This window comes from Telluria sp. RT2P19, assembly GCF_059685725.1.
Window position 1 is genome coordinate 339390 of record NZ_JCASIL010000002.1, and the last position, 56092, is coordinate 395481.

At 64.6% G+C, this 56092-nt stretch carries 55 protein-coding genes, 1 tRNA gene and 1 riboswitch (2 of these 57 only partly in view); of the genes, 15 read left to right on the forward strand and 41 right to left on the reverse strand.

Going from position 1 to position 56092, the window contains the following annotated elements; translation table 11 throughout:
• From hemH to AC56KW_RS03690, 5 genes are all read right to left on the reverse strand, one after another.
• On the reverse strand, positions 1-275 hold the 5' portion of the coding sequence (gene hemH / locus AC56KW_RS03670; RefSeq protein WP_497169368.1) for a ferrochelatase. The gene continues 829 nt to the left of window position 1, outside the view; only the first 275 of its 1104 coding nucleotides appear in the window; its start codon is at positions 273-275; the stop codon falls past the left edge of the window.
• Positions 276-421: 146 nt separating this feature from the next.
• Positions 422-850 carry an organic hydroperoxide resistance protein gene (locus AC56KW_RS03675; protein WP_497169369.1) on the reverse strand — a complete coding sequence of 143 codons (429 nt, stop codon included), beginning with the start codon at positions 848-850 and terminating at the stop codon, positions 422-424.
• Between the two features lie 135 nt (positions 851-985).
• Complete coding sequence (gene recN, locus AC56KW_RS03680) at positions 986-2650, reverse strand: DNA repair protein RecN (RefSeq protein WP_497169370.1); 1665 nt, start codon at positions 2648-2650, stop codon at positions 986-988.
• Positions 2651-2715: 65 nt separating this feature from the next.
• Positions 2716-3618, reverse strand: coding sequence for an NAD kinase (locus tag AC56KW_RS03685; protein ID WP_497169371.1), 903 nt, complete (start codon positions 3616-3618; stop codon positions 2716-2718).
• A 129-nt stretch (positions 3619-3747) separates the two neighbouring features.
• Positions 3748-4656 carry a DUF3667 domain-containing protein gene (locus tag AC56KW_RS03690; protein ID WP_497169372.1) on the reverse strand — a complete coding sequence of 303 codons (909 nt, stop codon included), beginning with the start codon at positions 4654-4656 and terminating at the stop codon, positions 3748-3750.
• A 146-nt stretch (positions 4657-4802) separates the two neighbouring features.
• On the opposite strand from AC56KW_RS03690, the gene AC56KW_RS03695 reads away from it, so the two are divergent.
• The 4 genes from AC56KW_RS03695 to ribB all read left to right on the forward strand — a co-directional run bounded on the left by AC56KW_RS03695 (position 4803) and on the right by ribB (position 7099).
• On the forward strand, positions 4803-5123 hold the full coding sequence (locus tag AC56KW_RS03695) for a hypothetical protein (RefSeq protein WP_497169373.1): 321 nt from the start codon (positions 4803-4805) through the stop codon (positions 5121-5123).
• Positions 5124-5126: 3 nt separating this feature from the next.
• Positions 5127-5558 carry an OsmC family protein gene (locus tag AC56KW_RS03700; protein ID WP_123067820.1) on the forward strand — a complete coding sequence of 144 codons (432 nt, stop codon included), beginning with the start codon at positions 5127-5129 and terminating at the stop codon, positions 5556-5558.
• A gap of 110 nt (positions 5559-5668) precedes the next feature.
• A complete protein-coding gene (gene gloA, locus AC56KW_RS03705; RefSeq protein ID WP_497169374.1) occupies positions 5669-6082 on the forward strand; it encodes a lactoylglutathione lyase in 414 nt (137 codons plus the stop codon).
• Between the two features lie 115 nt (positions 6083-6197).
• Positions 6198-6350, forward strand: a riboswitch (FMN riboswitch).
• A gap of 101 nt (positions 6351-6451) precedes the next feature.
• Entirely contained in the window at positions 6452-7099 is a 648-nt protein-coding gene (ribB, locus tag AC56KW_RS03710; protein ID WP_497169375.1) for a 3,4-dihydroxy-2-butanone-4-phosphate synthase, read from the forward strand.
• Between the two features lie 89 nt (positions 7100-7188).
• On the opposite strand, the gene AC56KW_RS03715 is transcribed toward ribB, so the two are convergent.
• The 4 genes from AC56KW_RS03715 to AC56KW_RS03730 all read right to left on the reverse strand — a co-directional run bounded on the left by AC56KW_RS03715 (position 7189) and on the right by AC56KW_RS03730 (position 10420).
• Entirely contained in the window at positions 7189-8547 is a 1359-nt protein-coding gene (locus AC56KW_RS03715; protein ID WP_497169376.1) for a TolC family outer membrane protein, read from the reverse strand.
• 37 nt (positions 8548-8584) lie between these two features.
• Positions 8585-8908, reverse strand: a complete 324-nt coding sequence (locus AC56KW_RS03720; RefSeq protein ID WP_137174611.1) for a rhodanese-like domain-containing protein — start codon at positions 8906-8908, stop codon at positions 8585-8587.
• Between the two features lie 9 nt (positions 8909-8917).
• The gene (locus tag AC56KW_RS03725) at positions 8918-9571 is read right to left on the reverse strand and encodes a protein-L-isoaspartate O-methyltransferase family protein (RefSeq protein WP_497169377.1); all 654 of its coding nucleotides are present in this window, start codon (positions 9569-9571) and stop codon (positions 8918-8920) included.
• A gap of 207 nt (positions 9572-9778) precedes the next feature.
• On the reverse strand, positions 9779-10420 hold the full coding sequence (locus AC56KW_RS03730) for a TetR/AcrR family transcriptional regulator (protein ID WP_497169378.1): 642 nt from the start codon (positions 10418-10420) through the stop codon (positions 9779-9781).
• A 203-nt stretch (positions 10421-10623) separates the two neighbouring features.
• Between AC56KW_RS03730 and AC56KW_RS03735 the strand changes: the two genes are divergently transcribed.
• Positions 10624-10890 (forward strand): YkgJ family cysteine cluster protein, encoded by a 267-nt coding sequence (locus tag AC56KW_RS03735; RefSeq protein ID WP_497169500.1) that lies wholly within the window; start codon positions 10624-10626, stop codon positions 10888-10890.
• A 9-nt stretch (positions 10891-10899) separates the two neighbouring features.
• On the opposite strand, the gene AC56KW_RS03740 is transcribed toward AC56KW_RS03735, so the two are convergent.
• Positions 10900-11307, reverse strand: a complete 408-nt coding sequence (locus AC56KW_RS03740; protein WP_497169379.1) for a hypothetical protein — start codon at positions 11305-11307, stop codon at positions 10900-10902.
• A 238-nt stretch (positions 11308-11545) separates the two neighbouring features.
• Here AC56KW_RS03740 and AC56KW_RS03745 point away from each other — a divergent pair, with 238 nt between their 5' ends.
• Both AC56KW_RS03745 and recQ read left to right on the forward strand, forming a co-directional pair.
• Entirely contained in the window at positions 11546-12379 is an 834-nt protein-coding gene (locus AC56KW_RS03745; protein ID WP_497169380.1) for an undecaprenyl-diphosphate phosphatase, read from the forward strand.
• A 41-nt stretch (positions 12380-12420) separates the two neighbouring features.
• Positions 12421-14253 carry a DNA helicase RecQ gene (gene recQ, locus AC56KW_RS03750; protein WP_497169381.1) on the forward strand — a complete coding sequence of 611 codons (1833 nt, stop codon included), beginning with the start codon at positions 12421-12423 and terminating at the stop codon, positions 14251-14253.
• 12 nt (positions 14254-14265) lie between these two features.
• Here the strand turns inward: recQ and AC56KW_RS03755 are convergent, their stop codons facing one another.
• The 3 genes from AC56KW_RS03755 to trmB form a co-directional block, all read right to left on the reverse strand.
• The gene (locus AC56KW_RS03755) at positions 14266-15015 is read right to left on the reverse strand and encodes a LytR/AlgR family response regulator transcription factor (RefSeq protein ID WP_497169382.1); all 750 of its coding nucleotides are present in this window, start codon (positions 15013-15015) and stop codon (positions 14266-14268) included.
• Positions 15012-16226 (reverse strand): sensor histidine kinase, encoded by a 1215-nt coding sequence (locus AC56KW_RS03760; RefSeq protein ID WP_497169383.1) that lies wholly within the window; start codon positions 16224-16226, stop codon positions 15012-15014. The genes AC56KW_RS03755 and AC56KW_RS03760 overlap by 4 nt, the downstream gene beginning before the upstream one ends.
• A 134-nt stretch (positions 16227-16360) precedes the next feature.
• Complete coding sequence (trmB, locus tag AC56KW_RS03765; RefSeq protein ID WP_497169501.1) at positions 16361-17041, reverse strand: tRNA (guanosine(46)-N7)-methyltransferase TrmB; 681 nt, start codon at positions 17039-17041, stop codon at positions 16361-16363.
• A 172-nt stretch (positions 17042-17213) separates the two neighbouring features.
• Here trmB and AC56KW_RS03770 point away from each other — a divergent pair, with 172 nt between their 5' ends.
• Positions 17214-18329 carry a succinylglutamate desuccinylase/aspartoacylase family protein gene (locus AC56KW_RS03770; protein WP_497169384.1) on the forward strand — a complete coding sequence of 372 codons (1116 nt, stop codon included), beginning with the start codon at positions 17214-17216 and terminating at the stop codon, positions 18327-18329.
• Positions 18330-18576: 247 nt separating this feature from the next.
• Here AC56KW_RS03770 and AC56KW_RS03775 read toward each other — a convergent pair whose 3' ends face one another.
• A complete protein-coding gene (locus AC56KW_RS03775; protein ID WP_497169505.1) occupies positions 18577-18882 on the reverse strand; it encodes a hypothetical protein in 306 nt (101 codons plus the stop codon).
• Between AC56KW_RS03775 and AC56KW_RS03780 the strand changes: the two genes are divergently transcribed.
• Positions 18827-18955 carry a hypothetical protein gene (locus tag AC56KW_RS03780; RefSeq protein ID WP_497169502.1) on the forward strand — a complete coding sequence of 43 codons (129 nt, stop codon included), beginning with the start codon at positions 18827-18829 and terminating at the stop codon, positions 18953-18955. The two genes, AC56KW_RS03775 and AC56KW_RS03780, sit on opposite strands and share 56 nt — an antisense overlap.
• Positions 18956-18983: 28 nt before the next feature.
• Here AC56KW_RS03780 and AC56KW_RS03785 read toward each other — a convergent pair whose 3' ends face one another.
• The 20 genes from AC56KW_RS03785 to AC56KW_RS03880 form a co-directional block, all read right to left on the reverse strand.
• Complete coding sequence (locus AC56KW_RS03785) at positions 18984-19652, reverse strand: DUF6064 family protein (protein WP_497169385.1); 669 nt, start codon at positions 19650-19652, stop codon at positions 18984-18986.
• The gene (locus AC56KW_RS03790; RefSeq protein WP_497169386.1) at positions 19649-20578 is read right to left on the reverse strand and encodes an aldo/keto reductase; all 930 of its coding nucleotides are present in this window, start codon (positions 20576-20578) and stop codon (positions 19649-19651) included. The genes AC56KW_RS03785 and AC56KW_RS03790 overlap by 4 nt, the downstream gene beginning before the upstream one ends.
• A 161-nt stretch (positions 20579-20739) precedes the next feature.
• Positions 20740-20813 (reverse strand) — tRNA-Gly (locus AC56KW_RS03795).
• A gap of 115 nt (positions 20814-20928) precedes the next feature.
• The gene (locus AC56KW_RS03800; protein ID WP_497169387.1) at positions 20929-22593 is read right to left on the reverse strand and encodes a hypothetical protein; all 1665 of its coding nucleotides are present in this window, start codon (positions 22591-22593) and stop codon (positions 20929-20931) included.
• A gap of 268 nt (positions 22594-22861) precedes the next feature.
• Positions 22862-23893, reverse strand: a complete 1032-nt coding sequence (locus AC56KW_RS03805; protein WP_497169388.1) for a TraB/GumN family protein — start codon at positions 23891-23893, stop codon at positions 22862-22864.
• Positions 23894-24002: 109 nt separating this feature from the next.
• A complete protein-coding gene (locus AC56KW_RS03810; RefSeq protein ID WP_497169389.1) occupies positions 24003-25577 on the reverse strand; it encodes a UdgX family uracil-DNA binding protein in 1575 nt (524 codons plus the stop codon).
• Positions 25574-26803 carry a putative DNA modification/repair radical SAM protein gene (locus AC56KW_RS03815; RefSeq protein WP_497169390.1) on the reverse strand — a complete coding sequence of 410 codons (1230 nt, stop codon included), beginning with the start codon at positions 26801-26803 and terminating at the stop codon, positions 25574-25576. The genes AC56KW_RS03810 and AC56KW_RS03815 overlap by 4 nt, the downstream gene beginning before the upstream one ends.
• A 103-nt stretch (positions 26804-26906) precedes the next feature.
• Complete coding sequence (locus AC56KW_RS03820; RefSeq protein ID WP_497169391.1) at positions 26907-28478, reverse strand: SEL1-like repeat protein; 1572 nt, start codon at positions 28476-28478, stop codon at positions 26907-26909.
• A 6-nt stretch (positions 28479-28484) separates the two neighbouring features.
• On the reverse strand, positions 28485-30701 hold the full coding sequence (locus AC56KW_RS03825) for a putative bifunctional diguanylate cyclase/phosphodiesterase (RefSeq protein WP_497169392.1): 2217 nt from the start codon (positions 30699-30701) through the stop codon (positions 28485-28487).
• Between the two features lie 7 nt (positions 30702-30708).
• Positions 30709-32886, reverse strand: coding sequence for an HDOD domain-containing protein (locus AC56KW_RS03830; protein ID WP_497169393.1), 2178 nt, complete (start codon positions 32884-32886; stop codon positions 30709-30711).
• 310 nt (positions 32887-33196) lie between these two features.
• Positions 33197-34486, reverse strand: coding sequence for a multidrug effflux MFS transporter (locus AC56KW_RS03835; RefSeq protein WP_497169394.1), 1290 nt, complete (start codon positions 34484-34486; stop codon positions 33197-33199).
• A gap of 18 nt (positions 34487-34504) precedes the next feature.
• Positions 34505-35707 (reverse strand): THUMP domain-containing class I SAM-dependent RNA methyltransferase, encoded by a 1203-nt coding sequence (locus AC56KW_RS03840; RefSeq protein ID WP_497169395.1) that lies wholly within the window; start codon positions 35705-35707, stop codon positions 34505-34507.
• 213 nt (positions 35708-35920) lie between these two features.
• Positions 35921-36334 carry a CopD family protein gene (locus tag AC56KW_RS03845; protein WP_071361206.1) on the reverse strand — a complete coding sequence of 138 codons (414 nt, stop codon included), beginning with the start codon at positions 36332-36334 and terminating at the stop codon, positions 35921-35923.
• 18 nt (positions 36335-36352) lie between these two features.
• Complete coding sequence (locus AC56KW_RS03850; protein WP_497169396.1) at positions 36353-37618, reverse strand: glutamate-5-semialdehyde dehydrogenase; 1266 nt, start codon at positions 37616-37618, stop codon at positions 36353-36355.
• A gap of 355 nt (positions 37619-37973) precedes the next feature.
• Positions 37974-38987, reverse strand: a complete 1014-nt coding sequence (gene holA, locus AC56KW_RS03855; protein WP_497169397.1) for a DNA polymerase III subunit delta — start codon at positions 38985-38987, stop codon at positions 37974-37976.
• Positions 38988-38992: 5 nt separating this feature from the next.
• Positions 38993-39508 (reverse strand): LPS-assembly lipoprotein LptE, encoded by a 516-nt coding sequence (locus AC56KW_RS03860; RefSeq protein ID WP_497169398.1) that lies wholly within the window; start codon positions 39506-39508, stop codon positions 38993-38995.
• A gap of 8 nt (positions 39509-39516) precedes the next feature.
• On the reverse strand, positions 39517-42171 hold the full coding sequence (gene leuS / locus AC56KW_RS03865) for a leucine--tRNA ligase (RefSeq protein WP_497169399.1): 2655 nt from the start codon (positions 42169-42171) through the stop codon (positions 39517-39519).
• Positions 42172-42297: 126 nt separating this feature from the next.
• Positions 42298-42624 (reverse strand): barstar family protein, encoded by a 327-nt coding sequence (locus AC56KW_RS03870; RefSeq protein ID WP_497169400.1) that lies wholly within the window; start codon positions 42622-42624, stop codon positions 42298-42300.
• Between the two features lie 2 nt (positions 42625-42626).
• On the reverse strand, positions 42627-43436 hold the full coding sequence (gene dapB, locus AC56KW_RS03875; protein ID WP_497169401.1) for a 4-hydroxy-tetrahydrodipicolinate reductase: 810 nt from the start codon (positions 43434-43436) through the stop codon (positions 42627-42629).
• A 10-nt stretch (positions 43437-43446) separates the two neighbouring features.
• Positions 43447-44052 carry an outer membrane protein assembly factor BamE gene (locus tag AC56KW_RS03880; RefSeq protein ID WP_497169402.1) on the reverse strand — a complete coding sequence of 202 codons (606 nt, stop codon included), beginning with the start codon at positions 44050-44052 and terminating at the stop codon, positions 43447-43449.
• 79 nt (positions 44053-44131) lie between these two features.
• On the opposite strand from AC56KW_RS03880, the gene fur reads away from it, so the two are divergent.
• Positions 44132-44563, forward strand: a complete 432-nt coding sequence (gene fur / locus AC56KW_RS03885) for a ferric iron uptake transcriptional regulator (protein WP_497169403.1) — start codon at positions 44132-44134, stop codon at positions 44561-44563.
• Positions 44564-44647: 84 nt separating this feature from the next.
• Here fur and hrcA read toward each other — a convergent pair whose 3' ends face one another.
• Both hrcA and AC56KW_RS03895 read right to left on the reverse strand, forming a co-directional pair.
• Complete coding sequence (gene hrcA, locus AC56KW_RS03890; RefSeq protein WP_497169404.1) at positions 44648-45673, reverse strand: heat-inducible transcriptional repressor HrcA; 1026 nt, start codon at positions 45671-45673, stop codon at positions 44648-44650.
• Between the two features lie 106 nt (positions 45674-45779).
• Positions 45780-46496, reverse strand: a complete 717-nt coding sequence (locus tag AC56KW_RS03895) for an HAD family hydrolase (RefSeq protein ID WP_497169405.1) — start codon at positions 46494-46496, stop codon at positions 45780-45782.
• A 228-nt stretch (positions 46497-46724) separates the two neighbouring features.
• Here AC56KW_RS03895 and AC56KW_RS03900 point away from each other — a divergent pair, with 228 nt between their 5' ends.
• Both AC56KW_RS03900 and AC56KW_RS03905 read left to right on the forward strand, forming a co-directional pair.
• The gene (locus tag AC56KW_RS03900; RefSeq protein WP_497169406.1) at positions 46725-47312 is read left to right on the forward strand and encodes a hypothetical protein; all 588 of its coding nucleotides are present in this window, start codon (positions 46725-46727) and stop codon (positions 47310-47312) included.
• Between the two features lie 19 nt (positions 47313-47331).
• Positions 47332-47970, forward strand: coding sequence for a hypothetical protein (locus AC56KW_RS03905; RefSeq protein ID WP_497169407.1), 639 nt, complete (start codon positions 47332-47334; stop codon positions 47968-47970).
• A gap of 179 nt (positions 47971-48149) precedes the next feature.
• On the opposite strand, the gene AC56KW_RS03910 is transcribed toward AC56KW_RS03905, so the two are convergent.
• From AC56KW_RS03910 to AC56KW_RS03930, 5 genes are all read right to left on the reverse strand, one after another.
• On the reverse strand, positions 48150-48317 hold the full coding sequence (locus AC56KW_RS03910; protein ID WP_187271610.1) for a hypothetical protein: 168 nt from the start codon (positions 48315-48317) through the stop codon (positions 48150-48152).
• Between the two features lie 249 nt (positions 48318-48566).
• Complete coding sequence (gene rsmA / locus AC56KW_RS03915; protein WP_497169408.1) at positions 48567-49340, reverse strand: 16S rRNA (adenine(1518)-N(6)/adenine(1519)-N(6))-dimethyltransferase RsmA; 774 nt, start codon at positions 49338-49340, stop codon at positions 48567-48569.
• Between the two features lie 10 nt (positions 49341-49350).
• A complete protein-coding gene (pdxA, locus tag AC56KW_RS03920) occupies positions 49351-50430 on the reverse strand; it encodes a 4-hydroxythreonine-4-phosphate dehydrogenase PdxA (RefSeq protein WP_497169409.1) in 1080 nt (359 codons plus the stop codon).
• A 4-nt stretch (positions 50431-50434) separates the two neighbouring features.
• Complete coding sequence (locus tag AC56KW_RS03925; protein WP_497169410.1) at positions 50435-51802, reverse strand: peptidylprolyl isomerase; 1368 nt, start codon at positions 51800-51802, stop codon at positions 50435-50437.
• Positions 51803-51887: 85 nt separating this feature from the next.
• Positions 51888-54143, reverse strand: coding sequence for an LPS-assembly protein LptD (locus tag AC56KW_RS03930; RefSeq protein ID WP_497169411.1), 2256 nt, complete (start codon positions 54141-54143; stop codon positions 51888-51890).
• Positions 54144-54257: 114 nt separating this feature from the next.
• Between AC56KW_RS03930 and AC56KW_RS03935 the strand changes: the two genes are divergently transcribed.
• The 3 genes in view from AC56KW_RS03935 to pepP are tightly spaced (at most 7 nt apart) and all read left to right on the forward strand, a layout consistent with a single transcriptional unit that may run on beyond the window.
• Positions 54258-55328 (forward strand): aminoglycoside phosphotransferase family protein, encoded by a 1071-nt coding sequence (locus AC56KW_RS03935; protein ID WP_497169412.1) that lies wholly within the window; start codon positions 54258-54260, stop codon positions 55326-55328.
• Positions 55329-55335: 7 nt separating this feature from the next.
• A complete protein-coding gene (gene murU, locus AC56KW_RS03940; protein WP_497169413.1) occupies positions 55336-56058 on the forward strand; it encodes an N-acetylmuramate alpha-1-phosphate uridylyltransferase MurU in 723 nt (240 codons plus the stop codon).
• Positions 56055-56092: the 5' end (the start) of a Xaa-Pro aminopeptidase gene (gene pepP / locus AC56KW_RS03945; RefSeq protein ID WP_497169414.1), read on the forward strand. 1291 nt of this gene lie beyond the right edge of the window; only the first 38 of its 1329 coding nucleotides appear in the window; its start codon is at positions 56055-56057; its stop codon lies beyond the right edge, outside the window. The genes murU and pepP overlap by 4 nt, the downstream gene beginning before the upstream one ends.

Below are 56092 nucleotides of genomic sequence, written 5' to 3' on the forward strand. Positions count from 1 at the left end.
CGAGTGTAGATGCGCAGGGGCGAGCCTTCGCGGGTCCAGATCGTGCGGTACTTGGCGGCCGACTGGCCGGAGCGGAACGGCAGGATGAACAGGTTCAGGATGAACCACCAGATACGGCTGGGAATCTCGACCACGCGCGGATCGGACAGGAACTGCTTCAGGTAGCGGCGTACGCTCGAACGGGTCGGCTCGTCCGGCGTGCCAAGATTGACCAGGACTATCGCGCTATGCGGCACGCTGCCGTGGGTGTGAGGCGGTTCTTTTCGAAATGGCATGGACAGGAAAGGATGACTTGACCTGCCTATTATATGTGGGCAGTGCGGTGGGGACTGCGGGCGAACCGGGTGGCGCCACTTTGCCGGAGTGACGCCACCGCCTTTCGTGGCGCTGCCGCCACGGAAAGGGGTTCTAGCTGCCTGAATCAGGTGTTTACGTGCAGGCGCACATCGATATTGCCGCGGGTGGCGTTCGAATACGGGCACACGATGTGGGCCTTGTCGACCAGCTCTTGGAGCTGGGCCTGGTCCATGCCGGGGGCCTTGATGGTGAGGTCGACTTCGATGCCGAAACCGGTCGGGATCTGGCCGATGCCGACGTCGCCGGTAATGGTCAGGTCTTGCGGCAGCGCGACCTTGGACTGGCCGGCCACGAACTTCAGGGCGCCCAGGAAGCAGGCCGAGTAGCCGGCCGCGAACAGCTGCTCCGGATTGGTGCCCGAGCCGCCACCGCCGCCGAGTTCCTTCGGCGTGCTCAGTTTCAGGTCAAGGACGCCATCGGAACTTTTCGAGGTGCCTTCACGGCCGCCTTGCGAGGTGGCTTGGGCGCGGTACAGGACTTTTTCGATGCTCATGCGAATTCCTTCCATGGTTGAGGTTGGTGGTCGATGCTGCGGCGTGAGGGCCGCAGGTCGACCATCACTCTGCCACAGAATGAAGAAAGCGACATGACCTCAGAATGAAGAGTTCCGTCGCAGAAGCGCACTGGTTCAAGAAGCGAGCAACTCCCGCGCATGCTTGCGCGTGGTCTCGGTGATCTCGATCCCGCCCAGCATGCGCGCCACCTCTTCGACCCGTGCGCGGCTGTCGAGCACATCGATGCGCGAGACGGTGCGGCCTTCGCCGGTCGTGCCCTTGGCCACCTGGAAGTGCTGGTTGGCCTGGCTCGCGACCTGCGGCAAGTGGGTCACGCACAGCACCTGGCGCTGCTGGCCCAGGCGCTTGAGCAGGCGCCCCACCACCTCGGCGACGCCGCCGCCGATGCCGGTGTCGACCTCGTCGAAGATCAGGGTCGGCACCGTGGTCGCATGCGAGGTGATCACCGAGATCGCCAGCGAGATCCGCGCCAGCTCGCCGCCCGACGCCACCTTGGCCAGCGGACGCGGCGCCACGCCGGCATGGCCGGCCACCAGGAATTCGACCTGCTCCAGGCCATGCGCGCCCGGTTCACCGCTGTTGAGACCGATGGCGAAGCTGCCGCCACTCATGCTGAGCTCTTGCATCGCGGCTGTTACCTGCGTGCCGAGTTCGGCGGCCGCCTTGACGCGGCGCACCGACAAGCGCCCGGCCACTTTCATATAGGCGGCCTCGGCTTTTTCTTCCTGCTTGCGCAAGCCCTCGATATCGGTGGCGTCGGCCAGCTGGCGCAGCTTGGTGGCCAGTTGCGCGTGTTCCTCGGGCAGTTCTTCGGGCGTCACCCGGTACTTGCGCGAGGCGCTGTGCAGCGCATCCATGCGGGCATCGACTTCGCGCAGGCGGCCCGGGTCGAGTTCGACCTTGTCGATGTAGTTGTTCAGTTCGGACACGGCCTCTTGCAGCTGGATGCGGGCCGGCTCCATGCAGTCGAGCACGGCCTGCAGCTGGGCGTCGACGTCGACCAGCTTGCCGAGCTTGGCGTTGAGCGACGACAGTTGCGACAGGATCGGCTGCTCCGATTCGGAAATCGCCGCCAGGGCTTCCTGCGCGCCTTCGAGCAGGCTGGCGGCATGCGACAGACGGCTGTGTTCGTTGCTGATCTCGGCCCACTCGCCGGTCTTCGGCGCCAGTTTATCGAGCTCGCTCACCTGCCACTCGAGACGCTCGCGTTCGATCAGCACGTTCTTGGCATTGGTTTCGTACTCTTCGCGCTGGCGCACCAGCGCGCGCCAGGCGCGCCAGGCTTGCGCCACCTCTTGCGCCTCGCCGCGCGCCTGCGGATCGCGCACCGCGATCTGGTTGTCGAGCAGCGCGCGCTGGGCGTCCGGCTTGAGCAGCGACTGGTGGGCGTGCTGGCCGTGGATGTCGACCAGCAGCTCGCCCAGTTCGCGCAGCTGGCTTGCCGTGGCAGCCACGCCATTGATATAGGCCTTGGAGCGGCCGGCGTTGTCGATCACGCGGCGCAGCAGCGCCCCGCCCTCGTCGACGCCGAATTCGTGCTGCTCGAGCCAGGCCCGGCCCGCCTCGGTCGGCGCAAAGTCGGCCGTGATGTCGGCCTTGGGGGCGCCTTCGCGCACCATGCTGGCGTCGCCGCGGCCGCCCAGCGCCAGTTGCAACGCATCGATCAGGATCGACTTGCCGGCGCCGGTCTCGCCGGTGAACACCGAAAAGCCGTTCGAGAACTCCAGTTCGATGGCGTCGACGATAACGAAGTCGCGGATGGTCAGTGTGCGCAGCATGAAAAATCGGGTCTCCGGTGTTGGGCGATTCTGTGGCGAACAAGTCGTTGGTCGACTGCAGCGTGTTATTTGAGCTTGCCGTCGTTGGTGGGGTATTCGTTCCAGTGCAGCTTCTGGCGCAGCGTGTGGTAATAGCTCCAGTCGAGCGGATGCAGGAAGGTGATCGTGTGCGGCGAACGCGAGATGACGATCTGGTCGCCCAGTTGCAGGCTGGTGAAGGTTTGCATGTCGAAGTTCACGCTGATGTCGCGCCCGCTGACCAGCTCGACCATGATCTCGCTTTTGTCAGGCACCACGATCGGCCGGTTCGACAGCGCGTGCGGTGCGATCGGCACCAGCACCGTGCCGCCCAGGCTGGGGTGCAGCAGCGGGCCGCCGGCCGACAGCGCATAGGCCGTGGAGCCGGTGGGCGTGGACACGATCAGGCCGTCCGAGCGCTGGTTGTACATGAATTGACCGTCGACGGAGAGCTTGAGTTCGACCATGCCGGCGCCGGTGCCGCGCGCCACCACCACGTCGTTGACGGCCACGCTGCAAAAGATCTGCACGCCGTCGCGCATCACGCGTGCCTCGAGCAGGGTGCGTTCTTCGGCGCGCGAGCGGCCCTGCAGGATTTCGCCGAGCGCCGGCAGCATGTCGTCGAGCGCAATGTCGGTGATGAAGCCGAGCCGGCCCAGGTTGATGCCGACCAGGGCGATATCGTATTCGGCGAGCTGGCGTGCGATGCCCAGCATGGTGCCGTCGCCGCCGACCACGATGCCGATCCTGGCCTGCGCGCCGATCTCGGCCACGGTCATCGAGTCGATGCCATCGAGCTGCAGATTGGCCGCGGTATCGGCCTCGAACACCACGCGGTAGCCCGCCGCTTGCAGGAAATCGCGGATGCGGCCGACCGGCTCTTCGACGCCCGCCGTGTTATGCCGCACCACGAGCGCGATGATCTGTTGCGGTTGGGGCGAAGCGGGCATGACGGTCTCTGCAGTATGAGGTTAAGGGTACGCTGGAGATTAACCGATAATCCCTGCGGCTGCCATACGGCGCTCGGCTATTACTGTATAGATGAACAGTATAGCGGGCGCCACCCCTGCCCTGCAAGTTCAGCCCATCAGTACCATGCCCATGACGGTCAATACGGCCGACGCCAGGGTCGCGACGTGCGCGAAGATCAGGGCGATCCAGCGGATCAGCGTACTCATCCAGCCGCTCTCGTAGACGCGGCGCATCGCGATCGGCAGGTAGAACACTAGCCACAACAACAGCGCGAAGGTAATGAATTTCCAGGTCTCCGGAACCAGGATCATCACCGACAGCATCAGGAAGGCGAAGGCATTCACGTGCAAGGCGAACAGGAAATGTTCACCGTAGCGGCGCCCGCTGCCCAGGTACAAGATCTTCAGGTAGAGCGCGAACAGCGGCATCATGGCGAAGATCGCATAAGGCGTGTAGCTGTAGAAGGCCTGTTTGAGCGCGGCCTTCTGGGCCTCCGGCGACAGCGACATGAAGCGCGCAAGCCGTTCGCGCAGTACCGGATGCAGGTTGCCGGCCTTCTTGTTGAGAGTGGCCAGGACTTTTTCGTACTCGGCGACGTCCTGCACCATGGCCGGGCCCAGCACCGTCTGCTTGGCCCGGCCGTCGGCCACCGCAGCGGCCAGGGCCGGCGACGGGTCGTCGAAGCGCGCCACTTCGACCCCACCGAGCTTGAACAGCGCGAAGAAAATGATGCTGAAGGTCAGATACACACGGAGCGGCTCGAGATAGCGCACGCGCCGGCCCAGGATGTATTCGCAGGTCAGCAAGCCGGGTCTGGCGATGAGCAGGGCCAGCGTCTTCCACAGCTTGCCTTCCAGCGCCACGTAGTGGGCAATGAATTCGTGCAGGAATTCGCGCGCGCTCGGCACATGCAGGTGGGTCGCCTGCCCACAGTGCTGGCAGTAATTGCCTTGCGCGTTGGCGCCGCAGTTCTTGCAAGCGAGGCTGGCGTGGTGGGTCAGGGTGTCGATGCTCACGGGGGCGTCTTCCGTCAAACCGGTCAAACGCTCATCTTATCGAGGTAATTGCAAAAAAGCATCATCAAATTACATGGTTCAATTGCGCGACTCATTCACCAACAGGCAGTTAGGATGATGATGACGAAAATGCAAAGGAGATCATCATGGTGACCGAAACCAAGGACCGGTTTGTCAATACCAAGGAACCGATGAGCAACGACGGCGTCAAGCGCCAGCCGCACGAACGCGATGAAACGCCCGACGGGCAAGATCAAGCGCCGCGCGGCATCATGAAGCAGGCGGCCAAGGATCTCGAGCAAGGCCTGGTCGATACCGATTCGCGGGCGACGCCGGGGATTTCCCAGGCGGTCGATCCGGCCCCCGGCGCGACCGGCCAGGCCCAGCCGCAGCCCGACCGACATCGCGACATGCGCGACCACGACGCCGAGCCTGCACCCGAAGACAACGACGATGAAAGGAAGTAATACATGACGATCAAACGCGATGGCAGCGCCGTCTGGAGCGGCGGCATCAAGGACGGCAAGGGCCAGGTCTCGACCGGCAGCGGCGCCCTCAAGGACCAGCCTTACGGCTTCAACACCCGCTTCGAAGACGCGCCGGGCACCAATCCCGAAGAGCTGATCGGCGCGGCGCATGCCGGCTGCTTCACGATGGCGCTGTCGGGCCAGCTGGGCCAGGCCGGCCTGACGGCCGACGAACTGCGCACCAAGGCGACGGTGTCGATGGAAAAAGTCGAAGGCGGTTTCTCGATCACGGCCGTACACCTCGAACTGGTGGCGAAGATTCCCGGCGCCAGCCAGGAAGCCTTCGACAAGGCGGCCACTACGGCCAAGGAGAACTGCCCTGTGTCGAAACTGCTGAACGCGAAGATCACGCTCGACGCCAAGCTCGAAAACTGATCACCTGCCGCGGGTCGCCCGATCCGCGGCACTTCACTTTTCGCGGCTTCGGCAAGGAAGCTGTCAAACGCATAGAATGCGGTTTTCCCGGAACACATAAGGACAACCCAATGCGCATCCTGCATACCATGTTGAGGGTCGGCGACCTGCAACGCTCCATCGACTTCTACACCAAGGTGCTGGGCATGAAACTGCTGCGCACCAGCGACAACCCGGAGTACAAGTACAGCCTTGCCTTCCTGGGCTACGGCAGCAATCCTGACCACGCCGAGCTCGAGCTGACCTACAACTGGGGCACCGACAGCTACGACATGGGCACCGCCTACGGCCACATCGCGATCTCGGCCGAAGACATCTACGCCGCCTGCGAACAAGTGCGCGCGGCCGGCGGCAACATCACGCGCGAACCGGGCCCGGTCAAGGGCGGCACCACCGTGATCGCCTTCATCACCGATCCCGATGGCTACAAGGTCGAGCTGATCGAGCGTGCCGACCATGCCGGCGGCGGCGGGCTGAGCAACTAAGCGCCACAAGCGTGCAAGATGGGGCAGCGGCCGAGATCGGCCGCCCTCCAGCAAACTCCGCACACCGCTGCTACAATCATCACCGCCTGCTGCTGAGCAGAGCACCACAACTTAATGACGTCTTCGGGGCGGGGTGCGATTCCCCACCGGCGGTATGACCTTCACGGGTCGAGCCCGCGAGCGCCTGTTCAGGTGGTCATTGAGCAGGGTCAGCAGACCTGGTGAGAAGCCAGGGCCGACGGTATAGTCCGGATGAAAGAAGATGTGCGCTGTCATGCGCCCGGTCACCGCGCCTTCGCGGTTGAACGGGTGTGCGGTTTCGCTTTGCCCTGATGCGTTTTTCGCCAATCCATGCGAGGAGCGTTTCACATGTTAGTCCCTGCCTATACCCTTCAAAGCAACGACCTGGAAGGTCGCATCGCCGCCGCCCTGGCCGCCATGCGCGCCGGCGTCCCGGTCATCCTGCTCGACGACTTCGACCGCGAGAACGAAGCCGACCTGATCGTCGCCGCCGAGAAACTGAGCGTCGAAACGATGGCGCTGATGATCCGCGAATGCAGCGGCATCGTCTGCCTGTGCCTGTCCGACGACAAGGTGCGCGCGCTCGACCTGCCGCCGATGGCGCCCGAGAACGGCAGCCGCTACGGCACCCCGTTCACGGTCTCGATCGAAGCCCGCCATGGCGTGACCACCGGCGTCTCGGCCGCCGATCGTGTCTCGACCATCCAGGCCGCGATCGCGCGCAATGCCCAGCCCGACGACCTGGTTCGTCCCGGCCACGTGTTCCCGCTGCGCGCCACCCCGGGCGGCGTGCTGGCGCGCGCCGGCCATACCGAAGGCTCGGTCGACCTGGCCAAGCTGGCCGGCCTGCAGCCGGCCGCCGTGCTGTGCGAGCTGATGAACCCGGACGGCACCATGATGCGCGGCGAACAGATCGAGCAGTTCGCCGAGGAACGCGCGTTCCCGATCCTCACCATCGCCGAGCTGATCCAGTGGCGTCGCGCACGCGCGCTGTGACATGAAGTGTGAAAAAGCCCGGGTCGCCAGCACGCTGGCCACCCGGGCTTTTTCATGGTCCCTGCACCGCGGGGCGCAGGCTGATACGATCATTCGCCCAGCAGGCTGTTGACCGGTACCAGGTCCGCCTCGCGCAACGAACCGGCCGCCGCCTTCAGGCGCAGGCCGTTGATGATCACGTCGTAACGCGCGCGCGACAGGTCGGTGCGGGTCTGGTACAGCTGGCGCTGCGCGTTCAGCACGTCGATATTGATGCGCACGCCCACCTGGTAACCCAGCTTGTTCGATTCCAGCGCCGACTGGCTCGACACTTCGGCTGCTTCCAGCGCCTTGACCTGGGCCAGGCCGCTGTTCACGCCCAGGAACGATTGGCGCGCCTGCAGGGCCGCGTTGCGGCGGGTCGCCTCCAGGTCGTTGCGCGCGCGGTCTTCCAGCGCGATCGATTCACGCACCCGGCTGGTCACCGCGAAGCCGCTGAAGATCGGTACGCTCCATTGCACGCCGATCGCATTGTTCTTGGTGTCGCCCGAGCTGCCGGTGCGGCCGTTGATGTCGCGGCGCGTCGAGCTGGCCACCAGGTCGACGGTCGGCAGGTGGCCGGCGCGGTTACGCGAAATGTCGCGCATGGCGATCTCGACCTGCAACTGGCCGACGGTCACGCCGTAGTTCTGGTTCTCGGCCGACGAGACCCACGGATCGACCGAGGCCGGCTGCGGCACCGCCAGGGTCACGCCCGGCTTGAGCGACGCCAGGTTGCCCGGCGCGGCGCCGATGATCGTCTGCAGCGTGTTGCGCTTGTTGTCCAGGTCGTTGACGGCGGCGAATTCCTGCGCCAGCACCAGGTCGTACGCGGCCTGCGCTTCGTGGGTGTCGGTAATGGTCTGGGTGCCGACTTCGAAGTTGCGCTTGGCCGACGCCAGCTGCTCGGTCGTCGCTTCCTTCTGGGCGCGGGTCGATTCCAGCTTGTCTTGTGCGGCCAGCACGTCGAAATAGGCGGTGGCCACGCGCGTGATCAGGTCTTGCTGGGCCTGGGCAAACTGCGCTTCGGCGATCGCCTGCTGCAGTTTGCTCTGCTGGTAAGTCTGCCAGCGATCCCAGCGATACAGCGGCTGCTGCAGCGACAGCGTGTATTCGTTGGTGCGCAGGTTGGAGCCGCTGCCGTCGATGATACCTGGCTGGCCGTTCGGCAAGGTGCCGACCTGGCCGATGTTCCACGGGTCGAACTCGTTGTCGTTCTTGCTGATGCCCCCACTGAGACCCACGGTCGGGAGCAGGCCCGCACGCCCCTGGGTAATCCGCTCGCGGCCGGCGGCCAGCGAGGCGCGCGCACTCGCATAGGTCGCATCGTTGGCCAGCGCCTGCTGGTAGACCTGGATCAAGTCGGCAGCATGGGCGTTGAGCGAGAAGCACGCGCTGGCAAGCAGCACGGCAAGTAGGGGTTTCTGCATTGCTATCTCCACAGGAGTCATCTAGTTAAGGATCAGGTCAATACTTCGGCATCGACGGATCGACCTGTACGGCCCAGGCGTGTACCCCGCCCGTTAAATTCGTTACGTTACTGAACCCATTGCGCTCCAGGAAGGCGGCCACCTGCATGCTGCGCGCGCCGTGATGGCAGATGCACACCACCTCCCTGTCGTCGTCGATCTCGCTCACACGGACCGGAATCAGGTGCATCGGGATCTGGGTCGAGCCTGCGATCTTGCAGGTTTCGAATTCCCAGTCCTCGCGCACGTCGAGCAGCAGCGGCTGCTCGCGCGCCGGGTCGGCCAGCCAGGCGGCCAACTCGGGGGCGGTCATCTGTCGCATCGCGCGTCCTTAGAAGGTGAAGCGCGACGGCGTCTCGGCGCCGGTCAGCGGCTTGGCCACGGTCTCGAACACCTTGACCGCGTCGTGCGCCGTTTCCGAGGTGCGGGTGATCAGCTGGCACGTCATGGCCGGCGCTTCGCCCAGGATGGCGATCATGCGGCCGCCGACTTTCAGCTGCTTGACCAGCGCTTCCGGCAGCACCGGCAGGCCGCCCGAGACCACGATCACGTCATATTGGGTGCCCGTCGACCAGCCCTGGGCGCCATTGCCTTCTTCCACGCTGACATTGATCACGCCAGCCCTGGCCAGGTTCTCCCTGGCCAGCGTGACGCTCTCGGGCTGGATCTCGACGCTGGTCACGTGGGCCGCCGTGTGTGCCAGCAGCGCGGTCATGTAGCCGGAACCGGTACCGATCTCGAGCACGTTTTCATGTTTCTTCACCGCGATCTCTTGCACGATGCGCGCTTCGACCTTCGGATTGAACATCGTCTCGCCGCCCGGCAGCGGGATCTCGACGTCCGCGAACGCCAGGTTCTCGTAGGCCTTCGGCACGAATTGTTCGCGCTTGACCACGTGCAGCAAGGCCAGCACGTCTTCGTCCAGGACGTTCCACGGACGGATTTGCTGCTCGATCATGTTGAAGCGGGCTTGTTCGATATTCATTTCAGTTCTCGGTGGAAAAATAAATAATCCGATATTCTAATCGTTCAATGGCCTCAGGACGCACATCTTAACGATGCACGGCCGAGCCAGCGGAAAATTGCGACAGTCTGCAGTTTGAGGGGGATGAACGCCAGAAATCCATCCCTGGCGTGGTTGAACTGCGGTTCTGTCCCGGCAGGTTGGAGTCGCTCCTGGCGGGATGGACTCCTAGCGGCTTGCAGGAACCAGGCCGTGCAGGGTAATGTCGAGGAAAGCTTCGAGGAAGGCTTCGGGCTGCAGGTCGCAGCGTTCGCAGGGGCCGACCGTATGCTTCCAGGTCGACAGCATCATCAGCGGCGCGATCAACACCTGGGCGGCCTGCGGCACGTCGATCGCACGGAATTCGCCGCGGCGGATACCGCGCTCGAGCATGTTTGTAATCAGGCGCATACGACGCGTCATGACTTCTTCCTGGTAAAAGCGCGCCAACTCGGGGAAATTATCGGCTTCGGCGAGAATCAATTTGTTGATGCCGGACGCCTTGGCCGAACCGATGCGCACCCACCAGGACAGGATCACATGGCGCAACAGCTCCGCGCTGTGTCCATCGAATTCGGTCACCGACGCTTCGGCATCGTCGATCATCGGCAGGATGGTCTGGCGTACCACAGCCTTGAACAGGTCATCCTTGTTGGTGTAATACAGGTAGAGCGTGCCCTTGGACACGCCGGCGCGGCGGGCCACGTCTTCGAGACGGGTGGCGGCGAAGCCACGCTCGACGAACAGCTCGATCGCGGCAGCCAATAATTCCTGGGGACGCGCTTCCTTGCGACGTTCCCAGCGCGGCTTACTGTCAAGTTGGCAGTCCATCTTCCCGCCCAGAAATTATCTAAGGAACAATCAATATAGACCGCGGCTGTCGGGCCAGTCAAGCAACCGTTGTATAACTGAAATTATGTTAAGCGAATCGTCGTTCAGACCGTAGATTCCCCTGTTTGACAGAGCGCATGTCGGTGGGTAAACGCCAGGACCACGATATACTGGCGGACTTCGACCGAGCCCTCCTGCTGTTCATGCCTGCTTCTTTCTCCTGTCGGCCGCATTGCGGCGCCTGCTGCACCGCGCCTTCGATCACCAGCCCGATTCCCGGCATGCCTAACGGCAAGCCAGCCGGGGTACGCTGCGTGCAACTGGGAGACGATGAGCTGTGCCGCATCTTTGGCCGACCGGAACGGCCCGCCGTGTGTGGCGGCCTGCAGCCATCGCGCGAGATGTGCGGAGATGATCGCCCGCAGGCGATCCGGTGGCTGGCGGAGCTGGAACGCGCGACGGCGCCGTAACGACGTCGTTTACAACGGCGTTTTTCCGCGCGCCTGCTGCACCCGCTGGAACAGCCCGCCCAAGGTCAACCCGTCATGCCAGACGTCGTCGAGCAGCAAGCCGTAGCGTTCACGCAAGGCGCGTGCCAAGGGCTCGATATCGGACGCATCCGGCATCCAGCGCGCCGGCTTGGCGGCGCGCACCACGCCCAGCACCTGGTCGTCGGGCCGCAGGTGCAGCTTGTCGGTGTCGCCGAACGACAAGGCGGCGCCGAACACGGACAGGAACTCGCGGATGTCTTTACGGGAAGCGGTAGGGAAGGAACTGCGCCAGACCCGGCCCTGGAAGGGGCGGTAGCGTAACGCATTGGGCAACTGCCAGTCATGAAATGCCAGCCAGGACAGCACGGCAAGGATGATGACTAAGATAAGACTCATTGGGTGAGTGGGAGTTTACTCATGGTTTTAGTGTAGCACGCGATTTCACATTCGGCGCAAGCGCTTTTTTCATTCGCGCGCCTGTCCCGGCGTTGCACAGCCGCGTTCGGCGCCCGCGAAATCGGTTGTACGGTTCAGTTTGCCCAACGGTAAGGGGCGGGCTCATGGTAAGCTTCGTGCCCAAGCCGGTGGGCCTACGCTGGCGCCGCCCCAGATCACTTCCACACCGAAATAATTCATGGATATTGCGCTCGCCATCAAGGCGATCATCATGGGCCTGGTCGAGGGCTTCACCGAATTTCTCCCGATTTCTTCCACTGGTCACCTGATCCTTGCGGGCGAGTTACTCAACTTTACGGGCGTACGGGAAACGGTCTTCAAGATCGTGATCCAGCTCGGCGCCGTGTTGGCCGTCGTATGGGAGTACCGCGAGCGCGTCACGCGCCTGCTGTCCGGACTGGGCTCGGACCCGCTTCAGCAGCGCTTCGCGCGCAATGTTGCTGTGGCTTTCATGCCAGCGGCAATCGCCGGCGTGCTGTTCAGCGCCACCATCACCGAGCTCCTGTTCCATCCGGTGCCGGTGGCGATTGCCCTGGTCGTGGGTGGGGTCATCATCCTGTGGGTCGAACACCGCCAGCGCCAGCGCAGCACGCCGCCGCGGGTCGAGACCGTCGACGACATGACCATGCTCGACGCCCTGAAGGTCGGCTTCGCCCAGTCCTTCGCCCTGATTCCCGGCACCAGCCGCTCGGGCTCGACCATCATCGGCGGCATGCTGTTCGGCCTGTCGCGCAAGGCGGCCACCGAATTCTCGTTCTTCCTTGCCATGCCGACCATGCTCGGCGCCACCGTGTACTCCGTGATCAAGGAACGGGATGCACTGTCGATGGCCGACTTCCCCCTGTTCAGCCTTGGCTTCATCTCGGCCTTCATCGCCGCCTTCCTGTGCGTGCGCTGGCTTCTGCGCTACATCAGCACGCACGACTTCACGATCTTCGCCTGGTACCGTATCGTATTCGGTATCCTGGTGCTAGTGACCGCTCACTTTGGCTTGGTCAACTGGTCGGAGTAAACTAGCGCCTTACCCTGATCCAAAACACTGAAACAGACAGTATGAATCCCGATATCGGCGCCGACCTCGGCGCGCGCGCGCTCCATGTGCTGGAGACGGTCTTCGGCTATCCCGCCTTCCGCGGGCAGCAGGGAGAGATCGTCGAGCATGTGGCCAGCGGCGGCGACGCGCTGGTCCTGATGCCGACCGGCGGCGGCAAGTCGCTGTGCTACCAGATCCCCGCCCTGCTGCGCGACGGCGTCGGCGTCGTCGTCTCGCCGCTCATCGCCCTGATGCAAGACCAGGTCGATGCACTCGAAGAAGTCGGCGTACGCGCCGCGTTCCTCAACTCGACCCAGAGCTTCGAAGAAGCCATGCGCATCGAGCGCTTGGTGCGTACTGGCGAGATCGACCTGGTGTATGTGGCGCCCGAGCGCCTCATGACGCCGCGCTGCCTCGAGCTGTTCGAGGCTTCGCGCATCTCGCTGTTCGCCATCGACGAGGCGCACTGCGTTTCGCAATGGGGGCATGACTTCCGCCCCGAGTACATCCGCCTGTCGATCCTGCACGAGCGCTTCCCCAACGTGCCGCGCATCGCGCTCACCGCGACCGCCGACCAGCAGACCCGCGCCGAGATCGCGCATCGCCTGCAGCTCGAAGACGCGCGCCAGTTCGTCTCGTCGTTCGACCGCCCCAATATCCGCTATTCGATTGTCGAGAAGACCACCGGGCGCAAGCAGCTGATCGACTTCATCAGCAGTGAGCACCCGCAGGATTCCGGCATCGTCTACTGCCTGTCGCGCAAGAAGGTCGAAGAGACGGCCGACTTCCTGAACGAGCATGGCATCCGGGCCATGGCTTATCACGCTGGCATGGAACACACGGTGCGCGCCGCCAACCAGGCCCGCTTCCTGCGCGAAGAAAACATCGTCATGGTCGCCACCATTGCCTTCGGCATGGGTATCGACAAGCCCGACGTGCGTTTTGTCTGCCACCTCGACCTGCCCAAGAGCATCGAGGGCTATTACCAGGAGACGGGCCGCGCCGGCCGCGATGGCCAGCCGGCCAGCGCCTGGATGGCCTATGGCCTGCAAGACGTCGTCCTGCAGCGCCGCATGATTGACGAATCCGAGGCCGACGAAACCTTCAAGCGCGTGCTGTCGATGAAGCTCGACGCCATGCTGGGGCTGTGCGAAACCCTCAGTTGCCGGCGCATGCGCCTGCTCGACTATTTCGGCGAGCGTTCCGGCCCCTGCGGCAACTGCGACACCTGCCTGGTGCCGCCGGTCAGCTTCGACGGCACGGTGCCGGTGCAAAAGCTGTTGTCGGCGATCTACCGGGTCGACCAGCGCTTCGCCGGCGGCCATGTGATCGACGTGCTGCGCGGCGCCCAGACCGAACGGATCAGCCAGTGGCATCACGACAAGCTCACCGTGTTTGGCGTCGGCGCCGACCGCTCCGAACAAGAATGGCGCGCAATACTGCGCCAGGCGATCGCCCTCGGCCTGGTGACGGTCGACCACGACGCCTTCAGCTCCCTGAAGCTCACCGACGCTGCGCGCCCGGTGCTCAAGGGCGAGCAGAAGGTGCAGCTGCGCCAGTACCAGAAGCCGGTCAAGGCCAAGCGCCCGTCCACCTCGCGCTCGAGCTACGAAGAAACCGAATTGTCGCGCTCCGAACAGGGCATCTTCGACCGCCTGCGCTCGTGGCGCATGGGCACCGCCCGCGAGCACGGCGTGCCGGCCTATGTCGTGTTCCAGGATGCGACCCTGCGCGAGATCGCCAAGGTCAAGCCGTCCTCGATCGACCAGTTGCGCGGCGTCTCCGGCGTCGGCGAGAAGAAGCTCGTCTCGTATGGCGACGAGATCGTCGCGATCATCAATGAGATGACCTAATCGCCGGCGGTTCTACTCGCGAAACAGGTGGGTGAAACTGCGGCTCACCGGCAGCACCTCGTCGCTCCCGCGCAGCAGCACCTGCATGCGTTCGGCATCGACCCGCTCGACCGCCTTGATCGCATTCACGTTCACCAGGGTGCCGCGGTGGATCTGCCAGAACAGACCTGCATCGAGCCCACCCACCAGGTCCTTCAGGGGAATGCGCACCAGCGCTTCGGAATCGGCCAGCACCACCCGCGTGTACTTGGTGTCGGCCTGGAAGAACAGCACCTCTTCGACGTCGATCAGGCGGATCTGCTTGCCGACGCTGGCCTTGAGCCACTTGAGCTTCTCGCGCTTCGCCTGGGGCGACGCGGCCTTGACCTGCTGCACGACCTCGCTGACATCGTCCGGACGCGCGTCCAGCTTCTCGCGCAGGCGCGCCAGGGCCTTGTCGAGCCGGCCCGGCTGGATGGGCTTGAGCAGGTAGTCGACCGCACCGGTATCGAAGGCATCGACCGCATACTGGTCGTAGGCCGTGACGAACACCACGTGCGAGCGACGGACGATGCGCTCGGCCACCTCCAGGCCCGACATGCCGGGCATGCGGATGTCGAGGAAGACCACTTGCGGCTCGTGTTCGAGCCAGGCATCCCAGGCATCGATGCCGTTCTCGGGCGCCGCCACCACCTGCGCCTCGGGCCAGGCCGTGGCCAGCATGCCGAGCAGGCGCTCGCGCATCAATGGTTCGTCTTCGGCGACCAGCACGGTGACGCTCATTTCGGCTCCTTGCAGGGGATGGCGATTTCGGCCAGCAGGCCGGGTTCTTCTTCGGACAGCAGCAGGCAGGCGCCCTCGCCGTAGGCCAGGCGCAGGCGGTGGCGCACGTTTTCCAGGCCGGTGCCGGCGCCCGGGGTGTCGCTCATGCCGACCCCGCTGTCGCGCACCTGGATGCGGAGCGTTCCGTCGTCGTCATGGGCCGTGACCGCGATCTCGCCGCCGTGCAGGGACGGCTCGATGCCGTGCTTGATCGCGTTCTCCGCCAGGGTCAGCACCAGCATGCTGGGCACCTGGGTGGCTGCCAGCGCAGCGGGCACGTCGACCGTGTAGCGCAGGCGCTCGCCCATCCGGATCTGCATCACCCGCAGGTAGGATTCGACCAGGCCGAATTCGGTCGCCAGCGCCACCTGCTCGCAGCGCATGTCGCTCATGCTGCCGCGCAGGAAGTCGATCAGGTGGGCTGTCAGCTCGGCGGCGCGCGGCGCACCCTGCTCGGCCAGCTGCTGCACCGCGCCGAGGGTGTTGAACAGGAAGTGCGGTTCGATCTGGGCGCGCAGGAGGCGCAGCTGCGTTTCGCTCAGCTCGCGCGCCAGGCGCGCTTGTTCGGCGTCGCGCTTGAGCTGTTCGGCCAGGTTCTGGTAGTAGCGATTGCGCAGGACGGCGACGACGATCGTCGGTATCGCCACCAGCGCGGTCACGACGATGGTCACGGTGACCACGATCCTGGGCAGCTTGTCGAGCAAGGCCGACCATTGGGCGCCAGTCTCGAACATTGCGGTCAGTCCGCCGAACAGCCCACCCACCAGGCCGAGACCGACGATCGTGACCAGCGCCTTGCCCTTGGCGCGCACGATTTTCCCATAGTTGAACCAGACGCCCATCAGCGAAAAGGCCACCGCGATCCCGATCGCATTGGCGGCGACGACGGTCTCCCACCACGGCGTGGCCGGCAGGAAGGCGAGATTGATCAGCAATCCCAGCACCGTCAGCACGACGCACAGCTTGAGCACTGCAAGCAGGGCTGCCGAGGTGCTGACCTTGCTGGAAAACTGGTACAGGGATTCGCGCTCCGCGGGCGACATTTCCGCCAGCTTGCGGGCGAAAAAGCGGCGGCAACCGGCCGGCACCTGCTCTACCAGGGTGGGGTCGCGCAGCACGGCGAGCTGCTCGGCCTCTACTTCACGATTCCATTGTTCGATGCGCTTCCACATGCTGTTCTCCTCTGTGTTCGTTAATGTATATCAACGAGTCCAGTCTAGGAACTTCCGGCAGCCCGGGACAGCAGGTGGTGACGAACGACGAAGAAACGGGAACGAACGACGATTCGCACCCGCACTACACTTACTTACTTGCGGGTGAAGACCAGGTCCCACACGCCGTGGCCCAGCTTGATGCCCCGGTTCTCGAATTTGGTCAGCGGACGGTATGCGGGTTGCGGGGCGTAGCCTTCGGCCGTGTTGGCCAGTTCCGGCTCGGCGCTCAGGACCTCGAGCATCTGGACTGCGTAATCTTCCCAGTCGGTCGCCAGGTGCAGGTAGCCGCCCGCTGCGATTTTCTGGCACAACAGCTTGACGAAGGCCGGCTGGATCAGGCGGCGCTTGTTATGGCGCGCCTTGTGCCAGGGATCGGGGAAGAACACATGCACGCCGTGCAGCGAGCCGTCGGCGATCATGTGGTTCAACACTTCGAACACGTCATGCTGTACCAGGCGCAGGTTATCGATGCCCTGTTCGCCGATCTGCTTGAGCAGGCTGCCCACGCCCGGCGTGTGCACCTCGACGCCGAGGAAATCCTTCTCGGGCATCAGTTTCGCGATATGGGCCGTGGTGTCGCCCATGCCGAAGCCGATCTCCAGGATCACCGGCGCCTTGCGGCCGAAGGCCTGCTCGAGGTCGAGCGGCTCCTTCTTGTACTCGACCAGGAACTTCGGTCCATGCTCATCGAAAGCCCGCGCCTGCGCGGTCGACAGCCGTCCTGCGCGCGTGACGAAACTGCGGATGCGGTGTTCGGTGGGGTCGTACAGCATGGAGCGTGCGGGACCGCTGGTGGGCTTTTCAGAAGACATGGAGAGTGTGGAGTATGCGGAAAAAACGGCTGTCATTATAGCGCAGCCCTCCTCCACTTCCGGTCGTGCGTGGCGGCAAGGCGGAATCGCGCATAATCGGTGTCTTCCCCTTGCAACGCCGGAGCTCCTTTCCATGCACTCGACGAAACACCCAATCGCCATCGAAGACAGTGTCGCCACCCTGAACCTGACGTCGTTCCACTATGGCGCACCTGGCAGCGGCAAGAAGGTGTACATCCAGGCTGCGATCCACGCCGACGAAGTGCCGGCGATGCTGGTGGCGCACCTGCTGCGCGGGCAGCTCGACCAGCTCGATGCCGAGGGACGCATCAAGGGTGAGATCATCCTGGTCCCGGCCGCCAATCCGCTTGGCCTGTCCCAGGTGCTGCATGGCGCGCCATTCGGCCGCTACGACCTGTCCACGGGCCTGAACTTCAACCGCGCGTACCGCCACGTCGCCACCGCGCTCAAGACCGCGCTGGTAGGCCGGCTGGGCGCGGACGCCGCCGCCAACGTCGCGCTGATCCGCGACCTGGCCCGCAAGGAGATAGCGGCCTGGGAACCGGCCGACAATGCCGCCACGCTCAAGAAGATCCTGCTGACGATGGCGATCGACGCCGACATCGTGCTCGACCTGCACTGCGATAACGAGGCGGTGCTGCACATGTACACCGGCACGCCGCTGGTGGACGTGATCCAGCCGCTGGCCGACCTGATGGGTGCACGCGTGCTGCTGGTGGCGAAGGAATCGGGCGGCGAGGCTTTCGACGAAGCCTGCAGCCGGGTGTGGTGGGACCTGGCCGACCACTTTACAAGCGCCGCCATCCCGCCCGCCTGCGCCGCCGTCACCGTCGAACTGCGCGGCGAGAACGACGTGAACTATGACCATGCGCAGCAGGATGCCGACGCCATCCTGCAGTACCTGGCGCATGCCGGCGTGCTCGACATCCCGGTGGGCGCCCTGCCGGCCGCGCATTGCGGCCCGACGCCGCTCGACGCGGTCGAGCCGCTGGCGGCTCCGCATGCGGGCGTGCTGGTGTTTCGCAAGAAACTGGGCGAACAGGTCGCCGCGGGCGAACCGATCGCCGATGTCGTCAATCCGGTCAGCGGCCAGGTCACGACCGTGTCGGCCAGCCGTCCGGGCCTGCTGTTCGCCAGCACGGCGCACCGGCACCTGCTGCGTGGCATGCACATCTGCAAAGTGGCGGGGGCGGATTCGTTCAGGTCCGGGAATCTTTTGTCGAGCTGATGGGAGCTTCCTTGCGAAAGATGCTTGCGAGGCACAACGCGCAAACCGATCAAATACCGCTAATGAACGTGTTTTGACATGTGAGGCAGGAGTGTGCATCCCACCGTGCATAACCGTTTGCTTGGAGCGATATCGCTCGCTCTTCCAATTCTAATTTCGCCCGCCGCTGCGTCACGCACATGTGATGAACAGGTCGTGATTGTCGTGGCCCTCTACCAGGCCTTCACATGGCAGGCCATTGTCGAACTCAAACGTTTTCTTTGGCACGCCGCAATTGCAGCAGGTAGGTCCGATCCTCCAACGTTATTTGGACAAGGAACTGGCCACACTGCTGGTCAAAAAATCGTCGCTGCATCGCGCAAACCGGCGAAATCTGCAACCTCGACGTCGATCCAATCCTCGCTTCACAGGATCCTGCTGCCATCGACCTGTCGATCCGTTCAGCGCCGAATGATAGGGTGACCGTCGAATTCACCTGCCCTTCCAGTGGCGAGAAAGTGCGGCTCGAATACCGGTTGGCCAAAAACCGGGCTGGCTGGCGCATCAGTGACATTCGCTGTCCAGGAATGTCCGACGTCTCCCTCAAGCAGTCCGACGTCTCCCTCAAGCAGCTACTCACGCGCTAGCTGCCCTCCAGCGACAAATAAAGCCCGCTCAAGGTGCCGCCGACTGCCTCGCATGCCTGAAGAGTAATCCAGCCGCGATCGCGAGTATGGCAAACGTCGGCAGCAGCCACGCGTAGCCGACGCGCAGTTCCATCAGGGTCGCGCCGCTTACTGCGCACCAGGCCAGCGGGATCAGCCAGGTGATGGGATTGGCACGAGATGCCAGCAGCACGCCCAGTGTCGCGATGGCCGTCGGATCGGGCGCGATGCCGAACACCTCGGCCTGGCCCCAGCCGCGGCTACTACCCGGCGCCAGCAAGGGGTACGCGATCACCGCCAGGCCGGCAAGACCCAGCGCCACCTGCTTCTGCATGCGGGCCGGCGCCGCGCCCTGCGCGCGCAGCGCCATGCAGCACAGCAGCAGCGCCTGCACGCCGAATGCGAGCGCGAACCAGGATCCGGCGGTGTTGATGTCCGCGTAGCGCTCCAGGTGATAGGCCCAGGCGACCCAGGCCCAGGCCGCAGCCAGCACCAGCAGCGCGATGCGGCGCCGGCGCGGTGCGGGACGCGCGATGCAGCCGATGACGACAAGGCCGGCGGCCAGCGCCAGCAGGTGCGCGGGCCAGACCGCCTCGTTGTACAGGTCGATCATCCGGTAGTAGCTGCGCTGCGAGAACATCAGGAAGTCCGACAGCGTATAGGTCCACCACTCGCTCATGCCAGCCTTCCGGCATCCTGGGCGATGCGCTTGCGCAGGGCGGCGTCGGGCATCCGGCCGGTGCCGGCCAGGAGGTTTTCGCGCACGTGGGCCACGCTCGAGGTGGCGGGAATCGCGCAGGTGACGGCGGGATGCGAGACGATGAACTTCAGCAGCGCCTGGGCCCAGGTGGTGCAGCCGATCTCCGTGGCCCAGCCGGGCAGCGGCTTGCCGGCCAGTGCCTGCGTCAGTTCGCCCTGCCGGAACGGCCGGTTGACGATGACGCCGATGCGCCGCTCGCGCGCCAGCGGCAGGATGCGCTGCTCGACCTCGCGATCCAGGGCGTTGTACGAGATTTGCACAAAGTCGATGGGCTGCGAAGACATGATCTTTTCGATGTCGCCATGGCGCCGGCCTTCGGATGTCGTGATGCCGACGTAGCGCAGCCGCCCTTCCTGCTTCATCGCCTGCAGGGTGGCCAGGTGCTCTTCCCAGGACAGCAGGTTATGCACCTGCAGCAGGTCGAAGCGCGGCACGCGCCACAGCCGGCGCGACGTTTCGATCTGCTGCACACCGCGGGCGCCGCCGCTGATCCAGACCTTGTCGGCCGAGAACAAACGCGGCGGCTTGATGGCTTGCACGGCTTCGCCGATCACGTCCTGGGCCGAGCCGTACATCGGCGAAGAGTCGATCAACCTGCCGCCGCCAGCGAAGAACTGGCGCATGACGTCAGCGCACTCGGCGCGCGCCTGCGGATCGCGGCCGACATTGAAGGTGATCCAGCTGCCAAGGCCGATGACCGGGACCTGTTCGCCGGACGAGGGGATCGGGCGCGTGAGCAGCGGCGCCGGGGCGGGCGCGGCATGCACAATCGGCAGGGCCAGGCTGCCGGACGCGGCGAGCAGCGTGTGCAGCAGGCGGCGGCGTGAAGGTGAGTCCAGTGTCATCCAGTTGCCTCGCGTCGCTGAGTGCAGGGATTGACAGGATACTGCGTCCAACGATGAGATGGCGCTGCGGTCAGCACCGTTCAGGCGCGGCTGGTGGCTCGTTGCTCGATTGGCGCCGCAAGCCCTGGTTGCCGATCATCGGCGGATACGACATGATCGCGTGGAGCGGGTGAAGGGAATCGAACCCTCGTCGTAAGCTTGGGAAGCTTCTGCTCTACCATTGAGCTACACCCGCAGAGTTCTGCATTCTACGCGGACTTTCACCACGCTGACAATATCTGAACGTACGAGGCGCGCCGCCGCCTCTCCGGTCCTGGTCGATGTCGACCTGCGATGCGCAGGCCGCTACATCAGTTCGAGGTGCAGCGCGAACGGGCGCTGGAGCGAAGCTTGTAGAGCCGCACGCGCGCATCCGGTGAGCGGTACACTTCTTTACCGCTACTCAACAATGCCAGCAGCGGTTTCTGGAGCGATGGCAGTGCCGATGAAGGTCGCCCCCACTGCAAAATATAATCGGCAGACAGGCCAGTCGTGTCTTCGAACCGCTTCACGTCGGCATGGTTGATCCAGACGTCCTGCTGGGCCGGCTTCCATCCGTAAATCAACGCTTGTGGATCACGTCCCGGCTGATAACGCACCGGATAAACGTCAAGGCGAGCAAGGAAATTGAAGAGCGCAACACGGTCACCCGTCATTTCAAGGCGCGTGGCTACATGGAAGAAGGGGCTGTAACTCATCTCCCTCAGATGCGGTGGTCTTTTTTCCGTCACGATCGGCACGATCGCGCAGTGCTCGCCGATCAGGCGGTCGATGTGCGAGAAATAGACGAGTTCTTTCTTGATTTCGCTTTGCACATATAGGGTATTGCTCAGCAAAACTGCTCCGGATATGACGCCGATCGCTTCCAGTACGGTGTCGGTCACAGGCCTTGCTGGCAGATACGCCAGGCATAACGGTGCAACAAGGAAGGGGAACAGGCCCATGCGCATGAAATGTGTCCATCCGCCGCCCATGATGTCAGGGAATAACAGCGCTTGCATGCATAGTGCAGCAGCAACCGCTACCATTCCCGCGGCCTCTCTCCTTACTTCGTGGCCATGACCCAATCGACTCTTGCATAGTTTCCAGATGATCCAGACAATGCCGGCGCCAAAGACCAGATTGAGCAATCCACCGATATAGACATCCGATGCGAAGTGCGTTTCGACGAGGTGCAGGCGCAGCATGTCGGTGATCCGTGTCTGCAGCGCCGTGCTATAGATTGTCGGACCCTTGCTGCCGCCGATGAGGATGATAATGCCGAGCGGCAGCAGGCTGGCAAATACTGCCAGATTGCGTGCTTGCGAGCGCAGGGCCCACGCCAGGCGGTGGCCTTCCATCAACCTCCCCACGCCCGAGACCGAGGTCAACATGCCGAGGCTTATGACAGCGGCGATGAATCCGCCCGCATGGCAGAAAAAGGCGACGTACAAGGCGGCGATCGGCGCGGCAAGGCGCCACGGCGACGCCTTCTTCTGCATCCAGTAAAAGGAGCCGATGGCGACGAAGAACGCAATGGTCGAAAAACAAAAATTATAAAGGCCGAGGAAAAACGCCTGATTCAGCGACAGCGGCAAGACGAGAACTGCCAGCCAGGCGCGATCCTTGCGAATCTGGCCGATCGCGAAATATGCGGCAAGCGATGGACCGAGCAGGCAGATCAGTTGAACCACGCCTTCGGCCGCGCCGGGGGACATAAGCCGCAATAAAATGACCAGCAACTCATAGACGAGCATATTGGGATTGATGCCGTCATTCAGAGCGTAAAGCTCGGCAGCAAAATCGCCCGGGTCGCCCATCAACATGAAGTTGGCAAACCCCATGTGCACGGGGCCATCATTCGTGGCGATCGGGAATATCCACAAGAGTGCCAAGCTGAACAGCAGGCAGTAAGCCAGGTATCGCGTCCGGGGACCGAACTTGCCAGGTACGGAAGGATGGGCCAGCACAGGCGCCGGCATGGGATGTAGATGCATCAATCAGCGTATGAAGTGAATCGGTTGCTATTTGCAAAACGCAATAACCAATTCAACTTCATCGCTGTAAGAACTGGGTTGCATTCGATAAAACAAGTGACAAGTCTAGTAGACGCATATGCAACTGTCTAATAATTTCGCAATGCCACGGCTCGAAACGAGATTCGTCGGCTTTTTGCCACGCCACCAGGCAGTTACCTATCGAACGGATCATGGAGGGCGTCTGTGCAGTGCTCAACCGATCAACAGGCAGCGCTCCGGTACCAGCCTAGTCCGGCTGCTCGACCGCATATCCCTTCGCCGCCATTGCCGCGATCACCCCTTTCGGATCGAGGATGTCATCCATCTGCAGCATGGCGAAGGTCGACGGATTCGCCACGAGCGCCTTCTCGGCCGAGTCGATCCACATCGCCTGCGCACGCGTCTTCATGTTCTTGAATTCAGGCTCGGCATCGAAGGCTGCGCTGTTCATCAGGGCGCCGAAGCAGGCCTCTTCGCGGGTGGCGAAGTCCAGCTTGCGCATCTCGGTCGTGTCGCCCTTGGCCCAGGCATTGGCGCGCTGGCTGGCGGCATCGATGTCCTGCTCCAGCGTGGCCATCGTCCGCGCCAGGCAGGCGGCGTCGCCCAGCGTCGACTTCTTGAAGTTCTTCAGCACCGCGCGCGCATTGTCCATCGGGATCTGGAAGGTGGACGAGGTCTCTTTCAGCTTCGCCTTCTTGACCAGGTCGAGCACCTGCTTGCGTACCATATAGCTGTCGGCCAGGCCCGCCTGCTTGCGCGCGGCGTCCGACAGCACCTGGGCCGCGAAGATCGGGCGCTCGCGCTCGACGTCGTCATTCTGTGGCAAATACTTGGACTTGAGCGTGGTCCAGCGCGCGTAGTCTTCCGCCGGCATCACGTCGCGCAGGGTGGCGCCATCCGGGTTCTTGCGCACGCCGATAAGGCCTGGCAGCAGCGTGATCGACTTGAAGAAACCCGGCTTCGCCGAAGCGCTCGGCGCCGACAGGTATTCCTGCGAATTGCGGATGACGTTCTCGACTTCGTGCGAGCGCCACTGCATGTCCTTCGGCACCGGCCCGTAGATGCCGAACACCCACAAGACGTGCTCGCCCTTCCTCACCTTCCACATGCCCGGTCCGGGACGCTGGGCCACGACATGGATCCGTTCCGGCGCCGGCGCGGCGGCATCGACCTGGACATCGGCGGCCGCCCGCGGCGGGAGGGCCACATCGTCCGATTGCGCCCACGCGGGAGCGGCCAGCATGCATATGCAGAAAGCGGGTACGGCGAGCTTGCTCATGAAATGTTCCGGTGATGAGATTCGCCAGATATTACGCCAATGGCAGCGTTATCGAAGCCGCTGTAACACGGCTGTTTCAATTACATGAGCCAGGCATATCGTGCATATATCAGCTCTCCGGCGGCTCCGGCCCGTCGGGTCGCTCGAGCAATTGCTGCGCCAATTGCAAACCCTTGACCATCACCGAAAACGCTTCGTGCTTGGCCGCTTCGTCGGGCACCCGCAGCACGTACGAGGGGTGGTAGATCGTCACCACCCAGCTGTCGCCATGGCGCACCGGATGGCCCAGCTTGTCCTTCAGGGTCACGCTGCCGGTCTGCAGCACCGACTTGAGGGCGGTCGCGCCCATGGCGACGATGACCTTCGGTTTGCGCGTGGCGATCTCTTTCTCGAGCCAGTAATGGCAGGCCTCGATTTCCTTTTGCGCCGGCGTCTTGTGCAGGCGCCGCTTGCCGCGCGGCTCCCACTTGAAATGCTTGACGGCGTTGGTGATGTAGACGCCCTTGCGCTGCACGCCGGCCTGCTCGAACACGCGGTCGAGCAGCTTGCCGGCCGGGCCGACGAAAGGCTGGCCTGCCAGGTCTTCCTGGTCGCCCGGCTGTTCGCCGACGATCATGATCTTCGAATGCTTCGGTCCTTCGCCGCCGACCGCCTGGGTCGCGTGTTCCCATAGGTCGCAGCGCCGGCACTCGTCCAGCTTCGACGGCTGCTGTCGTTCGGGCTGCGCCTTCTCGGCTTCGATCGGGATCGTGCGACCGCCGCGCCGCCCCACCGCCTCGACCTGGCCGATGCGGCGCGCACCGAGGCCGGCCTGGCTCACCAACGCAGGCACCAGCGCGCCCTCGGGCAGGTTCTTCCAGAAGCGCGATGGGATGTGGCTGTTCATCACCTGCGTATTCAGGCGCGCCGGATTGAAGATGCTGCGGTAATAGGTCAGCCATAGCGCTTCGCCCGCATCATCGAGGTCGGCCGCGCTCGACATCAGGGGACCGGCATGGTGCAGGGTGGCGCCGTCCCACAGCACGCTGGCGTCGGGCGTGGCGATCATCCAGGTCACTTTGCCCATGCGCGCGACAAAGTGCTCGGCCACCTGGGGCAGGACGTCGTGGCCAGGTTCGAACCAGGCCACGAAATGGGGCGCGCCGGCCTCGGGCGGCCGTTCGCGGAATCGAATGTAGGCGTGCATATCGTGTACCTCGCGGCGCACCGCCTTGACCATCGTGTGCAGCCGCTGCCCGTCCGGATCGGCGGGCGATTGCACATCGTGCTCGCCCTGTTGCCAGCGCCAGATCACCCGGTACAGGAAGGCCCAGCGGTCGCGATCGCGGTAGCAGGCGGCGGTCTGCAGCATCTCCATCAGGGAGCGAGGGACATGCGGCCTTGGCGCCGTTGCGTTCGAAGGCTCCTGCTCATCCGCGGGCGTATTCGCTTCGGCCGGGGTGGACAGGAGGTCGCCCCCATTATGCGCAGCCTCGATCGCGGCCGGCGCACCCGAGAACAGGTCGGCGCCCGGCGCGCCCCAGGTCACCGCCTCGGGCGGCACGCCGGCGCGCAGCAGTTCGCGCGCCACCGCACGCCAGGTGGTGAAGCCATCGACCAGCAGCGGCTGACCGGCGCGCACGCTCGCCACCGCCGTGGCGGCGAGGGACGCGGCGCGGGCCTGGGTGCTGGCAAGCGGGTTCATGCCGCCTGCAATTCGGGCCACAGGTTCATCTGCTGCGGCGCGTCGGCCATGTGCTTGCGCAGCAGGTCGGAACTGGTCGCGCCCTGGGCCGGCTTGTAGTCGGCGGTGACGACGAAGGGCGCCAGCTTCTTGAGGCTGCAGCGCAGGCGGGACAGGTCTTCCCAGCGGATGCGGCGCAAACGGCGCAGCTCGACCAGGCGCTTGGCGTTGCGCAGGCCGATGCCCGGGATGCGCGGGATCAGCGACGCATCGACCCGGTTCAGGTCCATCGGGAAGTGCTCGCGGTTGCTCAAGGCCCAGGCCAGCTTGGGATCGATGTCCAACGCCAGGTTGCCCGTCTGCGGCATCAGTTCGCCGGCCGTGAAGCCGTAGCCGCGCAGCAGGAAGTCGGCCTGGTACAGGCGGTGCTCGCGCAACAGCGGCGGCGGCGCCAACGGCACGCTGCCGGGGCTGTGCGGGATCGGGCTGAAGGCCGAGTAGTACACGCGCTTGAGCTTGTAGCTGCCGTACAGCGTCTCGGCCGTGTTGAGGATGGTGTGGTCGTCGCTGGCGTCGGCGCCGACGATCATCTGCGTGCTCTGGCCGGCCGGCGCGAAGGCCGGCGCCTTCGGTTCCTCGGCCTTTTCGTCGAGCTTGCGCCGGATCGAGCCCATCGCCAGCTTGATCGTGTGGACGCTTTTTTCGGGCGCGAGGCGGGTCACGCTGTCGTGGGTCGGCAGCTCGATGTTCACCGACAGGCGGTCGGCCCAGCGCCCCGCCTCCTGGATCAGCAGCGGATCGGCGTCGGGAATCGTCTTGAGGTGGATGTAGCCGCGGAACTGGTGCACCTCGCGCAGCTGGCGCGCCACGGCGACCAGCTGCTCCATCGTGTAGTCGGCCGACTGGATGATGCCCGAACTGAGGAACAGGCCGTCGATGTAGTTGCGAAGATAAAAATCCTGGGTCAGCTTGACCACTTCATCGACCGCGAAGCGCGCCCGCGGCACGTTCGAGGTACGCCGGTTGATGCAGTACTGGCAGTCGTAGATGCAGAAGTTGGTGAGCAGGATCTTGAGCAGCGAGACGCAGCGGCCGTCCGGCGTGTAGCTGTGGCAGATGCCCATGCCGGTGGTGGCGCCCAGGCCGTCCTTGCCCTCGGAACCGCGCTTGGGCGCACCGCTGCTGGCGCAGGATGCGTCGTACTTGGCCGCGTCGGCCAGGATTTCGAGCTTGTCGTTGAGTTCCATCGCGCGCGCATGACTGTATGGACATACAGTATAGCGCGCAGCGCTTGCCCGCAGGTGCGCTGGCGCAGCCTCGCGCACCCGGCGACGGTTCAAATGCGGTGCGTCAAGCCGAAATCATGCGCTCCGCCTGGGACAACTGGTGTGCTTCCATCCGGCCCGCGATCCGTGTCAGGTAGGCGGTGGCCTGCGTTACGCCAGCGCCGCTGGCCCGGTGCAGCCAGGCATAGGCCTCGACCAGGTCGCGCTGGGCGCCCTGCCCGGTCGCATACATCACCCCGAGGTTGAACTGGGCCCGCGCATGGCCCTGGCGCGCGGCGCACAGGTACCAGAAGTGGGCAGCCTCGTAGTCGCGCTCCGCGCCCTTGCCGCAGTCGTAGCGCAGCCCCAGCTCGAACTGCGCCAGCGCGTGCTTGTGGTCGGCCGCCTTGTGGAACCAGTCGGTCGCCTCGAACGGGTCGCCCGCCTCCTGGCGGTCGAGCAGCGCGCCGACCATGTACTGGGCCGGTGCATAATCCTGGCTCGCCGCGCGCCGGTACCAGGCCAGCGCCTGCATGCTGTCCTGCTCGACCCCATTGCCCGCTTCATGACGCAGGCCGAGGTCGAACTGGGCCCGCAGGTGACCCTGCTCGGCCGCCTTGCGGTACCACTGGGCGGCGAGGCCCGGGTCTGGCTCGACGCCATTGCCGGCATCGATCAACTGCCCCAGCTGATACTGGGCCGCCGGTAGGCCCTGCTCGGCCGCGCGGCGGTACCAGTCGGCCGCCTGCGCCGCATCGCGCACGACACCCTGGCCATGCTCGTAGCGCATGCCGAGGCTGTTCTGGGCGCCGGCATGACCCTGTTCAGCGGCGCGCCGGTACCACGCCAGGGCCAGTGCCTCGTCGCGCGGCACGCCGTGGCCGGTGTCGTACATCAAGGCGAGATTGAACTGCGAGCTCGCATGTCCCTGCGCGCCGGCGCGGCCATACCACTGGATCGCCTGCGCGCTGTCCTGGGCGACGTCCTGGCCCTTGTCGTAGCGCAGTCCGAGGTTGAACTGGGCCGGCGCATGGCCCTGTTCGGCCGCCTTGCGCATCCATGCCAGCGCTTCGGCCGCGTCGCGCGCCACGCCCTGGCCGGCGTCGTAGCGCAGGCCCAGGTTGTATTGCGAGCGAATATAGCCCTGCTCCGCCGCGCGCCGGTACCACGCAAGCGCCGCCTCCTGGTCTTGCGGCACACCCTTGCCGGTCTCGAACATCATGCCCAGGTTGTGCTGCGCGCCCGGTTCGCCCTGTTCCGCGGCCTGGCTGAACCAGTGCAGCGCCTGGCCCACGTCGTTGGCCACGCCATGGCCCTTTGCGTACAGCCAGCCCAGGTTGTATTGGGCCGGCGCGTAGCCCTGCCCGGCAGCGAGCCCGTACCAGTGGGCCGCCTGGGCGAAATCCTGCTCCACGCCCTGGCCCTTCTGGAACATCACGCCGAGGTTGTACTGGGCCTGCGCCAGGCCGCCGCTGGCCGCCATCCGGTACCAGACCAGGGCCAGCTCGTCGTTCCTGGGCACGCCCTGGCCATTGACATACATGAAGCCCAGGCTGTGCTGGGCCTGGGCCACGCCGCGCTCGGCCAGCGACTTGACACGCAAGAACTCAGCGCTATACGTCTGTGTATCGCTCGATTGCGGCGAGGCGGCCGGCATGGTCGGTCAGGCCTGTACCGCGCGCAGGCTGGCGCCGACCGACTGGGTGCGCAGCGCGGCCATGAAGTCGTGCAGCGAGATCGGGCGGTAGAACAGGTAGCCCTGCATCGTCAGGCAGCCGTTGGCGCGCAGGTAGCGCGCCTGCTCGTCGGTCTCGACGCCTTCGGCGATCAGGTTCAGCCCCAGGCCGCGCGCGATCGAGATGATCGCCAGGATGACCGGATAGTGGCCATCGTCCTGGTGGATCTCCTTGACGAAGGACTGGTCGATCTTGACGGTATGGATCGGAAAGCGGTGCAGGTACGACAGCGACGAATAGCCAGTGCCGAAATCGTCGATCGCGATCGACACCCCGAGCTGGCACAGCCTGTTGAGCTGCTCGATCGCATACTGCGGGTTGCGGATGCAGATGTTCTCGGTGATCTCGACCTCGATCTGCTGCGGCGAGATGCCGTAGCGCACCAGCGCGCCGCGCATCTTTTCGAAGAAGTCGCCGCGGTCCAGGTATTGCGGCGACAGGTTGAGCGACAGGCGGATCTCGCCGCCGCCGATCGCATTCCATTGCAGCATGTCGCGGCACAGCGCGCCGATCATCCAGTCCGAGATCGGCAGCATCAGGCCGTTCTCTTCGGCGAACGGCAGGAACTCGCCGGCCGACAGGCGGCCGCGGGTCGGATGGTTCCAGCGCATCAGCGCTTCGGCGCCGGTGATGCGGCCGGTCATGGCGTCGATCTGCGGCTGGTAGAACATCTCCAGCTCGTCGTGCTCGAGCGCGCGGCGCAGCGCCTGCTCCAGCGCGATCTTCTGGTGCGACACCTCGAGCATCGAGTCGTGATAGAAGCTGTGACCGTTCTTGCCCAGCGCCTTGACCTGGTACATCGCGATGTCGGCGTGGCGCAGCAGTTCGTCGATCGATTCGCCATCCTTCGGATAGATCGCGATGCCGATCGAGGCCGAGATGTGCACCTCGTGGCCATCCAGGTCGAACGGTTCCTGCAGCACTTCGAGGAATTTATCGGCGACCATGCGCGCGTCGTCGCGGTCGCGCAGTTCGGGCAGCACGATGGTGAATTCGTCGCCGCCCTGGCGCGCCAGGGTGTCGCCCTTGCGCAGGCATTCCTTCAGGCGGTTCGCGGCCTGCTGCAGCAGCTCGTCGCCTTTCACATGGCCGAGCGTGTCGTTCACCAGCTTGAAGCGATCGAGGTCGATGAACATCACCGCGAGCTCGGTCTGCTTGCGCTTGGCCTGGATCACGGCCAGGCCGAGGCGGTCCTTGAACAGGATGCGGTTCGGCAGGTCGGTCAGGATGTCGTGGTAGGCCTGGTAGGAAATGACCTCTTCGGCGCGCTTGCGGTCGGTGATGTCGCGCGCCACGCCGTAGGTGCCGAAGAACTCCAGCGTCTTCACCTCCTGGTCCGGCACGTGCATGCCGATCGCGTTGAGCGAGATCGTCATCAGGGTGGTGTTGAAGGTGCGGTCATGGCCGTTGCCGCCGCGGCACTTGAGCCGCAGCTCGACATTGCGCGAGGCGCGCTCGTCGACGCGGCGCTCGTTGAACACATAGCGCGCGCGCTCCAGGTCTTCCTCGTGCACCAGGATCGAGTAATGCTGGCCGAGCAGCTCTTCGCGGGCGTAGCCGAGCAGCTGGTAGGCGCGGTCGTTGACGAAGGTGAAGCGGCCCTCGTGGTTCAGCGTATAGATGATGTCCGGCGACGAATCGACCAGGTAGCGGTACATCTTCTCGGAGTTCTCGAGCTGGTTCGCGATGCGCGCGTTGTCCAGCGTCAGGCGGCGGCGCTGCAGCGCATTGCTCACGGTCGAGAGCAGCTCTTCGCGGCTGTAGGGCTTGCGCAGGTAGCTGTAGGCGCCGCGCTTGAGCGCGCCGATCGCGGCGTCGATCCCGACCTCGCCGCTCATCACGATGACGTCGGCGTCGATGCTCTTCGCGTTGATGAAGTCCATGATCTCGTGGCCGCCGATGTCGGGCAGGCGCAGGTCGAGCAGGACGAGGTCGAAGCGCTGGCGTGACAGTTGGGCCAGCGCCTCGGTGCCGGATGGCGCCGTGACCAGGCGATAGCCGCGTCCCTGCAGCAGTTCGTACAGCGAGGACAGCAGGCGTGGCTCGTCGTCGACCAGCAGCAGGCGTGGCTGGCTGTCGGTCTCGAGGCTGGATGAGTAAGGAGCGGGTTCGCCGGGAAGCATGGTGGCGGGATGCGCGTGCATATGAGGGTTAGGCAGAACCGAGGGCGCGCGCCGGCAGCGCGGGGGCCGCACCGGCGCCGGACCACGCCGGCAGGAGGATTTCAAAGGAGGTGCCGGCGCTGCCGCTGCGGCAGGCGATATGGCCGCCCAGCTTCTTGACCAGGCCATGGACGATCGACAGGCCGATGCCGCGGTTGCCATTCGCACTGCCGTCGGCGCCGTCCTTGCCGCTCCTGACCGGAGAGAACAGGTTGGCCAGCACCTCGCGCGACAGGCCCGGGCCGTTGTCGCTGACGACCAGTTCCAGGTAGACCTGGCGCTCGCGGTTCACGTGGCCGCGGTTGACGATCTCGATACGGCCGTCGGGGCGATTGCCCAAGGCTTCGACGGCGTTCTTGACCAGATTGACCAGGATTTGCTTGAGCACGTCGGGGTCGCCCTCGATCGCGCCATCGCCCTCCATGCGCGCCGCCACCTGGATCGTGGACGGCATGAAACCGCTGCCGCGGAACAGGCGCAGCACGTCCTCTACCACCTTGGCCGTCTCCAGCGGCCGCGGACCGGCTTCCGGAACGTGGGCATCGGCCAGGGTGCCGATCAGCTGGCCCACGCGGTCGATCTCTTCGTTCAGGATCGACAGCTCGCCGCCCACCGGCTCCTGGCGCGCCAGCTTCCCATCCAGGACGCTCAGGTAGTTCTTGATGATCGCCAGCGGGTTGTTCACTTCATGGATCACGCGGCGCGAGGCGTCGCGGAATTCCTCGGCCACGCTGGCCAGCTGGCGCCGTGCATGGCCGCGCTCGATCAGCAGGTTTTCGAGCGCGCCGGCGGCCTGCGCGCCGAACGCCTGCATGAAGCGCTCGCGGCGCTGGCAATGCGGCAGCTGCCAGGCCGGCACGCCGCCGACCAGCACGCCCAGGCAGCGCGAGCCCGCGACCAGCGGCACCACCACCAGGCTGTCGGTGCCCAGCATGCGCAGCAGCTGTTCCTCGGCCAGGCCCAGTTGCTCTTTCTGGCGCTCGCGCTGCACGAAGGCCGGACGGCGTTCCAGCGCGCTGCGGGCGACCGGCCCGCCCTTGGATAACGAGACCGTGAACTCGGCGATGCGCTGCACGCCGAAGGTCGGGGCGCCCGCCAGGGCCTGGCCGGTCGGGTTCTCGAGCAGCACCACCGCGCTGTCGAAGTCGAACAGGATGCGGGCGGTGCGCGTCATCGCGTCCAGCAGGCCGGACTCGCCCTGCTGGCGCGCCAGGCTCTGGCCCACTTCGGACACCAGCACCATATTGCGCACTTCCTCGTGCAGACGTTGCTGCACCGGATCGCCAGGGATCGGCGGGGCGTAGGCGGGCGGACTCGGGATGTCGTCTGCGCCCGCCAGGTCGATGCCCAGGTGGGCCGCGGCCTGCTCGACCTGGCGCGCGGCTTTCTCGACCAGCTGCGCCGCATGCGCGGCGTCGACGCCGCACAGCGCGCAGGCGTCAAGCACCATCTTGGCGTCGTCCGCATGGCTCGACAGCACGTGCGCCAGGCGCACGATGCGAATCAGGGGATGGCTGGACTCGAGCCGTTCGCTCGGTTCGTGGTGGTACAGCACCGCGTCGGCCATGAAGGAATCGAGCTGCCAGCGTTCGATCAGCCAGGCGCCGGCCTCGGTATGGGTGATCTGCAGGGTGCGCTGCTCGACCGCGCACAGGTCGTCGTCATCGCGCGCGGTGAAATTGAAGCCGTATTCCTTGGGCGCCGCCGCCAGCAGGGCCAGCCGGCCCACATTGTGCAGCAGGCCGGCAAGATAGGCTTCCTCGGGATGCACGTAATCCAGCGCACGCGCCGCCTCGCGCGCCAGCACCGCCGCGGTGAGCGAATTCTTCCAGAACGCGCGCAGGTCGGTGCTGTTCGAATGGGGGAAGCTGTTAAAGGTCTGGAACACCGAATCGCTGATCACCAGGGTCTTGATCATGTCGGTGCCGAGCGCCACCAGCGACTGTTCGAGATTGGCACTGCGCGTGTTGCGGTGGTAGGCGGAGCTGTTGGCGACCGCCAGCAGCTTGCCGGTCATGCCGGCGTCCTTCGAGATCAGGGCGGCCAGCTCCGGCATGCCGAGGTCGTCGGCCTGCAGGTGCTCGATCAGCTTGACCAGGATCTGCGGCATGGCCGGCAGACGGGCAATCAACAGTCGATTGCGGATGTCCTGGTCGGATTGGTGCATGTTTTCAATCACGGCCGCCACTTGTCGAAGGGTTGGTGGCGTTGCCGCTTATGAGGGCTTGCCACAACGTCTAGCACTTTAGTCATTGGAACAGGTCAGTCTTTTGCCCTCTGTTCCAGATGCAAAAAACGTATCGTAGCATATATACATTTCTGATTTGGAACAATAGTTACACAGATTATCTCTATTGAGGGTTCACTCTAGACCTTTGTCTATGACGTGCTGACATATGCTTGTGGCATTAATACGACTGTTTCTCAAAACTTCATGATTTTCTGTCAAAAAAACCCGGCCGAGCCGGGTTTCCTGGTCAAGGCACGTGCTTGCCCCTTGCCCGCAGTTTCCTGCGGTGACGCCGTGCCGTGTCCCAGAATGCGAGCGACACCAGCACGAAGAACATCTGGCCAACCGCCAGCGCCAGTACCGAGTGCGACAGCGCCGGCGCCACCGCGCCGGCCACCACCGCCCCGAGCAGGGTCGACACGAAGGACTGGCAGGAGGCGACGGTGCCGCGGATGTGCGGGAACAGGTCGAGCGCGAGCAGGGTCGCACCGGGCGCAATGAGCGAGCTGCCGAAGGTGAAGAAGAACATCGGCGCCACCGTCCATGGCAGGGCCGGCGGCAGGAAGGCGTGATAAGTCACGTTGAAGGTCACCGCCCCCAGCATGAAAAAGTAGCCGATGCGGATCTGGCGCGCGAAGTCCATCCTGCCGGCCAGGCGGTTGGCCATCAGCGAACCGAGGAAGATCCCGCTCACGGTCGGCACGAACAGCCAGGCGAACTGGGACGGCCCCAGGCCCAGGCTCTCTGGCAGCATCACCGGCGCCGCCGCGATGTACAGGAACAGGCCGCCGAAGTTCAGGGCGGTCACCCCGGCCTTCATGTGGAACAGGAAGGAACTGAAGATCGCGCCGTAGTTCTTGGCCAGGAAGCGCGGGTTGAACGGCTGGCGCTGGGTGCTCGGGATGGTCTCGGGCAGGTGCTTCCAGCAGAACCAGCCGAGCAGCGCGGTGTAGATGCACAGCGCCAGGAAGATCGCGCGCCAGTCGAACCACAGCACGATCCAGCCGCCCACCACCGGCGCGATGGCCGGGGCGATCGAGAAGATCATGGTCACCATCGACAGCAGGCGCGCCGCCGCGGTATCGGAATACAGGTCGCGGATGATGGCGCGTCCCACCACCACGCCGGCCCCCGCCGACACGCCCTGCATGATGCGGAACACCCACAGGTAATGCACCGACGACGCCGAGGCGCAGCCGAAGGTGCCGATCGCGAACACGACCAGCGCCACCAGGATCACGTTGCGGCGCCCGAAGGCGTCCGACAGCGCGCCATGCCACAGCACCATGCCGGCGAAAGCCAGCATATAGGCGGTCAGGGTCTGCTGCACCTCCAGCGGCGTGGCGCGCAGCTCGGCCTGGATCTGCGGGAAGGCCGGCAGGTAGGCGTCGATCGAGAACGGCCCCAGCATCGACAGGGCGGCCAGCAGGGTCGCCAGGCCGCCGGCCGACAGCATCGCGATCTTGTGGGGAGTGGGGAGCGGAACCGGAATGACGGGGTCCTTCGGAAGATCGGGCGGGTCGGTTGGCGGCAGCATCGTCGGTCCAGTTGCGGGTTAATCCTGTTTTGGCTTGGCTTCTTCGCGGCGGTTGAAACCGGCGACCATGTCGAAGCGGAACAGGCGGCACTCGAGTGCGCCGTTGAAGAACGGCGTCTTGCGCGATTCCTTCAGGCGCAGCATCTTGGGCAGGCCCAGGTCGGCGGTGAACAGGTAGGCGGTCCAGCCGGCGAAGCGCTGCTTGAGGGTGGTGGAAAAGGCCGAGTAGAAGCCCAGCGCCATCTCGTCCTGCGGCACGGTGCTGTCGCCGCGCACGCCGATCCGCTCGCCGTATGGCGGGTTAGTCAGGAGAATGCCAGACTGATCGGTCGGCGCGACCACGTGCTGGGCCTCGATCTGCTTGAGCGGCACGTCGAACAGGATGCCGGCCACCTTCAGGTTATGGCGCGTCATGGCGACCATGTCGCCCGAGATGTCGGAGCCGAAGATGGTCGGCTCGCTGGGCAGCGGGTTGGGTTTGATCGCGGCCTTCATCGCGGCCCAGGCCTGGCGGTCGTGGTCGGCGAACTGTTCGAAGGCGAAGCGGCGGCGCGCGCCGGGCGGGATGCCCTGCACCATCTGGGCCGCCTCGACCAGGATCGTGCCCGAGCCGCACATCGGGTCGAACAGCGGCACGCCTGGCTTCCAGCCCGACACGCGCAAGAGGCCCGCCGCCAGGTTTTCGCGCAGCGGTGCGTCGCCCGTCTCTTCGCGCCAGCCGCGCTTGAACAGCGCCTCCCCCGAGGTGTCGAGGTAGATGATGAAGTTGCGCTGGTCGAGGAAGCCGACGATGCGCATGTCCGGCTCGCGCGTATTGACCGATGGGCGCTTGTCGTACTGGTCGCGGAAGCGGTCGCAGATGGCGTCCTTGATCTTGAGCGTGGTGAACTCGAGACTCTTGAGCGGCGACTTGACCGCGGTGACGTCGACGCGGATCGTGTGGTCGGGGCCGAACCAGTCCTCCCAGGGCTGCTCGAGCACCAGGTCGTAGATGTCGTTTTCGTTGGAATAGCTGCGCTGGCCCATGCGCATCAGCACCCGCGAGGCGATGCGCGAATGCAGGTTGACCAGCCAGGCGTCCTGCATGACGCCCGAGCAATGCACGCCGCCCGGCACCTGGTTGTGCACCTTGAACGTGGTGGAGCGCTGGGCGATCTCGCCCAGTTCTTCGGCCAATGCCGCTTCCATGCCGCGTGGGCATGGGCAAAAATAGGAAGCCATGAGGGGTACCCTTTGTCCGTTGATGAAACTGTGTTGATAACGCGTCACCGGTGGTGCCGGATGACCGTCGAAATATTTAGGCCACTGATCTGATCGTGGCGTGGACGGCTGTGCCGTCCACGCGTTCAACCAGCGCGCGTACCGCCACAACGCGACCGTGATTTGAAGGCGTGGGCGGGAGACCCGCCCCACCCCACCGATAGAAACACCGTCTTAAAACGGCTTGACCGTCGCCAGGATCACGATCACCAGCAGCAGCACGACCGGCACTTCATTGAACCAGCGGAACCACGTGTGACTGCGCGTATTGACGCCGCGCTCGAATTTTTTCAGGATCGAACCGCAGGCATGATGGTAGCCGATCGCCAGGATGACCAGCACCAGCTTCGCATGCAGCCAGCCGTGCTTCATGCCGATCATCATCGCCAGCCACAGGCCGAGCAGCAGCGCGGGCACCATCAGGATCGTGGTGAAGCGATACAGCCGGCGCGCCATGCCCTGCAGCCGTTCGAGCGCGGCCGGATTGGTTTCCTGGGCCAGGTTCACGAAGATGCGCGGCAGGTAGAACAGGCCGGCGAACCACGAAGCGATGAAGACGATGTGCAGGGCTTTGATCCAGAGGTACATGCGGTTCCTTGTGAGTGGTTATTGACGAACTTCGCCGTGTCCGAACACGACGTATTTGAGCGAAGTGAGTCCTTCCAGGCCGACCGGCCCGCGCGCATGCAGCTTGTCGTTCGAGATCCCGATCTCGGCGCCCAGGCCGTACTCGAAACCGTCCGCGAAGCGGGTCGACGCGTTCACCATCACCGAGGCCGAGTCTACTTCGCGCAGGAAGCGCATGGCGCCACTGTAGTCTTCGGTGATGATCGCCTCGGTGTGCTTCGACGAGTACGCGGTGATGTGGTCGATCGCCTCATCCATGTCGGCCACCACCTTGACCGCCAGGATCGGGGCCAGGTACTCGGTCGACCAGTCTTCTTCCGTCGCCACCGCCAGGTGCGGGTAGCCGGCCAGGATCGCATGCGATTCGGAATCGGCGCGCAGCTCGACCTCTTTCGTCGCATACAGCTCGGCCAGGCGCGGCAGCACGGTCGGCGCGACGCCGCGCGCCACCAGCAAGGTTTCCATCGTGTTGCAGGTGCCGTAGCGGTGGCACTTGGCGTTGAACGCCACCGCCAGCGCCTTCTCGATATCGGCCTTGTCGTCGATATACACGTGGCAGATGCCGTCCAGGTGCTTGATCATCGGCACGGTGCTTTCCTTCATCAGGCGCGCGATCAGGCCCTTGCCGCCACGCGGGACGATCACGTCCACGTATTGTGGCATCGTGATCAGGGCGCCGACCGCGGCGCGGTCGGTCGTGTCGACGACCTGCACCGCGTCTTGCGGCAGGCCGGCGCCCGCCAGGCCTTCGGCCACCAGTTTCGCCAGCGCGCGGTTGCAGTGGATCGCTTCCGAGCCGCCGCGCAGGATCGCCGCATTGCCGCTCTTGATGCACAGGCCCGCCGCGTCGACCGTCACGTTCGGGCGTGCTTCATAGATGATGCCGATCACACCCAGCGGCACGCGCATCTGGCCGACCTGGATGCCGCTCGGTCGCACCTTCATGTTGGAGATTTCTCCGACCGGGTCGGGCAAGGTGGCGATCTGGCGCAGGCCGGCGACCATGGTGGCGATCGCGGCATCGGACAGGGCCAGGCGGTCCATCAGGGCCGGGGCCAGGCCGGCGGCTTGCGCGGCGTCCAGGTCTTGCTGGTTGGCGGCGCGCAGGTCGTCGGCGTCGCGTTCGATGGCGGCGGCGATCAGTTCAAGGGCGCGGTTGCGGGTGGCCGTGCTGGCGCGGGCCATGGCGCGCGAGCCGGTTCTGGCCTGGCGGCCCAGTTGGTGCATGTGTACGGTGATGTCCATCGTGATTCCCGTTGATTTAAAGGTGTATCGGCGGGCTTGAACGCGTGGGCGGGACACCCGCCCACCCCACAGGGGAAGCTGCCCCACAGGGGAAAGCCGCCCACCCCACGGGGAAAGCCGCCCACCCACAGGGAAAACCGCCCATCCCACAGAAGAAAGCCGCCCACCCCACGGGGGAAAACCGCCCATCCCACAGGGGAAAGCCGCCCAACCCACGGCGGGGAAATCCGCCTACCCACGAGGGGAAATCCCCCTACCCCACGGGAAGATCCACCCACTCCACGGGCGGCGTCGTCATGTGGGGTGGACGGCTTTGCCGTCCACGCGTCCAGCCAGCATTGACCAACCGCGATCTCTACCGCGCCACCTTCAACGCCAGCTGCAACATCGCATCCCATGCATCGCCCGCGAACTGCTTCGAGCGCAAGCCCTTGACCATGCGGTCGACCTGCGCCGCGTCCTGCAGCGCCGCCTCGAGCGCGCCCAGCGACACGCGGCGCAGCGCCGGTTCCATCATCCGCTCGCGCGGTCCCCAGATCCGGTATTCCTTCAAGAGCGCGCCCAGCGGGCGCCCCTGCGACATGCCGGTCTTTAATTTCAGCAGCGTGCGGATCTCTTCGGAGACCGCCCACAGCACCAGCGGCAGCGCCTCGCCTTCACCTTTCAAGCCCTCGAGCATGCGCGCCAGGCGCGCCGGGTCGCCGCCCAGCATCGCCTCGGACAGCTTGAACACGTCGTAGCGGGCCACGTTCAGCACCGCGTCGTGCACCTGCTCGAAACTGAGCTTGCCCGGTTCGTACAGCAGGCCGAGCTTCTGGATTTCCTGGTGCGCCGCCAGCAGGTTGCCCTCGACCCGATCGGCGATGAAATCGAGGCTCTGGCGCTCGACGCTCTGGCCCTGGCTCGACAGGCGCTGGCCGATCCAGGCCGGGAGCTGCGCGCGTTCGACATTCGGTATTTCAATATAGACCGCCGCTCCCTGCAAGGCCGTCACCCACGACGCCTTGGCGGTCTGCCAGTCGAGCTTTGGCAGCGTGATCAGGGTAAGGTTGTCGGGGCTGAGGTCCTTCGCGTAACTCTGCAGCGCCGCGCTGCCATCCTTGCCCGGCTTGCCGGTCGGGATGCGCAGCTCGATCAGCTTCTTGTCGCCGAACAGCGACAGCGCCTGGTTGGCGGCCAGCAGCTCTCCCCATTTGAAACTGCGCTCGACCGTGAGCACCTCACGTTCGGTAAAACCCTGGGCACGGGCGGTCTTGCGGATCCGGTCGGCCGCTTCCAGCGCGAGCAGGTGCTCGTCGCTGGTGATCACGTACAACGACGCCAGCCCCCTGGACAGATGGCCGTCGAGCGCCTCGAGCCGCAGTTGCATCGTTCTCAGGCGCCTGCCGGCTTGATCGCCGCCAGGCGGCGCAGGATCTGCTGCACCAGGTCGGACTGCATGTCGCGGTACAGCAGCGCTTCTTCGGATTCCTTGGCCAGCACCTGCCCTTCGTCGAAGGCGATATTGCGGCGCAGGGTGATCTCGGTCGGCGCCAGCAACTGGCGGTTGTTGGCGTCGCGCACCTGGAACACCAGGGTGTAGCTGAGCGAGTACTCGCGTACCCGGCCCAGGCTGTTGAGCGACAGGATCGACTTGCCGCGCGATTCGCTGATCACGTCGAACAGGGCCTCGGCCTTGGAAGCATCGTTCTCGATGCGCACGGTGTCGCCCGCGCGCAGGTTGCGCTTGAGCTCCGTGCCCAGCGGCGAGGCTTCGTTGAACGACAGCCAGATGCTCTGGAACGGCAGGTTGTACTGGCCGTCGCTGCCGCGCAGCTTGAAACCGCAGCCCGCAAGGACTGCGGCCATCAATATCGCAGCCAACGCACGCACCAGGGTCTTGTTCGACATGGTCATCCTTACACCACGATGTTGACGAGTTTGCCGGGCACCACGATGACCTTCTTCGGCGTGCCTTCGATGAACTTCTGCACCGCCTCGGAAGCCAGGGCGGCGGCCTCGATGGCGGCCTTGTCGGCTTCCTTCGGCACCTTGACCGAGCCGCGCAGCTTGCCGTTCACCTGGATCATCATCTCGATCTCGGATTGTTCGAGCGCGGCCGGGTCGACCTGCGGCCAGGCCGCGTTCAGGATGTCGCCGTGGGCCTGGGCGAAGCCGAGCTCCTGCCACAGCGCGTGGGTGATGTGCGGCGCGACCGGGTTCAGCAGGCGCAGGAAGATCGAGAAGCCTTCGGCGATGATCGCGTTCGAGGCCGCGGAGTCGTCCAGCTTGCTTGACTCCAGCGTGTTGAGCATCTTCATGCAGGCCGACACCACGGTGTTGTACTGGATGCGCTTCAGGTCGTAGTCGGCCTGCTGCAGCACCTTGTGCACTTCGCGCCGCAGCGTCTTCTGGTCGTTGCTCAAAGTGCCTTGTGCGGTGCCGTTGAACGACGCCGCGAAGGTGGAGGAAATTCGGTCGCGCTGCGCGTAGCCGAAGGCCCACACGCGGCGCAGGAAGCGGCTGGCGCCCTCGACGCCGCTGTTCGACCATTCCAGGGTCTGCTCAGGCGGCGAGGCGAACATCGTAAACAGGCGCGCGGTGTCGGCGCCGTACTGCTCGATCTGGGCTTGCGGGTCGATGCCGTTGTTCTTCGACTTCGACATCTTCTCGGTGCCGCCGATCTCCACCGGCTGGGCGTCAAGCTTGAGCACCGCGCTCTGTGGGCGGCCCTTGTCGTCGAAGGTCAGTTCGACGTCGGCCGGGTTGAACCAGGTCTTCTTGCTCGACGCGTCTTCACGATAATACGTTTCGTTGAGCACCATGCCTTGCGTGAGCAGGTTGACGAACGGCTCGTCGAATTTCACGAGGCCGAAGTCGCGCATCACCTTGGTCCAGAAGCGCGCGTACAGCAGGTGCATGACGGCGTGTTCGATGCCGCCGATGTACTGGTCCATCGGCATCCAGTAATCGTTGCGGGCGTCGACCATCGCCTCGTTCGAACCCGGCGAGGTATAGCGCATGTAGTACCACGACGAATCGATGAAGGTGTCCATCGTGTCGGTCTCGCGGCGCGCCGGCTTGCCGCACTTCGGGCAGTCGCACCTGAGGAAGGCTTCGTCCTTGTTCAGCGGGTTGCCGGTGCCGTCCGGGACCAGGTGCTCGGGCAGCACGACCGGCAGGTCGGCCTCGGGCACCGGCACCGCGCCGCACTCGCCGCAGTGGATCATCGGGATCGGGGTGCCCCAGTAGCGCTGGCGCGAGATGCCCCAGTCGCGCAGGCGGAAGGTGGTCTTCTTCTCGCCCAGGCCCTGTTCTGCCAGCTCGCCGGCGACCGCGTTGACGGCCGAGGTGTAATCGAGGCCGTCGTACTTGCCCGAGTTGATGGTGCGACCGTTGTCCTTGTCGCCGTACCACTCCTGCCAGGCGTCGAGCGAGAATTCCTGCCCTTCGACCGCCACGACCTGCTTGATCGGGAGGTTGTATTTCTTCGCGAAGCCGAAGTCGCGCTCGTCGTGCGCCGGCACGCCCATCACGGCGCCGTCGCCGTAGGTGATCAGGACGTAGTTGCCGATCCAGACCGGAATCTGTTCTTGCGTGACCGGATGGGTGACGAACAGGCCGGTCGGCATGCCCTTCTTCTCCATGGTCGCCATGTCGGCTTCGATCACGGAGCCCATCTTGCACTCGGCGATGAATTCCTGCAGTGCCGGGTTGTTGCGGGCCGCATGCTGGGCCAGCGGATGTTCCGGCGCCACGGCGCAGAAGGTCACGCCCATGATGGTGTCGGCGCGGGTAGTGAACACGTACAGCTTGCCGTCGCCGATCGCGGCGCCGCTATCGTCCTTCACGCTGTGCGGGAAGGCGAAGCGCACGCCGGTCGACTTGCCGATCCAGTTGGCCTGCATGGTGCGCACGCGCTCCGGCCAGCCCGGCAGCTTGTTGTCGACGTGGTCGAGCAGCTCGTCGGCGTACTCGGTGATGCGCACGTAGTACATCGGGATCTCGCGCTTTTCGATCAGCGCGCCCGAACGCCAGCCGCGACCATCCACGACCTGTTCGTTGGCCAGCACGGTCTGGTCGACCGGGTCCCAGTTCACGGTGCCGGTCTTCTGGTAGATGATGCCCTTCTCGAGCATTTTGAGGAACATCCACTGGTTCCACTTGTAGTAGTCCGGCTTGCAGGCGGTCATTTCGCGCGACCAGTCGATCGCCAGGCCCATCGACTCCATCTGGCCACGCATGTGGGCGATGTTCGAATAGGTCCATTCGGCCGGCGGCACGTTGTTGGCCATCGCCGCGTTTTCGGCCGGCATGCCAAACGCGTCCCAGCCCATCGGCATCAGGACGTTGTAGCCGCTCATCCGCAGGTAGCGGTACATCACGTCGTTGATCGTATAGTTGCGCACGTGACCCATGTGCAGCTTGCCCGATGGGTAGGGCAGCATCGAGCAGGCGTAATATTTGCCTTTCGGGAAACGCGGGTCGTTTTCGACGGCTTTGTAGGCGTCGATCGACTTCCAGTAGGCCTGGGCGGCCTGTTCTACTTCGGCTGGACTATATTTTTCTTGCATGATTTCTGCAGACGTTATGTGGGATGTGGAACCGGTCATTATAACCCGTTCATTTTGCACTGCGGCATAGCGCGGTACGGGAGGGGAAAATGAAAAAGGCAGCGTCCGCTGAACGCTGCCTCGTGATTAGCGCAACACCAGTGCCAGCGCCGGTTTCTCGCCGTAATCCTCGTAGCGTTCGTTGATGCCGCCGACGCAAAAGGCCAGCTCTTCCAGCAGGTCTGGCGCGGCCGCCTTGAACTTGTCTGCCTCGAGGATGACGATCTCCAGCACCTCGTTCGGCTTGAGGCGGAACCTGGTCATGTTCTCGTCGTCGCGCAGATAGCTCATGCAGTCGACCCAGGCGTCGATGCTGTCCGCATAGTCGGCCGGGAAACCGAAGGCCTCGCGGCTCTGCTGGTGGAACGAGGCTTCGTCAATGATGGCGGCGCCGTTCAGTTCTGCCACTGCCATGTTCAACCTTTCAGGCCCAGCACGTCCTGCATGTCGAACAGGCCGTTGGCCTTGTCCGCCAGGAAGCGCGCGGCGCGCAGCGAGCCGTGGGCATAGGTCACGCGGCTGCTCGACTTGTGGCTGATCTCGATCCGCTCGCCGGCGCCGAGGAACATCACCGTGTGGTCGCCCACCACGTCGCCGCCACGCACGGTGGCAAAGCCGATGGTCGACGGATCGCGTTCGCCGGTCACGCCTTCGCGGCCGTACACGGCGCATTCCTTGAGGTCGCGGCCGAGTGCGTCAGCAATGACTTCGCCCATCTTGAGCGCGGTGCCCGATGGCGCATCGACCTTGTGACGGTGGTGCGCCTCGACGATCTCGATGTCATAGCCTTCGGAAAAGCTCTTGGCGGCCACTTCGAGCAGCTTGAGGGTGACGTTCACGCCGACGCTCATGTTCGGGGCGAACACCACGCCGATCTTTTCGGCGGCCAGCGCGATGGCAGCCTTGCCGGCGTCATCGAAGCCGGTGGTGCCGATCACCATCTGCTTGCCGTTGGCGGCGCAGTATTCGAGGTGCTGCAGGGTGCCTTCGGGGCGGGTGAAGTCGATCAGGATGTCGGCATTGTGCAGGCCGTGCCTGATGCTGTCCTCGATGACCACGCCGGTCAGGATGCCGGCGAAGGCGCCCGCGTCCTGGCCGATGAAGGGCGAGCCGGGCACGTCGAGGGCGCCGGCCAGGCGCGCGTCGGGAGCGTCCTGGATGGCTTCGATCAGCATGCGGCCCATGCGGCCGCTGGCGCCGGCGACGGCGATATTCAACATCGTCATGCTCGCCTCCTTATTGCTGGGTTGCAGGTGCCGCAACCTTGGCCGGCTCTACCGGGCGACGTTCGGGATGATCCTTGCTGCCCTTCGACGGACCGGCGATGCGGTCGATGTAGTCGCGCTCGCTCGGAAGGTTGCCGCCCTCGAAACGTTCGACCACGTCGTCCTTGAAGAACACGGTCACGCGGCTGGTGGTCAGCTCGCCATTGCCGCGCGCCAGGTAGAACGGGTAGTCCCAACGGTCGGCGTGGAAGGCATCCATCATCAGCGGCGAACCGAGCAGGAAACGCACCTGGTCGCGGGTCTGGCCGGCCTTGAGTTGATTGAGCATCTCTTGCGAAACGAAGTTGCCCTGCTGAATGTCCGGACGGTAAGGCGAGAAGATCCACAGGAACTTTTGCAGGCGCGTCGCCTGGACGGTTTGCGCGCCCGCATTGGCGATCGCGGCCGATTGTTCCGCGTCGGCCGCAGTGGCGGCCGCATCCGTCGCCACCGGCGGCGCCGGGCGTGTCTGGTTGCGCCAGGATGCGCAGCCGGACAGCGTCAACGTGCAGGCGAGACCCGCCGCCAGCGCTGCTTTGGCGGAGAATCGATGGAATACGGCTTGTTTGACGCGCATAGTTAACCTCAAAACGTTCGAGCGGGAGCTTTCAAAACGCTATATCATAAAGCACTCCGCCAATATTCGAGTAACAAACATGAGTAACAACCCGACCGACCTGAAGGCGAGCGGCCTCAAGGCCACGCTGCCACGACTGAAAATCCTGGAAATCTTCCAGAACAGCTCCGTACGGCATTTGACGGCGGAAGACGTCTACAAGATCCTATTGGCTGACAATATGGACGTGGGTCTCGCGACCGTCTACCGCGTATTGACCCAGTTCGAGCAGGCTGGCCTGCTCAACCGCAACCATTTCGAGACCGGCAAGGCGATTTACGAGCTCAACGCCGGTTCGCACCATGACCACCTGGTCTGCGTCACCTGCGGCCGCGTCGAAGAGTTCTACGACGACGAGATCGAAAAACGCCAGCAGATGATTGCTGAGCAGCATGGCTTCACGATCGTCGAGCACGCGCTCGCGATCTACGGCAGCTGCCCGCAGTGCCGGGGCATCAACAAGCCTGCATAAAGCCTGCCGCCCGCTTTCGCGAGCACAGAAAAAAGGCGCCTGGGTTTCCCCATGCGCCTTTTTTTCGCAAAACGGGGCGCCGTTTCAGGAATGGCTGAGCGCGTTCGACAGCAGCTTGGCCGTGATATCGACGATCGGGATCACCCTTTCGTACGCCATCCGGGTCGGCCCGATCACACCGAGGGTGCCGACGATGCGGCCGTCGACCGCATACGGCGCCGTCACCACGCTCATGTCGTCCATCGGCACCAGCTTCGACTCGCCGCCGATGAAGATCTGCACGCCGCCTGCCTTGCTCGACACGTCCAGCAACTGCATCAGGCCGGTTTTTTGCTCGAACATCTCGAACATCTGGCGCAGCGAACTCATATTCGACGACAGGTCGGACACCAGCAGGTTGCGCTCGCCGGCGATGACCATGTCGTCGCCTTCGGCCATCGCCTCGCTGCCGGCCTCGACCGCCGCCTGCATCAGGCGCCCCATGTCGTCGCGCAGCTGCTGCAGTTCGCCGCTCAGGCGCTTGCGTACCTCGTCGAACGACAGGCCGGCGAAATTCTGGTTGAGGTAGTTGGCCGACTGGGTCAGTTGCGAAGGGGAATAATCCTTGTCGAGCAACAGCAGGCGGTTCTGCACGTCGCCGCGCGGGTCGACGATCACCAGCAGGATGCGTTTTTCGCCCAGGCGCAGGAATTCGATCTGCTGGAACACCGACTCGCGGCGCGGGCTCTGCACCACGCCGGCGAACTGCGACAGCGAGGACAGCATCTGCGCCGCATTGGCGATCAGCTTTTGCGGCTGCTGGTTGGCCAGTGGCGGGGGCAGGCGCATGCGCTCGGCATCGACCGCCTTGTCGTCGATCGGCCCCACCGTCAGCAAGGTGTCGACGAACACGCGGTAGCCGCGCGGAGTCGGGATGCGGCCGGCCGAGGTATGTGGACTGGCCACGAAACCCATGTCCTCGAGGTCGGCCATGACGTTGCGGATGGTGGCCGGCGACAATTCCAGGCCCGACAGCTTGGACAGCGCGCGCGAACCTACCGGCTGACCATCGGCGATATAGCGTTCGACGAGCGCTTTGAGCAGGGTATGGGCACGGTGGTCGAGTTGCATGATTCCAGGAAACGTTTAGTGGCGCACGTAATGAGCACAAGTATTATAGGCAGGTTGGGGCGTGGCACGGCAGCACAAGGCTTGCTGTGACGCATGTTCAGCCCTGTTATTCGTGCACGTGGGACGTCTCCAACCAGTCGAGCAACCCGTCCAGGCTACTCACCTCGACATCGGGCTTGACGTCATGGGCCAGTTCGTTGAGCTTGCCGGTCCGGTTCATCCAGGCCGCGCGCAGGCCGGCGCGCTGGGCGCCCTGCACGTCCAGCAGCAGATCGTCGCCCACGTACAAGGTGTCCGATGGCGCCACGTTCAGCGCCGCGCAGCCGGCCAGGAAAATGCCGGGGTCGGGCTTGGCGCGGCCGAACTCGCGCGCCGCCACCGATGCCTGGAAATGGTGGGCCAGGCCGATGGTGTGCAAATCCGCCACGCCATTGGTGACCGAGCCGACCAGCACCTGTTTCTTCAGGCGCTCGAGGCCCGGCACCACATCGTCGTACGGCGTCACGGCGTTGCGGGCGGCAAAGAACTCGGTCATCGCCAGTGCGACCTTGCCGGGGTCCTCGCCCACCTGTTCGAAGGCGGCGACCAGGCCGGCATGGCGCAGCGCCCCCAGGTCGATCCCGAATTCGGGGCGATTGGCCAGCAATTCCAGGCGCGCCTGGCGCAGGCTGTCGATGGTAAAGCGCTCGGCGACCCGCGGCGCATGCGCGCCGAGCCAGGCATACAACAGTTTTTCGGCTTCCAGGATCACCGGCGCGATCGGCCACAGGGTATCGTCGAGGTCGAACAAGACAGCTTTGGGCCAGGGTCGGCGGCGGGTCATCGGCTTCCAGTAAGGGGGGAATGGGGCGTCCCAAGGATAGCGATGACCCCATCCAAATGCAATGTGCGCACAAAACGTATTGCCCTTGTTAAATCCTGGTTACACCATGATACAAAACCAAATGCGCCTGAAATGGACCGGCTGCTTGCCAAATGGACTAAAATGTTGAGCGATTTTTCTATTCCAACCGCGCAGCTGCGCTTTCCCGCTAGATTATTTGGAGATGTTATGAAGAGTTCCTACCTGCGTGCCGGTGCGGCGCTGGCATGCGCGGTCGCCTTGAGCGCCTGCGGTGGCGACGATGGCCAGCTGCTGCTGGGCGGCGAGTTCGCCGGCGTGACGAAAACCGGCCTGGTCGTGACCAATAACGGTGGTTCGGACTACGCCATCCAGCCGCCATCGAACGGTTCTGGCGCAGGCCAGTGGCGTTTCGACAACCTGATTTCAACCGATGACCGCTATAACGTCGAAATCAAGTCCCGGCCGTCGAACGTCAGCGATTGCAGGATCGAGAACGCGAGCGGCCGTGCGGGTTACCACGTGTACACCGTCTACATCACCTGTGACCTGAACCGCCACGCGCTGTCGGGCACGATCAGCAACCTGAAGGGCGAACTGGTCCTGGTCAACGGTTCGGACAATGTGACGGTCGCGGCGGGTGCAACCTCGTTCAAGATGACCGACGTTCCCGAAGACTCGCCATACGGCGTGACGATCCTGCGCCAGCCTGCCGACCAGACCTGCACGGTCAGCAACGGCAGCGGCGTCGTCGGACCGACGGCCATTACCAATGTCGCCGTTACCTGCACCCCTTAATTTTCCTGGAGCCTCAAGCATGAAGTCTTCCCTGATCCGTCCGGCGCTCGCGCTGGCCCTGGCCGCGGGCCTGGCCGGCTGTGGCGGCAGCGATAAAGCCGAGTTTGTTGTCAAGGGCACCATCGCCGGCATCGTCTATCCCGGCGCAGTCCTGCAAACCAATGGCCAGGAAATCGCCATCCCGGTGCCGTCCACACCCGGCGGCACGGTCAGCTTCGCCTTCCCGAACAAGCTCGAGTATGGTGATGTCTACAACGTGACCTTCAAGTCGCGGCCGCAATTCCAGGACACATGCACCGACTTGCCCAACACGATCCCGAATTTCAACGATACGGCAGGCCGGCTGGCGGACATCAACATCACCTTCGTTTGCTACGTCAATGCATTCGCACTGAAAGGCAAGGTCAATGGCTTGACTGCGGATGGCCTGGTGCTGGCCAACGGCAGTACCGGCGGCAGCGGAGCGGTCGATTGGACATCTGGCGTGACCACGCCGATCGACTTCGCACTGCCCGCCGTCCCCTATGACACGACCTATGGCGTGGTCGTGATCGCCCAGCCAACCGGCCAGGTCTGCACCGTGGTCAACGGGACCGGCCGGATGCCCAACGCGGAAGTGACCAATATCGCGGTCAACTGCGTCGCAGCACCAGGCTAAGCAGATATACACAATTCTTATGTCGAGTATTTGAAAGGGAAATTAGACTTATATGCTGCCGCGCAGCATAATAACTCCTGTCTCCTCCAACTCTCCTCAGAAAAGAATTGGATTTCAGCCCGCTCTCTGAGCGGGCTTTTTTTTGCCCGCGTTTTCTCATGCGGCTAACCGGGCCGCGCTCAGCGTGCGGCGCTGACCTTCACCACGGCGATCTTTTCCATGCCGACCGACACCTGGGACTGGTAAGCCTCGACCGAGCGCGCATTGGCGGCCACCGCGTAGCTGCTGAAGCCGGCGAGGATGGCGGCGGCGATGAAAATGGCTTCCATGTGCTTGAGGACGTTCATTGTATGCTCCTTGCTGGTCGGTTGGGACGCCGGATCGGCTGTCCATGTGAGCACTATAGAAAATGGCTTCACTGGCTTCCAGCAGGATGCGACGGACTGCATAAAACGCGGGCCAAGGTGCCTGGAATACGTGATAACCCGTATGCTGCGGCGCAGCAGAGCGGGTTCTGGACGTAAAAAAGCGCCGGCGGGCGGCGCTGATGGGTAGATCGTGTTGGCCGCGCGTACGGCGCAGCCGACCGGCGGATGTTACGAAACGGGCAAGTTAGCCAGCGCGACGTACTGTTCCAGGGTGACCGCTTCCGGGCGCAGGCCGGGGTCGATCCCGGCCTCGACCAATTGCGCTTCGGTGAACATGCCGGCCACGCAGTTGCGGATCACCTTGCGGCGCTGCGAGAAGGCCTTGGCCACCACGGCTTCCAGGCGCTTGCCGTCGCATGGCAGCTGGCGACGGGTCGGGACCATGCGCACGATGGCCGACTCGACTTGCGGCGGCGGATCGAAGGCGGTCGGCGGCACGATGAACAGCATCGCCATGTCGTAGCGCCACTGCAGCATCACCGACAGGCGGCTGTACGCCTTGGTGCCCGGCTCGGCCACCATGCGCTCGACCACTTCCTTCTGCAGCATGAAATGCTGGTCCTCGATCAGGTGGGCGAATTCGGTCAGGTGAAATAGCAGCGGGCTCGAGATGTTATAAGGCAGGTTGCCGACCACGCGCAGCTTCTGCCCTTCCGGCACCGGGATCGTCCCGAAATCGAACTTGAGCGCGTCGCCCGAGTGCACCGTGAGGCGTTCGCGCGGATAGGCTTTTTCGAGGCGCGCCACCAGGTCGCGGTCCAGCTCGACCACATGCATGTGGTCGAGCGACTTGAGCAGCAGCGCCGTCATCGCCGCCAGGCCCGGGCCGATCTCGACGATGGCCTCGCCCCGGCGTGGTCCGATGGCGTCGATAATATTGTTCAAGACATTGTCATCGGTCAGGAAATTCTGGCCGAAGCGCTTGCGTGCGACGTGTTTCATTATTGCTTTCTCAAGTATTCGTGGCGCCGCCGCGGCGTGCGGCCACCATGTGCATGGCGGCGCGGATCGCCTCTTCCATGCTGCCGCAGTCGGCCAGGCCCAGGCCCTGGGCGGCGAGGTCGAGGGCGGTGCCATGGTCGACCGAGGTGCGCACCAGCGGCAGGCCCAGGGTGACGTTGATGCCGCGCCCGAAGGTGGCGTGCTTCAGTACCGGCAAGCCCTGGTCGTGGTACATCGCCAGCACGCAGTCGGCGTCCTTCAGGTATTTGGGCTGGAACAGCGTGTCGGCCGGATACGGGCCGCGCGCGTCGATGCCGCGGCTTCGCGCAGCGTCGAGCACCGGCGTGATGACGTCGATCTCTTCGCGGCCCAGATAGCCGTTCTCGCCAGCGTGCGGATTCAGGCCGGTGACCAGGATCACGGGCGCCGCGATGCCGAATTTATCGCGCAGGTCGGCGTGCAGGATGTCGAGCACCTGGGCCAGGTTCTCGCGCGTGAGCGCGCCGGGGACATCCTTCAGGGGCAGGTGGGTGGTCGCCAGCGCGACCCGCAAATAAGGCTGGTCGCCCGCCGGCGCGCCGGCCAGCATCATGACCACCTTGGGCGTGCCCGTTTTCTCGGCCAGGTATTCGGTGTGGCCCGAAAACGCGATGCCGGCGTCGTTGATCGTGCTTTTTTGCAGTGGCGCGGTGACGATGGCGTCGAACCATCCGCAGGCGCAGCCTTCGATGGCCAGGTCGAGCGTGGCCAGTACCGCCAGCCCGTTCTCGGGATCGAGCTGGCCCGGCACCACGTGCGCGGCCAGCGGCACGTCGACCACCGCCAGGCGCTCGAGGCCGAAATGCGGCAGGCCGCCATTGCGCAGCGCCTGGGTCGACAGCGCCGCCAGGCGGATCGACGGATCGATCAAGCTGGCGGTCAGCGCCAGGAAGGCGGCGTCGCCGATCAGCACGCAGTTGGCCTGCTCGCGCAAGGCCCAGGCGGCGCGGATCGCGATCTCGGGGCCGATGCCCGCCGGCTCGCCGACCGTGATCGCCAGGACGGGCCTCTGGTGCGCCAACGGGCGCTCGGGCGCCTGTGGCGCAACCATGGTGTTACTGCTCCTCGCGGAACTCGACGTAGGCGCGGTCGCGCACCTGGCGCATCCAGTCTTCCATCGCTTCCTGCATTTTGCGATCGCGCAGGACCTGGCGCGCCACATTGCGCTCCTTCTGCAAGGTCACGTCTTCGCTCTTGCGTCCGATGACCTGGATCAGGTGGAAACCGAACGGCGACTGGACCACGTCGGAGACCTGGCCCGGTTTGAGTTCGTTCATCGCGGTCTCGAATTCCGGCACGGTGTCGCCCGGGTACAGCCAGCCCAGGTCGCCGCCCTTGGCAGCCGAACCGTCTTGCGAGTGCAGGCGCGCCAGGTCTTCGAAGGTACCGGCATTGTTGTCCATCTTTTCCTTGAGCTCGAGCAGCTTGCGCTTGACCTCGCCCTCGGTCATGGTCGGAGTGACCTTGATCAGGATGTGGCGCGCGTGGGTCTGCTCGACCACCGATTTTTCGGTCTCGCCGCCCAGCGGACGCTTGCCGGCCAGTTTCAGGATGTGGAAGCCGACGTTGGTCTTGAGGATCGGGGTCACCTGGCCGGCCTCGAGCTTGCGCAGCTCGGTCGAAAACATCGGCGGCAAGCGGTCGGCGTCGCGCCAGCCGATCTCGCCGCCCTTGAGCGCATCGGGCGCGTCGGAATAGGTCGAGGCCATGCGCGCGAAGTCGGCGCCGGTGCGCAATTGACGCATCACTTCCTCGGCGCGCGCGGCGCGGGCGGCGATCTGCTCGGGCGAGGCGTTTTCGGGGACGCGCACCAGGATCTGCGAGATGTCGACCTCGATGCGGTCGGCCTCGGCGGCCTTGGCGGCGGCCATATAGGTGTCGATCTCGGCTTCCGAGACCTGGACCTTGCTGTCGACCTCGTGCTCGCGCAGGCGCTGCATCATGATCTCGTTGCGGATGTCTTCGCGGAACTGAGAGAACGGCATGCCCTCTTTTTCCATCTGGTTGCGCATGTCCTGCACCGACATCTTTTGATTCTCGGCGATGCGGCCGATGGTGGCGTCCAGGGTGCGGTCGTCGACCTTGACGCCCATTTCTTTCGCCAGCTGCAATTGGGCGCGTTCGACGATCATCGCCTCGAGCACTTGCCGCTCCATGGTGGCCGGGTCGGGCATCTGGGCGTTACGCGCCTTCATGTTCTGGGTGACCTGGGTTACGCGGCCCGCCACTTCGTTGCGGGTGATCACTTCGTCATTGACGACGACCTGGATCGAATCGACCACCTTGGCGTTGGCCGACGCGGGCGGCAGGAAGCCGCCGCCGGTCGCCGGCGTGTCGGCCTGGGCCAGCGCCTGGCCTGCGGTTAGCGCGCACAGCAATGCTGCCGCCATCTGGAGGGACTGCAAACGGGTAGTACGCATCATCTGGAAAGCACTCATTTCAGGATAGTTCACATCGTGGACGACGAATCATGGACGGCTAGTATGGACGGCTAGTCTGAACGCTGGCTTATGGCCGTCCGATTCCGGTATTCAGTCGCGTATAGCCCGGGATGCTCTTGTTGAACGACTCGAGCGGGTTGCCCAGGCCCAGGCGCGACAAGCCATTGAGCTCGAGCTGGAAGAAGATCGGCGTCGACGTTTCCTGGGCCGCGGTCACGAAGCGCTGCGCACCCATCCGGAACACCCAGCAATCGGCCTTATATTCGAGACCGATCAGGCTCTCGATCAGCTTGCCGCCGGTCGCTGGATTGTTGCTCGGCTGCCCCACGCCATACGACCGCAGCGCATAGCTGACCCGGCCCACGCCATACCAGCGCCGCCCGATCGGCCACTGCGCCGAAAAGTCGATGTTGCGGAAGCTGTCACGCTGATAACGGTATTCGGCATTCAACACCTTCATCTGCCCCGGACGCCACTGTACACCGACATTCGAACTGTACAAACTGCTTCCGGATGCATCGTATTGTACGCCGCTATCGAAGGTCCAGGACTCGGAAATGGTGCCCGAAGCGGCCAGCAGCACGTCGGAACGGCTCTTGTGCTCGGTTTCGCCCGGGAGCCGCACGCGCGGCTCTTCGAAGTACAGGCGCTGGCCGAAGGCCAGGCGCAGGCGCTCGGCGCCGTCTTCCTGGATGAAGCGCGACACCAGGGCCGCCGTCATCTGGTTGGCGTCGGACACGCGGTCCAGGCCCACGTAGCGGTTCTCGGAGAACAGCTGGGCGTAGTTGAAGCCGGCGCGGCCGGTGTCGAACAGCGGGACATCGCTCTGGTCTTCGTACGGCGTGTAGACGTAGAACAGGCGCGGCTCCAGGGTCTGGGTCGCGGCGCCGCCGAACAGCGTGGTCTGGCGCTCGAACACCATGCCGCTGTCGAGCGAGACGGTCGGGATCGTGCGCGACAGCTTGGTGGGCAGGCCGGGCCGGCTGCGATGCTCTTCGAGATCGTACTTGGCCGCGTTGTACATCAGCTTGGGCGTGACGAACCAGCCCGGACGCACGATCGGATAGCTGACCTGCCCCTGCACCACGGCGCGGTTGCCGCCGATGTCGGTGGGGTGGTCGAAGCGGGTCGCCTCGGCGTCGATCGACCAGTCGAAACCGGCCACGTCGTAGCGCGCGGCGCGGAAGTTAATCTGCGGCAGGCGGTCGTAGGGGCGCGGCACCGTCAGGCTCGGATTGGTCGCGGCGGCCGGGTCTTGCAGCACCTGGTAGTTCTGGGCGCGCGCGGTCAGGCTCCAGAACTGGCCATAGTAATCGGTGCGCAGTTCGCGCAGCAGCTGGCGTTCGGCGCTGGCCGAGACGGTGCGCGAGAAGTCGGACGGGTATTCGTCGTCCGAGGCGCCGTGCAGGTTCCAGCCGTACGACCAGTTGGGCGCGATCGTCTGGTTGTGCAGCGAGTCGACGCGCCAGCGCGTGGTATTCGTTTCTCGGTCGTCCGGCAACACCTCGATGTGGGTCTCGCCCATATAGGTGCTGCCGAGGTAGCGGCCGGTGGCGCCCATCTGGAAGCCGCGGTCGAACATCATGCGCGGATACAGCGTCAGGTCGCGGTTGGGGGCGATGTTGACGTAGTACGGCACCATCACCTCGGCCTTGCCCTGCGAACCGAAGCCCACCGTGGGCGGCAGCCAGCCGGAGCGGCGCTGGCCGGACAGCGAGAACGACATCGCCGGCGTGCCGATGATGGGCACGTCCTTGAAATAGATGATGGTCTTGCCGGCCGTGCCGACGTCGCGGCCGCTGTCCAGGCGCAGGGTGCTCGACTTGAGATACCAGTCGGGATCGGGACCTTCGCAAGTGCTGTAGGTGCCGTTGCGCACCAGGGCCTGCTGCTCGCCCAGAAAGTCGATGCGGTCGGCGCGGCCCTGGCCGTTGGTCTCGGCCAGGAGGTAGGTCGGGTTGAGCAGGTAGCCCTTGCCGGTCTCCATGTTCAGCTGCAGCTCATCGCCCTTGTAGCGGTCGCCGAAGCGCCACATATTGACGTTGCCGGTGGCGGTGACTTCGTCCTCGACCCGCAGGTAGCAGGCGGTATCGGCTGTGATGCCGGTCTGGCCGCGCGTGATCTCGACGTTGCGGTTCAGGTCGAGCCGGCGGTCGGGACGGCCACCGATCTCCTCGGCCTGGATGGTGACGGGGAGTTCGTCTTCAGCCTGGGGCGCCGGGGGAACCCCCTGGGCGAATGCCGGGACCGCGGTGGCGGAAACCAATGCGTAGAGCGCGAGCACCTGCCGCGGTGGGAAAGGTTGTCGTGACGACCAGCTCATGGAAAATCGCAGCTCATGGAAAATCGGACATGCACCATAAAGGGCGGTTTTTTTAGAATGAATCCCTTATTATATGGGAATTAGCTCAACCAACCGGATTCGTCAGGCCGCTTCATGTCATCTTTGTATCAAAACTCTTCCACTTCCGCCGGCGCCGCACTTGATCCCGATCTGCGCCTGGCGCAGTTGAACGAATGGCTGGCCTCGACCGGCCTGGTGGAAGTCGCAAGCGGCCGTCCTGCCTCCGTCGATGCGAGCTTTCGCCGCTACTTCCGCTACGACGTCGTGCCCGCCATGCGGGACAAACTGGGCGCGACCCTGGTCGCCATGGATGCGCCACCGGAACGCGAGAACGTGCCGGCCTATATCCACGTGCAGGGCCTGCTGTTCGACGCCGGCGTGACCGTGCCGGCGATCGCCGCGCGCGACGTCGAACGCGGCTTCCTGCTGCTGGGCGACCTGGGCACCACCACGTATCTCGCGCGCCTGGATAGCGACAACGCCGCCTTCATGTACTCCGACGCGGTCGACGCCCTGCTCAAGTTCCAGATGGCCAGCCAGCCGGGCGTGCTGCCCGAGTTCGACCGCGCCTTCGTCCTGCGCGAGCTGAACATCTTCCCGGAGTGGTACCTGAACCGCCACCTGGGCGTGACGCTGGACGACAAGCAGCAGGCCCTGCTCGCCAAGGTGTTCGAGGCGATCACGGCGAACGTGCTGGCGCAGCAGCAGGTGTTCATGCACCGCGATTTCCATTCGCGTAACCTGATGTTCCTCGACCAATTCAATCCCGGCGTGCTCGATTTCCAGGACGCCGTGTATGGCCCGGTAACCTATGACCTGGCCTCGCTCCTGCGCGACGCCTACATCCAGTGGGACGAAGAGATCGTGCTGGACTGGGTGGTGCGCTACTGGCAGAGCGCCAAGCAGGCCGGCCTGCCGGTCAATCCGGACATCGACGCGTTCTACCGCGACTTCGAGTTCATGGCCCTGCAGCGCCACCTGAAAATCCTCGGCATCTTCTGCCGCCTGAACTACCGCGACAACAAGTCGCACTACATGGGCGACCTGCCGACGGTGCTCGACTACGTGCGCAAGACGGCGAACCGCTACACCGAGCTCAAGCCGCTGCTGCGCCTGCTCGACGCCCTCGACAACAAGGCGCCGCAAGTCGGCTACACGTTCTGAGGTCCGCATGAAAGCGATGATTTTCGCCGCCGGCCGCGGCGAGCGCATGCGGCCCCTGACCGACAGCTGCCCCAAGCCTTTATTGAAAGTGCGCGGGCGGCCCCTGATCACCTGGCACGTGCTGAACCTGGTGCGCGCCGGGATCACGGACATCGTGATCAATCACTCCCACCTCGGCCACATGATCGAGGACGAGCTGGGCGACGGTAGCCGCTATGGCGCGCGCATCGCGTACTCGCACGAGCCGACGCCGCTCGAGACGGCGGGCGGCATCGCCAATGCGCTGCACCTGCTGGGCGACGAACCCTTCCTGGCGGTGTCGGGCGATATCTATGCGCCCTACTTCGATTTCTCACTGGCGCTGGACGCCCTGAAGGATATCGATGCGGTGGGCGTGCCCTACCCGGTCGACAAGCGCGACATCGCCTGGCTGTGGCTGACGCCGAATCCATGGCATAACCCGGAGGGCGACTTCGCGCTCGACATGTACACGCTCAAGAACGACGGGCCCGCCAAGTGGAACTTCGCTGGCATCGGTGTGTACCGCGCCGAGATGTTCGACGGGATCAAGGCCGGCGAGTTCCTCAAGTTCGGGCCCCTGATGCGCAAGTTCATCGAGCAGGGCCGCGTCGGCGGCGAGATCTACCAGGGCCAGTGGGTCAATGTCGGCACCGTGGGCCAGCTGGAAGAACTGAACGCGCCGCTGCGGACGGCCAAGACGGCGTCATGATGCCGTATGCCGCCCGGCGTGCGGATGTGCTGGC

Coding starts and splice junctions, on each gene's coding strand:
- AC56KW_RS03675 (WP_497169369.1), bottom strand. CDS start 850: ATGAGCATCGAAAAAGTCCTGTACCGCGCCCAAGCCACCTCGCAAGGC.
- recN (WP_497169370.1), bottom strand. CDS start 2,650: ATGCTGCGCACACTGACCATCCGCGACTTCGTTATCGTCGACGCCATC.
- AC56KW_RS03685 (WP_497169371.1), bottom strand. CDS start 3,618: ATGCCCGCTTCGCCCCAACCGCAACAGATCATCGCGCTCGTGGTGCGG.
- AC56KW_RS03695 (WP_497169373.1), top strand. CDS start 4,803: ATGGTGACCGAAACCAAGGACCGGTTTGTCAATACCAAGGAACCGATG.
- AC56KW_RS03700 (WP_123067820.1), top strand. CDS start 5,127: ATGACGATCAAACGCGATGGCAGCGCCGTCTGGAGCGGCGGCATCAAG.
- gloA (WP_497169374.1), top strand. CDS start 5,669: ATGCGCATCCTGCATACCATGTTGAGGGTCGGCGACCTGCAACGCTCC.
- ribB (WP_497169375.1), top strand. CDS start 6,452: ATGTTAGTCCCTGCCTATACCCTTCAAAGCAACGACCTGGAAGGTCGC.
- AC56KW_RS03715 (WP_497169376.1), bottom strand. CDS start 8,547: ATGCAGAAACCCCTACTTGCCGTGCTGCTTGCCAGCGCGTGCTTCTCG.
- AC56KW_RS03720 (WP_137174611.1), bottom strand. CDS start 8,908: ATGCGACAGATGACCGCCCCCGAGTTGGCCGCCTGGCTGGCCGACCCG.
- AC56KW_RS03725 (WP_497169377.1), bottom strand. CDS start 9,571: ATGAATATCGAACAAGCCCGCTTCAACATGATCGAGCAGCAAATCCGT.
- AC56KW_RS03730 (WP_497169378.1), bottom strand. CDS start 10,420: ATGGACTGCCAACTTGACAGTAAGCCGCGCTGGGAACGTCGCAAGGAA.
- AC56KW_RS03735 (WP_497169500.1), top strand. CDS start 10,624: ATGCCTGCTTCTTTCTCCTGTCGGCCGCATTGCGGCGCCTGCTGCACC.
- AC56KW_RS03740 (WP_497169379.1), bottom strand. CDS start 11,307: ATGAGTCTTATCTTAGTCATCATCCTTGCCGTGCTGTCCTGGCTGGCA.
- AC56KW_RS03745 (WP_497169380.1), top strand. CDS start 11,546: ATGGATATTGCGCTCGCCATCAAGGCGATCATCATGGGCCTGGTCGAG.
- recQ (WP_497169381.1), top strand. CDS start 12,421: ATGAATCCCGATATCGGCGCCGACCTCGGCGCGCGCGCGCTCCATGTG.
- AC56KW_RS03755 (WP_497169382.1), bottom strand. CDS start 15,015: ATGAGCGTCACCGTGCTGGTCGCCGAAGACGAACCATTGATGCGCGAG.
- AC56KW_RS03760 (WP_497169383.1), bottom strand. CDS start 16,226: ATGTGGAAGCGCATCGAACAATGGAATCGTGAAGTAGAGGCCGAGCAG.
- trmB (WP_497169501.1), bottom strand. CDS start 17,041: ATGCTGTACGACCCCACCGAACACCGCATCCGCAGTTTCGTCACGCGC.
- AC56KW_RS03770 (WP_497169384.1), top strand. CDS start 17,214: ATGCACTCGACGAAACACCCAATCGCCATCGAAGACAGTGTCGCCACC.
- AC56KW_RS03775 (WP_497169505.1), bottom strand. CDS start 18,882: ATGTCACTGATGCGCCAGCCAGCCCGGTTTTTGGCCAACCGGTATTCG.
- AC56KW_RS03785 (WP_497169385.1), bottom strand. CDS start 19,652: ATGAGCGAGTGGTGGACCTATACGCTGTCGGACTTCCTGATGTTCTCG.
- AC56KW_RS03790 (WP_497169386.1), bottom strand. CDS start 20,578: ATGACACTGGACTCACCTTCACGCCGCCGCCTGCTGCACACGCTGCTC.
- AC56KW_RS03800 (WP_497169387.1), bottom strand. CDS start 22,593: ATGCATCTACATCCCATGCCGGCGCCTGTGCTGGCCCATCCTTCCGTA.
- AC56KW_RS03805 (WP_497169388.1), bottom strand. CDS start 23,893: ATGAGCAAGCTCGCCGTACCCGCTTTCTGCATATGCATGCTGGCCGCT.
- AC56KW_RS03810 (WP_497169389.1), bottom strand. CDS start 25,577: ATGAACCCGCTTGCCAGCACCCAGGCCCGCGCCGCGTCCCTCGCCGCC.
- AC56KW_RS03815 (WP_497169390.1), bottom strand. CDS start 26,803: ATGGAACTCAACGACAAGCTCGAAATCCTGGCCGACGCGGCCAAGTAC.
- AC56KW_RS03820 (WP_497169391.1), bottom strand. CDS start 28,478: ATGCCGGCCGCCTCGCCGCAATCGAGCGATACACAGACGTATAGCGCT.
- AC56KW_RS03825 (WP_497169392.1), bottom strand. CDS start 30,701: ATGCACGCGCATCCCGCCACCATGCTTCCCGGCGAACCCGCTCCTTAC.
- AC56KW_RS03830 (WP_497169393.1), bottom strand. CDS start 32,886: ATGCACCAATCCGACCAGGACATCCGCAATCGACTGTTGATTGCCCGT.
- AC56KW_RS03835 (WP_497169394.1), bottom strand. CDS start 34,486: ATGCTGCCGCCAACCGACCCGCCCGATCTTCCGAAGGACCCCGTCATT.
- AC56KW_RS03840 (WP_497169395.1), bottom strand. CDS start 35,707: ATGGCTTCCTATTTTTGCCCATGCCCACGCGGCATGGAAGCGGCATTG.
- AC56KW_RS03845 (WP_071361206.1), bottom strand. CDS start 36,334: ATGTACCTCTGGATCAAAGCCCTGCACATCGTCTTCATCGCTTCGTGG.
- AC56KW_RS03850 (WP_497169396.1), bottom strand. CDS start 37,618: ATGGACATCACCGTACACATGCACCAACTGGGCCGCCAGGCCAGAACC.
- holA (WP_497169397.1), bottom strand. CDS start 38,987: ATGCAACTGCGGCTCGAGGCGCTCGACGGCCATCTGTCCAGGGGGCTG.
- AC56KW_RS03860 (WP_497169398.1), bottom strand. CDS start 39,508: ATGTCGAACAAGACCCTGGTGCGTGCGTTGGCTGCGATATTGATGGCC.
- leuS (WP_497169399.1), bottom strand. CDS start 42,171: ATGCAAGAAAAATATAGTCCAGCCGAAGTAGAACAGGCCGCCCAGGCC.
- AC56KW_RS03870 (WP_497169400.1), bottom strand. CDS start 42,624: ATGGCAGTGGCAGAACTGAACGGCGCCGCCATCATTGACGAAGCCTCG.
- dapB (WP_497169401.1), bottom strand. CDS start 43,436: ATGACGATGTTGAATATCGCCGTCGCCGGCGCCAGCGGCCGCATGGGC.
- AC56KW_RS03880 (WP_497169402.1), bottom strand. CDS start 44,052: ATGCGCGTCAAACAAGCCGTATTCCATCGATTCTCCGCCAAAGCAGCG.
- fur (WP_497169403.1), top strand. CDS start 44,132: ATGAGTAACAACCCGACCGACCTGAAGGCGAGCGGCCTCAAGGCCACG.
- hrcA (WP_497169404.1), bottom strand. CDS start 45,673: ATGCAACTCGACCACCGTGCCCATACCCTGCTCAAAGCGCTCGTCGAA.
- AC56KW_RS03895 (WP_497169405.1), bottom strand. CDS start 46,496: ATGACCCGCCGCCGACCCTGGCCCAAAGCTGTCTTGTTCGACCTCGAC.
- AC56KW_RS03900 (WP_497169406.1), top strand. CDS start 46,725: ATGAAGAGTTCCTACCTGCGTGCCGGTGCGGCGCTGGCATGCGCGGTC.
- AC56KW_RS03905 (WP_497169407.1), top strand. CDS start 47,332: ATGAAGTCTTCCCTGATCCGTCCGGCGCTCGCGCTGGCCCTGGCCGCG.
- AC56KW_RS03910 (WP_187271610.1), bottom strand. CDS start 48,317: ATGAACGTCCTCAAGCACATGGAAGCCATTTTCATCGCCGCCGCCATC.
- rsmA (WP_497169408.1), bottom strand. CDS start 49,340: ATGAAACACGTCGCACGCAAGCGCTTCGGCCAGAATTTCCTGACCGAT.
- pdxA (WP_497169409.1), bottom strand. CDS start 50,430: ATGGTTGCGCCACAGGCGCCCGAGCGCCCGTTGGCGCACCAGAGGCCC.
- AC56KW_RS03925 (WP_497169410.1), bottom strand. CDS start 51,802: ATGATGCGTACTACCCGTTTGCAGTCCCTCCAGATGGCGGCAGCATTG.
- AC56KW_RS03930 (WP_497169411.1), bottom strand. CDS start 54,143: ATGAGCTGGTCGTCACGACAACCTTTCCCACCGCGGCAGGTGCTCGCG.
- AC56KW_RS03935 (WP_497169412.1), top strand. CDS start 54,258: ATGTCATCTTTGTATCAAAACTCTTCCACTTCCGCCGGCGCCGCACTT.
- murU (WP_497169413.1), top strand. CDS start 55,336: ATGAAAGCGATGATTTTCGCCGCCGGCCGCGGCGAGCGCATGCGGCCC.